The sequence below is a fragment of the Desmonostoc vinosum genome, assembly GCF_059505385.1.
In genome coordinates this window covers 1-57,671 of record NZ_JCACKM010000277.1, presented here as the reverse complement: position 1 = coordinate 57,671, position 57,671 = coordinate 1, and the positions used below count along the sequence as shown (strand labels likewise).

General features: G+C 39.7%; 56 protein-coding genes (1 of these 56 running past the window's edge). 15 read left to right on the top strand and 41 right to left on the bottom strand.

Annotation, left to right across the window (positions count from 1 at the left end):
• Positions 1-413, top strand: the 3' portion of a protein-coding gene (hisA, locus tag AC5JMF_RS29645) for a 1-(5-phosphoribosyl)-5-[(5-phosphoribosylamino)methylideneamino]imidazole-4-carboxamide isomerase (RefSeq protein ID WP_495799286.1). It extends 361 nt beyond the left edge of the window; only the last 413 of its 774 coding nucleotides appear in the window; the start codon falls outside the window, past its left edge; its stop codon occupies positions 411-413.
• Between the two features lie 537 nt (positions 414-950).
• Here hisA and AC5JMF_RS29640 read toward each other — a convergent pair.
• Both AC5JMF_RS29640 and AC5JMF_RS29635 read right to left on the bottom strand, forming a co-directional pair.
• Complete coding sequence (locus AC5JMF_RS29640; protein WP_495799285.1) at positions 951-2,030, bottom strand: hypothetical protein; 1,080 nt, start codon at positions 2,028-2,030, stop codon at positions 951-953.
• A 47-nt stretch (positions 2,031-2,077) separates the two neighbouring features.
• A complete protein-coding gene (locus tag AC5JMF_RS29635) occupies positions 2,078-3,061 on the bottom strand; it encodes a hypothetical protein (RefSeq protein WP_495799284.1) in 984 nt (327 codons plus the stop codon).
• Positions 3,062-3,507: 446 nt separating this feature from the next.
• Between AC5JMF_RS29635 and AC5JMF_RS29630 the strand changes: the two genes are divergently transcribed.
• The 3 genes from AC5JMF_RS29630 (at position 3,508) to phoU (ending at position 6,342) form a co-directional block, all read left to right on the top strand.
• On the top strand, positions 3,508-4,260 hold the full coding sequence (locus tag AC5JMF_RS29630; protein WP_495799283.1) for a winged helix-turn-helix domain-containing protein: 753 nt from the start codon (positions 3,508-3,510) through the stop codon (positions 4,258-4,260).
• Positions 4,261-4,313: 53 nt separating this feature from the next.
• Positions 4,314-5,645, top strand: a complete 1,332-nt coding sequence (locus tag AC5JMF_RS29625; protein WP_495799282.1) for a sensor histidine kinase — start codon at positions 4,314-4,316, stop codon at positions 5,643-5,645.
• Positions 5,646-5,715: 70 nt separating this feature from the next.
• Positions 5,716-6,342, top strand: coding sequence for a phosphate signaling complex protein PhoU (phoU, locus tag AC5JMF_RS29620; protein WP_495799306.1), 627 nt, complete (start codon positions 5,716-5,718; stop codon positions 6,340-6,342).
• Positions 6,343-6,484: 142 nt separating this feature from the next.
• Here phoU and AC5JMF_RS29615 read toward each other — a convergent pair whose 3' ends face one another.
• A complete protein-coding gene (locus AC5JMF_RS29615; protein ID WP_495799281.1) occupies positions 6,485-6,943 on the bottom strand; it encodes a hypothetical protein in 459 nt (152 codons plus the stop codon).
• A gap of 235 nt (positions 6,944-7,178) precedes the next feature.
• Positions 7,179-8,030: a helix-turn-helix domain-containing protein gene (locus AC5JMF_RS29610; protein ID WP_495799280.1), complete on the bottom strand. Its 852-nt coding sequence runs from the start codon at positions 8,028-8,030 to the stop codon at positions 7,179-7,181.
• Positions 8,031-8,601: 571 nt separating this feature from the next.
• Between AC5JMF_RS29610 and AC5JMF_RS29605 the strand changes: the two genes are divergently transcribed.
• Both AC5JMF_RS29605 and AC5JMF_RS29600 read left to right on the top strand, forming a co-directional pair.
• On the top strand, positions 8,602-9,210 hold the full coding sequence (locus AC5JMF_RS29605) for a Crp/Fnr family transcriptional regulator (protein WP_495799279.1): 609 nt from the start codon (positions 8,602-8,604) through the stop codon (positions 9,208-9,210).
• 147 nt (positions 9,211-9,357) lie between these two features.
• Positions 9,358-11,001, top strand: a complete 1,644-nt coding sequence (locus AC5JMF_RS29600) for an iron uptake porin (RefSeq protein WP_495799278.1) — start codon at positions 9,358-9,360, stop codon at positions 10,999-11,001.
• Positions 11,002-11,072: 71 nt separating this feature from the next.
• On the opposite strand, the gene AC5JMF_RS29595 is transcribed toward AC5JMF_RS29600, so the two are convergent.
• Complete coding sequence (locus AC5JMF_RS29595; protein ID WP_495799277.1) at positions 11,073-11,333, bottom strand: hypothetical protein; 261 nt, start codon at positions 11,331-11,333, stop codon at positions 11,073-11,075.
• A 269-nt stretch (positions 11,334-11,602) separates the two neighbouring features.
• Here AC5JMF_RS29595 and AC5JMF_RS29590 point away from each other — a divergent pair, with 269 nt between their 5' ends.
• Complete coding sequence (locus AC5JMF_RS29590) at positions 11,603-12,199, top strand: DUF3318 domain-containing protein (RefSeq protein WP_495799276.1); 597 nt, start codon at positions 11,603-11,605, stop codon at positions 12,197-12,199.
• A 29-nt stretch (positions 12,200-12,228) separates the two neighbouring features.
• On the opposite strand, the gene AC5JMF_RS29585 is transcribed toward AC5JMF_RS29590, so the two are convergent.
• Positions 12,229-13,863, bottom strand: coding sequence for a N,N-dimethylformamidase beta subunit family domain-containing protein (locus AC5JMF_RS29585; protein WP_495799275.1), 1,635 nt, complete (start codon positions 13,861-13,863; stop codon positions 12,229-12,231).
• A gap of 112 nt (positions 13,864-13,975) precedes the next feature.
• On the opposite strand from AC5JMF_RS29585, the gene AC5JMF_RS29580 reads away from it, so the two are divergent.
• The 4 genes from AC5JMF_RS29580 (at position 13,976) to AC5JMF_RS29565 (ending at position 17,548) form a co-directional block, all read left to right on the top strand.
• On the top strand, positions 13,976-14,122 hold the full coding sequence (locus AC5JMF_RS29580; protein ID WP_495799274.1) for a hypothetical protein: 147 nt from the start codon (positions 13,976-13,978) through the stop codon (positions 14,120-14,122).
• A gap of 103 nt (positions 14,123-14,225) precedes the next feature.
• Complete coding sequence (locus AC5JMF_RS29575; protein WP_495799273.1) at positions 14,226-14,348, top strand: hypothetical protein; 123 nt, start codon at positions 14,226-14,228, stop codon at positions 14,346-14,348.
• 23 nt (positions 14,349-14,371) lie between these two features.
• A complete protein-coding gene (locus AC5JMF_RS29570) occupies positions 14,372-14,638 on the top strand; it encodes a hypothetical protein (protein WP_495799272.1) in 267 nt (88 codons plus the stop codon).
• 711 nt (positions 14,639-15,349) lie between these two features.
• Positions 15,350-17,548 carry a N,N-dimethylformamidase beta subunit family domain-containing protein gene (locus AC5JMF_RS29565; protein WP_495799271.1) on the top strand — a complete coding sequence of 733 codons (2,199 nt, stop codon included), beginning with the start codon at positions 15,350-15,352 and terminating at the stop codon, positions 17,546-17,548.
• A 165-nt stretch (positions 17,549-17,713) separates the two neighbouring features.
• Here AC5JMF_RS29565 and rdgB read toward each other — a convergent pair whose 3' ends face one another.
• From rdgB to AC5JMF_RS29550, 3 genes are all read right to left on the bottom strand, one after another.
• Positions 17,714-18,286 (bottom strand): RdgB/HAM1 family non-canonical purine NTP pyrophosphatase, encoded by a 573-nt coding sequence (rdgB, locus tag AC5JMF_RS29560; RefSeq protein ID WP_495799270.1) that lies wholly within the window; start codon positions 18,284-18,286, stop codon positions 17,714-17,716.
• 91 nt (positions 18,287-18,377) lie between these two features.
• On the bottom strand, positions 18,378-19,415 hold the full coding sequence (locus AC5JMF_RS29555) for a zinc-dependent alcohol dehydrogenase family protein (RefSeq protein WP_495799269.1): 1,038 nt from the start codon (positions 19,413-19,415) through the stop codon (positions 18,378-18,380).
• A 66-nt stretch (positions 19,416-19,481) separates the two neighbouring features.
• Positions 19,482-20,918 carry a phosphoglucomutase/phosphomannomutase family protein gene (locus tag AC5JMF_RS29550; RefSeq protein ID WP_495799268.1) on the bottom strand — a complete coding sequence of 479 codons (1,437 nt, stop codon included), beginning with the start codon at positions 20,916-20,918 and terminating at the stop codon, positions 19,482-19,484.
• Between the two features lie 451 nt (positions 20,919-21,369).
• On the opposite strand from AC5JMF_RS29550, the gene AC5JMF_RS29545 reads away from it, so the two are divergent.
• Positions 21,370-21,972: a cupin domain-containing protein gene (locus AC5JMF_RS29545; protein ID WP_495799267.1), complete on the top strand. Its 603-nt coding sequence runs from the start codon at positions 21,370-21,372 to the stop codon at positions 21,970-21,972.
• A 141-nt stretch (positions 21,973-22,113) separates the two neighbouring features.
• Here the strand turns inward: AC5JMF_RS29545 and fcmC are convergent, their stop codons facing one another.
• From fcmC to AC5JMF_RS29525, 4 genes are all read right to left on the bottom strand, one after another.
• Complete coding sequence (gene fcmC, locus AC5JMF_RS29540; RefSeq protein ID WP_495799266.1) at positions 22,114-22,605, bottom strand: filament morphology membrane protein FcmC; 492 nt, start codon at positions 22,603-22,605, stop codon at positions 22,114-22,116.
• 5 nt (positions 22,606-22,610) lie between these two features.
• A complete protein-coding gene (gene fcmB / locus AC5JMF_RS29535; RefSeq protein WP_495799265.1) occupies positions 22,611-23,756 on the bottom strand; it encodes a filament morphology actin-like protein FcmB in 1,146 nt (381 codons plus the stop codon).
• A gap of 206 nt (positions 23,757-23,962) precedes the next feature.
• Positions 23,963-24,577 (bottom strand): DedA family protein, encoded by a 615-nt coding sequence (locus AC5JMF_RS29530; RefSeq protein ID WP_495799264.1) that lies wholly within the window; start codon positions 24,575-24,577, stop codon positions 23,963-23,965.
• Between the two features lie 420 nt (positions 24,578-24,997).
• Complete coding sequence (locus tag AC5JMF_RS29525; RefSeq protein WP_495799263.1) at positions 24,998-26,080, bottom strand: Gfo/Idh/MocA family oxidoreductase; 1,083 nt, start codon at positions 26,078-26,080, stop codon at positions 24,998-25,000.
• 299 nt (positions 26,081-26,379) lie between these two features.
• Between AC5JMF_RS29525 and queC the strand changes: the two genes are divergently transcribed.
• Positions 26,380-27,069 carry a 7-cyano-7-deazaguanine synthase QueC gene (gene queC, locus AC5JMF_RS29520; protein ID WP_495799262.1) on the top strand — a complete coding sequence of 230 codons (690 nt, stop codon included), beginning with the start codon at positions 26,380-26,382 and terminating at the stop codon, positions 27,067-27,069.
• A 58-nt stretch (positions 27,070-27,127) separates the two neighbouring features.
• On the opposite strand, the gene AC5JMF_RS29515 is transcribed toward queC, so the two are convergent.
• Both AC5JMF_RS29515 and AC5JMF_RS29510 read right to left on the bottom strand, forming a co-directional pair.
• A complete protein-coding gene (locus AC5JMF_RS29515) occupies positions 27,128-27,970 on the bottom strand; it encodes a M56 family metallopeptidase (RefSeq protein ID WP_495799261.1) in 843 nt (280 codons plus the stop codon).
• A complete protein-coding gene (locus AC5JMF_RS29510; protein ID WP_495799260.1) occupies positions 27,970-28,389 on the bottom strand; it encodes a BlaI/MecI/CopY family transcriptional regulator in 420 nt (139 codons plus the stop codon). The genes AC5JMF_RS29515 and AC5JMF_RS29510 overlap by 1 nt, the downstream gene beginning before the upstream one ends.
• 285 nt (positions 28,390-28,674) lie before the next feature.
• Here AC5JMF_RS29510 and AC5JMF_RS29505 point away from each other — a divergent pair, with 285 nt between their 5' ends.
• Entirely contained in the window at positions 28,675-29,421 is a 747-nt protein-coding gene (locus AC5JMF_RS29505; RefSeq protein ID WP_495799259.1) for a 2-phosphosulfolactate phosphatase family protein, read from the top strand.
• A 163-nt stretch (positions 29,422-29,584) separates the two neighbouring features.
• On the opposite strand, the gene rfbD is transcribed toward AC5JMF_RS29505, so the two are convergent.
• From rfbD to kdsA, 10 genes are all read right to left on the bottom strand, one after another.
• Positions 29,585-30,475 (bottom strand): dTDP-4-dehydrorhamnose reductase, encoded by an 891-nt coding sequence (gene rfbD / locus AC5JMF_RS29500; RefSeq protein ID WP_495799258.1) that lies wholly within the window; start codon positions 30,473-30,475, stop codon positions 29,585-29,587.
• Between the two features lie 192 nt (positions 30,476-30,667).
• Entirely contained in the window at positions 30,668-31,213 is a 546-nt protein-coding gene (gene rfbC / locus AC5JMF_RS29495; protein ID WP_495799257.1) for a dTDP-4-dehydrorhamnose 3,5-epimerase, read from the bottom strand.
• A gap of 109 nt (positions 31,214-31,322) precedes the next feature.
• Positions 31,323-32,399: a glucose-1-phosphate thymidylyltransferase gene (locus AC5JMF_RS29490; protein ID WP_495799256.1), complete on the bottom strand. Its 1,077-nt coding sequence runs from the start codon at positions 32,397-32,399 to the stop codon at positions 31,323-31,325.
• Positions 32,400-32,501: 102 nt separating this feature from the next.
• Positions 32,502-33,572 carry a glycosyltransferase family 4 protein gene (locus AC5JMF_RS29485; protein ID WP_495799255.1) on the bottom strand — a complete coding sequence of 357 codons (1,071 nt, stop codon included), beginning with the start codon at positions 33,570-33,572 and terminating at the stop codon, positions 32,502-32,504.
• A gap of 53 nt (positions 33,573-33,625) precedes the next feature.
• Positions 33,626-34,522, bottom strand: a complete 897-nt coding sequence (locus AC5JMF_RS29480) for a glycosyltransferase family 2 protein (protein WP_495799254.1) — start codon at positions 34,520-34,522, stop codon at positions 33,626-33,628.
• Between the two features lie 26 nt (positions 34,523-34,548).
• Positions 34,549-35,547 carry a glycosyltransferase gene (locus AC5JMF_RS29475; protein ID WP_495799253.1) on the bottom strand — a complete coding sequence of 333 codons (999 nt, stop codon included), beginning with the start codon at positions 35,545-35,547 and terminating at the stop codon, positions 34,549-34,551.
• A 47-nt stretch (positions 35,548-35,594) separates the two neighbouring features.
• Positions 35,595-36,539, bottom strand: a complete 945-nt coding sequence (locus tag AC5JMF_RS29470; protein WP_495799252.1) for a glycosyltransferase — start codon at positions 36,537-36,539, stop codon at positions 35,595-35,597.
• Positions 36,540-36,602: 63 nt separating this feature from the next.
• Complete coding sequence (locus AC5JMF_RS29465) at positions 36,603-37,469, bottom strand: class I SAM-dependent methyltransferase (RefSeq protein ID WP_495799251.1); 867 nt, start codon at positions 37,467-37,469, stop codon at positions 36,603-36,605.
• Positions 37,445-37,945 (bottom strand): KdsC family phosphatase, encoded by a 501-nt coding sequence (locus tag AC5JMF_RS29460; protein ID WP_495799250.1) that lies wholly within the window; start codon positions 37,943-37,945, stop codon positions 37,445-37,447. Before AC5JMF_RS29460 ends, AC5JMF_RS29465 begins: the two co-directional genes overlap by 25 nt.
• A 2-nt stretch (positions 37,946-37,947) precedes the next feature.
• Positions 37,948-38,784 carry a 3-deoxy-8-phosphooctulonate synthase gene (gene kdsA / locus AC5JMF_RS29455; RefSeq protein ID WP_495799249.1) on the bottom strand — a complete coding sequence of 279 codons (837 nt, stop codon included), beginning with the start codon at positions 38,782-38,784 and terminating at the stop codon, positions 37,948-37,950.
• A gap of 170 nt (positions 38,785-38,954) precedes the next feature.
• On the opposite strand from kdsA, the gene AC5JMF_RS29450 reads away from it, so the two are divergent.
• Complete coding sequence (locus tag AC5JMF_RS29450) at positions 38,955-39,716, top strand: class I SAM-dependent methyltransferase (RefSeq protein WP_495799248.1); 762 nt, start codon at positions 38,955-38,957, stop codon at positions 39,714-39,716.
• A gap of 29 nt (positions 39,717-39,745) precedes the next feature.
• Here the strand turns inward: AC5JMF_RS29450 and kdsB are convergent, their stop codons facing one another.
• The 16 genes from kdsB to AC5JMF_RS29370 form a co-directional block, all read right to left on the bottom strand.
• A complete protein-coding gene (gene kdsB, locus AC5JMF_RS29445; RefSeq protein ID WP_495799247.1) occupies positions 39,746-40,480 on the bottom strand; it encodes a 3-deoxy-manno-octulosonate cytidylyltransferase in 735 nt (244 codons plus the stop codon).
• Positions 40,477-41,463, bottom strand: a complete 987-nt coding sequence (locus AC5JMF_RS29440) for a KpsF/GutQ family sugar-phosphate isomerase (protein ID WP_495799246.1) — start codon at positions 41,461-41,463, stop codon at positions 40,477-40,479. Before AC5JMF_RS29440 ends, kdsB begins: the two co-directional genes overlap by 4 nt.
• Before the next feature lie 57 nt (positions 41,464-41,520).
• Positions 41,521-42,255, bottom strand: a complete 735-nt coding sequence (locus AC5JMF_RS29435; RefSeq protein WP_495799245.1) for a class I SAM-dependent methyltransferase — start codon at positions 42,253-42,255, stop codon at positions 41,521-41,523.
• 32 nt (positions 42,256-42,287) lie between these two features.
• Entirely contained in the window at positions 42,288-43,022 is a 735-nt protein-coding gene (locus AC5JMF_RS29430; protein ID WP_495799244.1) for a TylF/MycF/NovP-related O-methyltransferase, read from the bottom strand.
• A 26-nt stretch (positions 43,023-43,048) separates the two neighbouring features.
• The gene (locus AC5JMF_RS29425; protein WP_495799243.1) at positions 43,049-44,332 is read right to left on the bottom strand and encodes an ABC transporter ATP-binding protein; all 1,284 of its coding nucleotides are present in this window, start codon (positions 44,330-44,332) and stop codon (positions 43,049-43,051) included.
• 2 nt (positions 44,333-44,334) lie between these two features.
• Entirely contained in the window at positions 44,335-45,198 is an 864-nt protein-coding gene (locus AC5JMF_RS29420; protein WP_495799242.1) for an ABC transporter permease, read from the bottom strand.
• Positions 45,199-45,473: 275 nt separating this feature from the next.
• Complete coding sequence (locus AC5JMF_RS29415) at positions 45,474-46,577, bottom strand: methyltransferase domain-containing protein (RefSeq protein WP_495799241.1); 1,104 nt, start codon at positions 46,575-46,577, stop codon at positions 45,474-45,476.
• A gap of 18 nt (positions 46,578-46,595) precedes the next feature.
• A complete protein-coding gene (locus AC5JMF_RS29410) occupies positions 46,596-47,711 on the bottom strand; it encodes a hypothetical protein (protein WP_495799240.1) in 1,116 nt (371 codons plus the stop codon).
• Positions 47,712-47,721: 10 nt separating this feature from the next.
• Positions 47,722-48,543, bottom strand: a complete 822-nt coding sequence (locus AC5JMF_RS29405) for a class I SAM-dependent methyltransferase (RefSeq protein ID WP_495799239.1) — start codon at positions 48,541-48,543, stop codon at positions 47,722-47,724.
• Between the two features lie 34 nt (positions 48,544-48,577).
• A complete protein-coding gene (locus tag AC5JMF_RS29400) occupies positions 48,578-49,990 on the bottom strand; it encodes an MBOAT family O-acyltransferase (RefSeq protein ID WP_495799238.1) in 1,413 nt (470 codons plus the stop codon).
• A 29-nt stretch (positions 49,991-50,019) separates the two neighbouring features.
• Positions 50,020-51,180, bottom strand: coding sequence for a glycosyltransferase family protein (locus AC5JMF_RS29395; protein ID WP_495799237.1), 1,161 nt, complete (start codon positions 51,178-51,180; stop codon positions 50,020-50,022).
• Positions 51,181-51,292: 112 nt separating this feature from the next.
• Complete coding sequence (locus AC5JMF_RS29390; protein WP_495799236.1) at positions 51,293-52,393, bottom strand: NAD-dependent epimerase/dehydratase family protein; 1,101 nt, start codon at positions 52,391-52,393, stop codon at positions 51,293-51,295.
• A gap of 9 nt (positions 52,394-52,402) precedes the next feature.
• The gene (locus AC5JMF_RS29385; protein WP_495799235.1) at positions 52,403-53,314 is read right to left on the bottom strand and encodes a glycosyltransferase family 8 protein; all 912 of its coding nucleotides are present in this window, start codon (positions 53,312-53,314) and stop codon (positions 52,403-52,405) included.
• 39 nt (positions 53,315-53,353) lie between these two features.
• A complete protein-coding gene (locus tag AC5JMF_RS29380; RefSeq protein WP_495799234.1) occupies positions 53,354-54,481 on the bottom strand; it encodes a hypothetical protein in 1,128 nt (375 codons plus the stop codon).
• The gene (locus tag AC5JMF_RS29375; RefSeq protein ID WP_495799233.1) at positions 54,478-55,782 is read right to left on the bottom strand and encodes a hypothetical protein; all 1,305 of its coding nucleotides are present in this window, start codon (positions 55,780-55,782) and stop codon (positions 54,478-54,480) included. Before AC5JMF_RS29375 ends, AC5JMF_RS29380 begins: the two co-directional genes overlap by 4 nt.
• Before the next feature lie 508 nt (positions 55,783-56,290).
• The gene (locus tag AC5JMF_RS29370; protein WP_495799232.1) at positions 56,291-57,109 is read right to left on the bottom strand and encodes a Uma2 family endonuclease; all 819 of its coding nucleotides are present in this window, start codon (positions 57,107-57,109) and stop codon (positions 56,291-56,293) included.
• Between the last annotated feature and the right edge of the window lie 562 nt (positions 57,110-57,671).

Genomic DNA, 57,671 nt, shown 5'->3' with positions numbered 1-57,671 from the left:
CAGAACAAATTATTATCGGTATTGACGCCCGTAATGGACTAGTAGCGACTCGCGGCTGGTTAGAAACCTCACAAGTGCTGGCAACGCAACTAGCGATACACATGCAATCCTTAGGTGCAATCGCTATTATCTACACCGATATTCAGCGCGATGGAACCCTCACAGGGCCAAATTTAGAAGCTTTGCGCTCACTATGCAGTGCAATTTCCATCCCTGTCATTGCTTCTGGCGGTGTCAGTTCTGTCACTGATTTGTTGAGTCTGCTGGCGTTAGAACCACAGGGGGTAACTGGCGTAATTGTTGGTCGTGCGCTGTATACTGGTGATATTTCTCTTAAAGAAGCATTGCAAGCGATCGGGCCAGGACGCATACAGGATATTCCACCTAATCTAGACTTTTCTACATTTGCCTAATAGTGTTTGCTACTTGCTAATGAAAAAGAGACGCGCTTTTGAAGTGCATCTCTTTTTTAAATTTCCGGAATAGCAATTTATAGCCTTGTATCCCAAATTATACAAAGCTCATAGCAAAGTAAATTTCACATATTTTTTCAAAAAACTTATTTTTGATAGCTGGAATTTCTAAATTTTGAAAGTAATGGGTTTCCTCTGTTGTAGAGACGTAAAATAATAACGTCTCTACTTTTTTCTTTAAATGTAATTTTTTTATTTCTTTCGGAATTCGATTATACTCATAATGTATATAGAGTTATCAGCCATTTCAAAGTTTAGTCATATGCCTAGTCAAGAAGAAAATTCCAAGCAAGAATTTAACAAAACACAAGCAAGAAAAATTAATAAGAAAAAACAGCCCCCTCCAGACATCAAAAGACCAAAGCGAACTGAATAAAAAATTAAAAATAAATTCGTGTTTTGTAGAAATGTGAATTTACATTTCTACATTTATAACTAAAATCCCCATTCATATAGAGACGCACTAAGGTGCGTCTCTTATTTATTTTTTATCTGGCTTTTCGCTTGTTCTAAAGCGATTTCTTTGATTGCCTGATATGAATTGACATTTGCAGAACCTTCAATAGCTTTAACTGCCAAATCTTGAACTTGTTTAAGGGCAGATTCTAGTTGCTTAGAAAGATTTTGAATTCGCGTTTCTTGATTAGTAATCGTTTGTTCTAAAGATTGTAGTCTCTGCTCGTAAAAACGCTTTTGTCCTTCTACTTCCTTAGTATATAAATCTGCTTTTACCTTAGCTTGGTAGTGAGCAATTCCTTTTCCTTCTTCCGTAGCTTTTTTAATAGCTGTTTCTTTATCTTTAGGAAATGCCTCTACCTTATTTTTAGATTCTTCAAATTGTTTTTCCCGTTCAGAAACTACTTTCTCTCGTTCAGACCATTGTTTTTCAGTTTCTTGAAGAAGTTCTTCGAGTTGTTTATATAATGCTTTTTGCCGCTGTTCATATTCATCATTCTCTAGCTGACGCTGAAGCTCTAAATCATATTTATATTCTGCTGCATTTCGTTGCCGAATTTTATTAAAGTTTTCATTCCGTTCTTTGACAGTTCGTTGATTTTCGTCTTGTTCTTTTGACCAAGCAACTCTTTGAGATAATATTTCTTGTAATAAAACTTCAGAACGTTGGCTATATTCTTCTTGATAAGATTTGGAATTATCTTCGTAGGTTTGGATGAGTGTATCTAGTATATCTTCAGAGATTTCTAAATTATGTAGTTGTTTCAGTTGTTGAATTTCATTCTCTAAAGTTTGCCTGGTTTCTTCTAATTTAGAAGCTCTTGTAGTTAATTGTTCTGATAATTCGTTAGCAGCACTACTAAAGCCTAACTGAATCTTTGCTAAACTCTCGATTGTATGGTTCATCTTTTGTTGAACAGTGATAGACTGATTCATGGCTGTTTTTTGTTCTACTTTTGGCTTTTCTAGAATTACAGTTTGAGTTTCTTTTGCTACTTGGTCAAGTTGTAATTTGAGCGCTGCTTTTTCTTTTGCTAACTCTTCATATGCTTGCAAAATCTCTACTTTGGTATTTTTATCGGTTGGTTTTTTCACAGCCATAATAAGTCTCCTTTGAGCAAACTAAAAATGATTACAATGTGAGATGACTATTTGGTAGCAGAACTATCGAAAGCTCTCATAGCCAAATCTTGTGCTTGTTTTAATGCAGTTTGCAGTTGAGAAGAAGTTCCTTCTATTTGTTCGCTCTGTTTTTTGATTGTTTCTTCCAAAGCTTGAATTTTTAATTCATAGCTTTGTTTATTAAATTCCCATTCTTTTTCAAATAAATCAGCCTCAACTTTGGCTTTTTGATTTGTTTCTTTAATTGCTTCTTCTCTAGCTTTCTTGACTGCTTCTTCCAATTCATTAGGAAATGCTGCTATTTTCTGTTGGTATTCTGTAAATTGTGGTTGATGTTCAGTAAGTATCTTTTCTCTGTCTGCACAGTTTTTATCTTTCTGTTGAGAAGTTTCTTGTATTTCTCTTTCTTGCAGACGCTTTTTCGCTTCATAACTATCTGTATTAAGTTTGCGAGTAGTCTCTAACTTATACTGATGTTCTTCCTGTTCTTGTTGACGTTCTTTAGCTAATAAATCTGCTGATGATTGTTGTTTTTCTGTAAATTCGGCTTGCTCTTTTTGCCATTCTTTACGTTTAATAGCAATTTCTTTTTCTAATACTTCTTGTTTGTTGGCGGTATCTTGTTCCAACATTTTTAACTTTTCTTGATGTTCTTGAGTTAAAATATCTAGAATATCTGCTACAATTTTTATCTGCTGTAGTTCTTGCAGTTGCTGAGTTTCAATCTCTATAGCTCGGTTTAATTCGTCTAATTTAGAGTTTTCCTTCGCTAATTTTTCTGACAGTGTATTGACAATACCACCAAACTCTAATTGCAAATCAGCTAAACCTTTGATAATGCTATCAACGGTGTATGTAGAGGCGGCTGTTAGTATTTCTTGGTTTTTGGCTTTTTCTGCTTCTTCTTGTTTAGTTGCTATTTTTGATTCCAGCTTTTTTCTTTCTGTGATAATTTGTTGAAATGCTTGCATCAGTTGTTGTTTGCTTTCCTTCATTGCAACTGTGGACATACTCCAACTCCTTGAATAGAAAATAATTGGACTACTTATGCAGATATCAGAATAGCCTGAAAAGAGACAATTTCAGTGCAGTAAAAGTACTTAATAGTAAAATATGTTACACCATGTTGCCTGCATCAGTGTTTTTTGTTTTTGAGATATTGCTGCAATTCGCTTAATAGTACATTTGTATCACAAGACTATCCGAGTTAATCTCTGATTGTCAAGACAAAGCTCAAAATCTTGAAAAATTGCTGAGAAAAATCGTTAAAAAGGCAGTTTACAGCTTGCGATCGCAGTTATTTGCAGTGTAAAGTTTATTGTTACAAGTGTTACTATTTGTAAAGTAAATCTAAAAAAATTAACAATGATGTGAAAAGTAAATGCACTGAGACGTGATAATTTACTTAAGCATCATAATTGATACTAAAAAAAGAACCCAGACTTTTGTGATATCAATGTACACCAGTGAATCAACCAAGTATTCTGCCAGAACAGACATTGGGCAAACTAGCCGAATTCTAGTGGTAGAAGATGAAGAACTGATCCAAGAAATGCTAGCTGTAGCACTGGAAGAAGAAGGTTATGGGGTGATGACTGTCTCTGATGGGCGGTCTGCTGTAGAGTATCTTAAAAGTTTTGAACCTAACTTAGGCGAATTTCCTTTTGATTTGATTATTCTTGATTTGATGCTGCCCCAGATTAATGGGTTAGATGTTTGCCGTTTGCTACGTCATCAAGGCAACCCCGTACCAATTTTAATGCTGAGTGCTAAAGGTAGCGAAACCGACCGCGTTTTGGGGTTGGAAGTGGGAGCAGATGATTATTTGACCAAGCCCTTTAGTATGCGTGAGTTAGTAGCTCGTTGTCGAGCATTACTCCGCCGCCAACGTTTAATTACGTTGCCACAACTACCAGTATTGAAATATAAAGAAGTCACCTTAAATCCTCAAGAATGCCGCGTACTGGTTCGTGGTCAAGAGGTAAATCTATCTCCAAAAGAGTTTCGCTTGCTGGAACTGTTTATGAGTTATGCCCGTCGAGTATGGTCGCGGGAGCAATTGCTAGATCAGGTTTGGGGGCCAGATTTTGTTGGGGATAGCAAAACTGTGGATGTTCACATCCGCTGGTTGCGCGAAAAATTAGAGCAAGATCCCAGCCGTCCAGAGTATATTGTGACTGTACGAGGTTTTGGCTATAGGTTTGGATAATTAGTTGAGATAGTTGCTAGTTTTGAGTAATCACCAAAAAACTAACAACTCAAATGCTTTTATTGGGATTTCTTCTGGGTTTAGCGGTAGGCATTGGGTTTTGGGTTTGGCAACAGGTTCAACTTAACCGCTACCTGGGGCGAGTACTCCAACCGTTAGCCTCCCACTCGTATAAGATATCACTGCCACTGATTCCACGTTTGCGGCAGGAAATAGCAATGGTGAAGCAGCAACGGCAAGATTTGCAAGAGTCGTTGCAAACTTACCAAGATTTGTTGGATTTTGCACCTGTGGGGTATTTGCAAGTAGATGAAGAAAATCAACTACTGTGGTGTAATCAGCAGGCACGAGAAATCTTACACTTGGAAAGGTGGCAACCTGGACAGATACGCTTGTTGCTGGAGTTAGTCAGGTCTTATGAACTCGATCATTTGATTGAGCAAACTCGTGATTGGCAAAAGCCACAGATGAGCGAGTGGGTATTTCACCCGTCTTGTAATGATGCCGCAGCAATGGTGAAATTAAAGCCCATAACATTACGCGCGTCTAGCTTACCTTTAATTCAAGGGCGAGTAGCAGTATTTTTAGAAAATCGTCAACCCCTATTGGATATAAATCAAGCAAGGGATCGCTCTTTTTCTGATTTGGCTCATGAGTTGAGAACACCCTTAACTTCAATTCGGCTGGTTGTAGAAACTTTACAAAACCGTTTAGAACCACCTTTAAATCGCTGGGTTAACCGTTTGATGCATGAGGTTGACCGATTAATTAATTTGGTGCAAAGCTGGTTGGAACTTACCCAAATGGAAGTTAATGCAACTATTCAATTGCAACTTGAGTCTGTGGAATTGCGATCGCTGATTACATCTGTTTGGGAAACACTAGAGCCATTAGCACAGCAACATCATCTGTCTCTTACCTATTCTGGGCCAGAAAGTGTTTACATAAAAGCAGACCGTGCCCGTATTTACCAGGTTTTTCTCAATTTGCTAGACAACAGCATCAAATATAGCCTCCCCAGTACAACTATCCTTGTCCAAGTACAAGCTTTACCAAAAAAAGACACAGATAGGGACAATTTTACTTTTCAAATCTGGGAGGTTAATATTATAGATTCTGGAGTGGGTTTCTCACAAGCAGATTTACCCCATATATTTGAGCGATTTTACCGGGGAGATAAGGCGCGGACTCATTCGCCAACCTCAGAAGGTAATTCTATCGGGGCGATTGTTGGTAATGGCTTGGGTTTGGCGATCGTCCAGCAAATTGTTCTCGCTCATGGTGGTTCAATTAAAGCTATGAATCACCCAGAAACAGGTGGTGCATGGATGCAAATTCAACTACCTGAGGTGATGGCAAACTCTCAAAGCCAAGATTATATTTAAGAATAATATCTTCACGTTTGAGACTACAAGTGTGAATGTTCTTTATATTCCCAATCCTCAAAGACCACAAATGGAACGCGCTATTAGGCGCTTAGAACGGGATGTATTACGTATGGGAGCTTTGGTGGAACAATCATTCCGCCTGAGCCACCAAGCGTTATTTGCCCGTGATTTAATAGCAGCTGAGCAACTTCCGCGATTAGATAAAAAAATTGATCGCTTTTATAAGCAAATAGAATCAGACTGTACAGCAATCATGACGCTGCAAGCACCCACAGCGCAAGATTTACGCTGCTTAAGCGCTTTTATGCAACTCGTGCGAGATTTGGAGCGCATAGGCGATTACGCTAAGGATTTAGCTGAGATAGCAATCAAAATTTTTCCCTATCCATCTCATGCTGCTTTACCAGAAATTGCAGTCATGTCTCATCATGCACAGGCTATGCTAGCAACTAGCTTGGTGGCTTTAGCAGATTTAGACGAAGTTGGAGGGCGGGGTGTAAAACGTCTAGATGATGCTGTAGACAATGCTTACGATCGCGTTTATCAAACTTTAGCTCACCAACGTGATGTTCCAGGGATTGTAGAGCCAATTGTACTATTGGCTCTAGCAATTCGCTGCTTAGAACGCATGGCAGATCATGCCACTAATATCGGTCAAAGAGTAGCATACATTGTTACTGGTCAACGTTCTTAATGAGGAAAATAGCCCTTGTTCCATCCGCACGCATGAAGTGTTATGCCTCGCTGCTATGTCGGAAGACTGGCAGCTTGAAAAATCTGTTCGGCAGTTAAATTCAATTCGGGGAAAGTTGGTGATTCTATGCGATTGCTGTAATTTATCGCTCAGTTAACTTTGCTGGGGCGGTTAACCAATAGCCGATGATCGCAATCACAATTGTAATCAAAGCTGCTACAACATTTGGATAAATCGAGATTCCACCTATTTCAGGTTCACGAATATTGCCCAGAACCGGATCGTTGAGAAAGCCGTAGGAGGTTCCCGGCCAAAATCCGGCAGCAATCAGCCCAATCCAAAACGCAGAACCAAGAAATGCAGCTAGCCCCATGGAAAAGCGATCGCTCGTTGGACGCACTTTCAAAATTGCTAAGGCTGCACTTCCTAGAGATGCAGCGGCAAAGAACGACATAGCACAGTGGAGTTTGGCATGAGGCAACCAAGCAGGGTTATTCATGTGACCGTTGGCCAATATAATTGCATCAACACCAATCGGAATCGTCAGGGTTGAAATTGCAGCAGCGACAAGTAGCCATTTAGCAAGTTTTTCTCGATGCATACTGGTTATTTTGGTTCAATATATTAGGGTCAGGAAGCGAAGCGGAGCTTACCTAAATTGTTAGAAAGTGTAATTGATTTATGGGATAGAAGATAGGCGTTTATTGCGGAATTTATGGAATGATTGAGGTGATTCTTGCTATTGATCGCACAATAGCAAAGTTCTAACTTGAAAACGGGTGTAGAGATGTAAGGAGAACCATCGCCGTGGGCGGGTTTCCCAAGACTAGGCTGGCTCACCTGTTCCCTTCATCAAGCAATAACCCTGGCGTCACTCCAAAATGCTTCTTGAATTGTCTAGCAAAGCGGCTTTGATCAGTACAGCCAACGAGCAGAGAAATTTCTGCAATCTTGTGTTTTCTTTGACGCAATAGTTCCTTGGCTTTTTCCATTCGCTGTTGCAGCACATATTGATAAGGCGCGATACCTATCGACTGCTTAAATAATCGACAAAAATGATACTGACTCAGACCCGCAACTGCTGCCAGTTCAGCTAAATGAAGCGGTTGATCTAAATAGCTGTGTATATAATCCAACACAGGCCGGAGTCGCTGTTGAGGATAACTTTCCCCAATCTGCTGAATTTTAGGTTGGAGCGTACAGTATTGTCTTAGTAGGTGAACGATCAATACTTGCGTCAGTGATTCGGTGTAAAGTGATTCGCCGATGCCACCCGTATCCAATTCTGTTTGAAACAAGTGAGCGATCGCTTGAATTTGGCGATCGCGCCCACCTATTGTACTGAGCAATTCAACATAGCTTGCATCCAATCCACTTACTTCTTGTGCTGTTCGACTTAATAACAGGGGGTCAATTACAAACATTAGTGATTCATCGGTGCTGTTCCATGCCCAAAGTCCTGATATTTGAGCAGGACAAATCCAGAAATCCCCTTTGATTTGAGGCTTTGGAGATTCTTGTTCACCGATACGAGTCATTTTTTGTTGATTACCGTCGCTTAACAACAGACAAAGCAGATGCTTGTTACATCCGGTAAAATCAAGCTCATTAGGTGCTGAGACATGGCGATCAGTAGTCAATCCAGGTAGTTGAAAGGTGCGGCGTTGAGAAATCCATGCTTCATTCATACAAGTCTTATGAGTTCATCGACATCAAGGATACGCTGAACAAAACATTTTTTATCATAACTGCCCTCATCGAAAGCTTGCAGAGATAATTAAAAAATAGTGAACTAACATACATTTCACTAAAAGCTTACCTTTTCTTAAACTTACGAGATTATTCTTGGTCTTGCATGAATTCAAGTGCTACAAGTTTTAGCTACTTTTGAGATTTGTTTAGCAGCAAAGCTCAAGGAAGTTTTATCAATAGTAAATTAGCACATTCAAACCCTATTGAGTTCTAGTAACTAAGTTATTCCCAGACTTCAATTTAAATACTTACGCTTAGTAAAGCGTAACGAAAGAACAAAAGTATATCTCACTCTGTCAACAATTAGGGCTATTTTTAAGAAAATCTATCCGTAAGTTAGTTCAAGTTAACTGTGTCGTCAACTATTTACTTTTAAAATAACTTTCAAAATGTCAACAGTATATGATCTGCTATTAAGTCCACCGCGAGATGCTTGCTTATAAAGAATTATCAGCATGTCTCCGAATGAATCTTAAATAAAACAGCAATGTCATGGAGAACCATGCAATGATTTATTCCTTAAATTCTCAGCCAGAAGTTACTACTCCATCAAATGAATCTACTGTAAATGGGCATTTATATCAGCAGCTTTTCGCTCGTCGAGAAGTGATTCCATATCGTAATGACGTACTTTGGCGCATTGAGCGTGGAGCAGTTCGTACCCTAACATGGAGCGAAGATGGAACATTTATCACTCTTGGTTACTGGGGACTAGGAGACTTAATTGGTTATCCCTTGTCTACAGTTCGACCCTATCAAATTGAATGTTTGACCAGCGTAGAAGTAAGTATCGTACCACCTCATCTTTGGCATCAAGATGTCAATGCTTTACTGTCCCACATTCAACAGGCAGATAGTTTGTTAAGTATAATACATCGCAAACCGATCTCATTACGGTTATGGCAGTTTTTGATATGGCTGAGTGAAAAATTTGGCCGGGACGTGGAACAGGGTAAGTTGATCGATCTAAATGTTACTCATCAGGAAATATCTGAGGTATTAAATACAACAAGAGTAACTGTTACCCGTCTTCTACAACAGTTTGAAGAAGAAGGTTTATTGATACGCCACAAACGTCGCATTGTTCTATGTTTACCAAATAAACTAACCGAATGAAACTTTCGATTAGAGATGATTGACTTGTGTTAATCATCGCAAATAATGTATAATCATCGCTGGAATCGTGAGTGAAATCCCTTAAAAAATTATTTAGAGAATTTTACCATGATTGAACTTATTTAAGGTGTGAGTGAGAGTAAAAAAATGACAAAACTATTCTGGAATGTTCTCAAAATCAGTCCAGTTGTTCTAGCTTCTACACTATTTGCTACTAATGGCGCTCTAGCTGATGAGGCTAACGAACAAATTACGAATGTTGCTCAGTTGTCTCAAGCCCAGCAATCTAACGGTCTTGATCAGGTAACATCTGTTTCTCAGTTTTCGGATGTACAGCCAACAGATTGGGCATTCCAAGCTTTACAGTCTCTAGTTGAGCGTTACGGCTGTATTGCAGGTTATCCCAACAGCACTTACCGTGGTAATCGTGCTTTGACCCGTTATGAATTTGCTGCTGGTTTGAATGCTTGTTTAGACCGAGTTAACGAACTAATTGCCACAGCTACAGCTGATTTGGTCACAAAACAGGACTTGGCTACTTTACAGCGCTTGCAAGAAGAGTTTTCTGCTGAATTAGCAACCCTGCGCGGTCGAGTAGATGGTCTAGAAGCCCGCACCGCTGAATTGGAAGCGAATCAGTTCTCTACCACCACCAAGTTGGTTGGGGAAGTGATTTTCAACGCGGCTACACCTTTTGGTGACACTAGGGCTGATACTGACACTAATCCAGACAACAATGCCGACTTAGACGACAACATCACTTTCTCTGATCGGGTTCGTTTGAACTTGTACACCAGTTTCACTGGAACAGACAGATTGCAAACCCGTTTACAAGCCGCAAATATTGTCCAATTTGACGGTGGAAGCACCTCAACAACTAGTCCCAGACCCAACATCACTGGTACTAGCATGACTCGTCTGTCATTTGACGGTGATAACGGTAACAGTGTTGTTGTTGATAAACTCAACTATGCTTTCAACCTGAGTGAGGCAATTCGGGTGAAGGTTGATGCTAGTGGTGCTGAACTCTACGAAAACACCTTCACCTTTAACCCTGACTTTGCTAGTTCTGGTTCGGGTTCAATCTCCCGCTATGGACGTTTTAGCCCCATTTATCGCCAAGGTTCCGGCGGTGCTGGTTTAACTGTTGAATTCAATCCCAAAGGGCCTTTGACTTTAACAGGAGCTTATTTAGCACCCACCGGTAACAATCCAGTTGATGGTAATGGCGTTCTTGATGGTGCTAGCACTATCTTTGGTCAGCTAGCTTTCAAACCCAGTCAGGCTTTGAGCGTTGGTCTCACCTATGCTCGTACATACCAAAACAACGAAAGTAACGTCAACTTGTTTGCTAGCACAGGTAGTGGTTTTGCTAACCAACCATTTGGGAGAGTTGCTACTGTATCTGACAACTATGGTGTACAAGCTAACTTCCAAGCTAGTTCAAAATTGAGCGTTGGTGGTTGGGTTGGTTTCAGTACTATTGAGTCTCAAGTGACTGACGATGAAGCAGAAGCATTTTATTGGGCTGCTACCCTTGGTTTGAAAGACTTTGGTAGAGAAGGTAATGTGCTTGGTGTAATCTTTGGTCAACCACCCAAACTCACCAGCAATGACGTTGACGCCAGAGAAGATCGAGACACTTCCTATCATTTAGAAGGTCTCTACAAAGTGAAACTAACTGATAACATTGCTGTTACCCCTGGTTTGTTGGTGATCTTCAATCCTGAACACAACGACAACAACGACACCATTTATGTAGGCACATTGCGTACTACTTTCAATTTCTAGAATTGGTTACACGTTGTTAAACAGCACCGAGTAAAAGCCCACTGTTATGTGGGCTTTTGCATAGAAAAAAGCTATTTAGGATGACAATCTGGTTGATTAGATAAATTATTTGGGGGACGATCGCTACTCCAAGCCCACCATACACAACCACAATGGCAATTATAAAACTCCTGCCATTTGCGACGGTAGTCTACTGTAGTTACAGGCGATCGCCGATTCAACCAAACAGCTGTAGCTTCTAAGCTACTTGAGTGGCAGTTAGGACAACAAAATTCGTAAGCATGTATTGCCTTATTTGTCCATTCAGGCGGGATGAGGGCAAAAGCGTCCATGTAATTAAAAGCCTAATCTCAGCGATAATCCAAAACCTGAACGTTTGGAAATTGGGAAAAAAAGTAATATAAATTTGCTCAATTAATATTCTTATGGCTTTGGTTATCTCTTATTAACACTCTCGCCGAAGACAGCTTCGCTTGTAGCGGGAGATTCTTACTTCAGCCCCACATAGACTATGGAAATTTATCATAAACTAAAGATTAACATAAAAACTTATTTTTAACAGATTTAGTTACTATGTAGATTATGGCTAATAATTAAAATTATGGAGCCAAATGTTGAAATTCGTCGCTTATTAGATGTAATGCCTGCTTCTGGTCGAATGACAACCAAAATTGTCAGCAAACCAGAGCAAAAAAAGGTTATTGACGCCTCTTTCCCCTTACCCTGGAATCAGGCGCGACCTATATATATTAATTTTGATTTGTGGCGTCGTCTGGCGAAACCACAACGCGACTTGCTGCTATTGCATATGGTTAGCTGGTTGACGGGGGTAAGGTGGTTTAAACCGGATGTTTATCAAGGTTTAGTACTAGCTGGCTTGTTAGGCGGATTAGTAGAATCAACACAAGCAGATGTAGTAGGTATAGCAGTAGCTGGGGGATTGAGTGCGATCGCGCTAATGCGGATTTGGCGCATCAATAAATCTCAAGACTCAGAGTTAAACGCTGATACAGCAGCCATTAAGATTGCACAGCGCCGTGGTTACACAGAAAGCGAAGCCGCGCTGCATCTATTATCTGCGATTGAAACAGTAGCCAAAATTGAAGGGCGTTCTGGTTTAGATTTTAACGAATTGATTCGTTGTCAGAACCTCAAGGCGATCGCAGGTTTATCTCCCGTAAGTATGCCAAAAACTTAACCCAAGAATCTGCAACTTCGCATATTAGTTTATGATTCATCTAACATTTGGGCAAGTACATTACGTGTAATTGCTTGAGCATCGGCACTCAAAACCGAGGGACGTAATTGCGTTGTATTGTAATCATCTAATCCCCAACTCCACTGCATAGAACCTGTAGCAAACACTGTGGCCCCAGATTTTGTAGTATAAACGGTCATATCTGAGTATCTCGTACCACCGTTGTAGCGAAAAGGTGAATGGGCAATCCGAATCGTGTTAGCAGGCGCATTCCCAAACATGCGATCGACTTCGTAGCCCAACAATCCTACGAGGCGCATTTCTTTCAAATGTGCTTTGCTATTTGCTCGCAAAGATACTGTTTTGTCTTGCTGGAGTTGCGTACCCACAAGCAACCAATCTGGTGCTGTTTCGTTAACCACAATATCAGCGTTGACTTGAAATGTTTCATACATCACTCCAATCAAAGCATCTTCTGGGCGCTTCACAGGTTCTTTTCGCCAAAGAGTAGTCACCAGATAATCATTAATCGGATTTTTATCCCTAAAAAAGGGATCTAGAGCAAAGCTTTCTTTATAAGTAACAATAGTACGATTTATATCTTGGGTAATCAGGCTAGGCTCAAAACGAATCTGCCAATAACAAGTGTTAGCAGAAAAAAAGCCCAGGCTGACGCCACCTTCCCGTGCTGCTTGTACATTTTGCCGCATCTGCCACGACCAATATTCATCATGACCTACTGCAAGAAATGCTTTATGCAAAAAGAGTATCGGTTTGCCAGTTCGTATATCTAAAGGATTATTGTGTGTATCAATATCAGTACAGTACGTAACATCATAACCTTCACGTTCTAGCCATCTAACCATGTTATATTCCCACCCAGCGTTAGAAGTTCTCTTTGGTGGTTGGAAGTTAGTCAAAAACTCTCCTGCTCCCACTCCATAAGCTGCTAGCCGAGATGGACTACGCGCATAGGGGCGATTAAAAGATACTTTTTGTGCTTGTTTACCGCGACTATTCCAACGATAAAGCGACATGCTGCCCCAGTTGTTATAAGCCTGATAAGTGGTGACGCTTGATTGAAAAAGAATGTCAGAAGGGCGGCTATCATCGCGGACTACAAAAATGATGTAGCTTTGTTTCCCACTCTGGCTAGCAGTTAATTTTGCTAAATAAAATCCACTTGTCCACTCTGTAGAATTATTGGAATCTTGAGGAATTTTTAATGTATATGGGTCTTGCCAATCGCATTCAATTAAACCAGTTGCTACATCTATAATTGGCGGTGGTTGCTTGATTCCATTGCGAACAATTGCAGGTGTTATCTGTCGTCCACCTGCACCGCCATACCAGCCCATCCGAAAAATTTCAATAGTATATTTTGGTTCTTTTGTGTTGACAAAAAACTTAATTTCATCACCTCGATTAACGCTAGTTAGAGAAGCATACCCTTCGATTTCTCGCTTAACAGCAGGATTGGTTAATTGCCATTCCCAAGTACCTGCTTTTTGATTTTCAATAGCTATCGGATTATTTTTTTGCCTAGATGTTGGCAAGTCAGTAGATTTTACGGATGGTTGTAGAAGATTTAAAACAACAATCAAAATTAGCAGCGCTGGTAGGATTATCCTCCAAACAAATTTGAATTGTTTAATAAAAAACATCCCTGTATATTGGTGATAATAGCCTGTTAATAAAGCAGATCAACAGCGATCATAATATTCTATATACTGTGATCTTAAATATTATCTTAACTAAATTACTTATCAAATTTTATTGCGATCGCCACAAAGCGATCAAATCCCCGACTTCTTGGAGAAGTCAGGTATTTTGGTTGATTGTGAGTTGATTTGTAGCGATCGCTTACATTTTACCATAGGCGATCGCATCTATTCTACTTGCAGATTTTGTAGTTTGGGTTGACGTAAGGAAACCCAACATTCTCAATGTATTTGTTGGGTTGAATAAAGAAATCCAACCTACCATTTTCTGATATGCTACTTGGGAGAAAAAATTAAAATTACCTGTGATTGTAGAAACAATACCAGACGAAGCATTAGTTGTTCGTGGTGGACGGAATCGACCAGAAGATATTGAGTGTGGGTTTGGAACTCATCCAAGTGGAGTAACTCCGGCCAAGTCAACTTGAATATTTGATTAATATTAAAAGTTATGGATATACCTAGAATTTTTGCTGATTTTCATAATGCTGATTTTCAAGGTCGTCTGCGACTTAATTGTACTGGCACTATTGAAGATTTAGCCCATCAAAAAATTTGGTTGCAAGATAATTTACATTTGACATTTTATAGTGAGGATTTAGAAGTTGATGGAATTGTTCAATATTCTCATGAAGAAAATGTCTGGGTGGCCGTAATTAATTGGGATGAAATTAGAGAACAAGGAAATCTATCAACTCAAGGTATTAACATGATGTAAAATCACTATCTTAATCATCAAATAAAGTAGTGATGTCTAACGACAAGCCGATGCAGCATCTACGCCTCCATAATACTTCCAGAAAGTATCAGGCATAAAGCGCGTAGTTTACCACCGTAGGTATCGCCCCAAAACGATTAGATTCCCATTCCTAAGCTCGACAGCTAAATAGGTGATCCCAAAACCGCCTTGTGCGAGTATGTTTTCTATTACAGCAATCAGATTTGATTTTTGAAATACATGTAAAGTAAGCTCTGCACGCAATCTCTTTACAACATTTGATCGGTTGCTGGAAAGCTTTTAATTTATTTTAATACATTCAAGATAAGTAAAAACACTTAAAAATTTCTGAGATTTTGGAAAATAATCAAAATAGATATGTATTTTATAGATTGAATTGGTTATCAAAAAAGATAGCTATGTTTAGTACATGAAGTATGAATAAAACCTGATTTTAAAAGTGTTAACTATAAAAACAATCGCTAAAATCAACGTTTTAAAATCTCCACTGAGTACCAGTTCAATGACTGACAAGGAAAATATTTTTTTGCATATTGAAGATTTATTAAGAGTTAATTTTTAACTACTTAAGTAGCAGTGCAAACACAAATAATCTCAAAAAAATTTAAAAATTTTTTCGTCATTTTCAGAAATTAGAAGTTGTAAATGAGTAGATAAAATAGAACACACCCAAAAAGTTGAATCACAATTATGAGTCAACCTCAATCTGTCTTTACCAACCAAGAACCGAATAACAAAAATGCTAACGATAGTGGTACTAAGTATGAGCTAGGCATGAAGTTTCAGAGTACTAAGCCTGGTAAAATTAACGCTATTCGCTATTGGAAAGCGACTAATGAAACTGGAACTCATACTGGTACAATCTGGTCAGCAACAGGTACTGTCCTAGCCAAAGTTACATTCTCCAATGAAACTGCTTCAGGTTGGCAGCAACAAACTCTCACTACTCCACTCAGTATTCAAGCTAATACAACATATGTTGTCTCTGTCAACACCAATGGTTTTTTTGCTGTTACTAATAATGGATTAGGCACTTCAATTACTAACCTTGATCTGAAAACGGTAGCTGATGGTAATAATGGAGTATTTGGAAATCCAGGTGTTTTCCCCAAAGACTCTTTCCAAAACAACAACTATTTTCGTGATGTTGTCTTCGTTGCTAACGCTGTGGCTACGATCACGAAAGTGGGTGGTGATAACCAAAGTGGCAAAACTGGAACTGTATTGCTTCAAGCTTTAACTGTTCAAGTAAAAAACAGTGCTGGTCAACCTCAAGCAGGTGTGAAAGTTAATTTTGCAATCACTAGTGGTAGTGGTTCGGTTTCACCTGTTAGTGCGGTCACTAATGCGAACGGTCACGCAAGCACCAAGCTAACTTTGGGAACTTCCGTTGGTAAAATCACTGTTAAAGCCACAGCATCTGGTATTGGCAGCACCAATTTTACTGCCACCGCTACACTAGCAACAACCAACGCTATCTATTTAGAAAATCAAAAAACTGGCACAACAGCATGGCAAATTCCCTTTGAGAAAATGGCTGGTAATGAGGTTGCTGGTTATGCATCAGCAACTAGCGTCAATAAGGGTGGTTCATTAGATATTAAAGTTTCTTTGCTGCAAGATGGACAGTTTTCGATTGATGTGTATCGTTTAGGTTACTACGCAGGCACAGGCGCAAGACTGATGGTTAGTAGTGGTTTTCTTAATGGCTTCAAACAACCTAAATGTGAAATTACAGACCCTAGTACTCGCCTTGTCGAATGTAAGTGGGCAACTTCCTACACCTTACAAGTAGGTGCTGATTGGACTAGCGGTTTGTACATTGCCAAGCTGACTGATAAAACCAGCGGTAAGCAGTCACAGGTGTGGTTTGTGGTGCGTCATGACAATGCTAAATCTGATGTTTTATTCCAGAGCAGCTTTACCAACCACCAAGCATATAACAAGTATGGTGGTTACAGCTTGTATGATTTCAACTCCAATAACTTCACAAAAGCCTGGAAAGTCTCTTTTGACCGACCATTTTCCCAAGCACTTGATGACATCCAGTTTAACAATATCCTTCGCTGGGAATTTAATATGATTCGGTGGTTGGAATCTCAAAGCTATGACGTGTTATACGTGACTAATCTTGATATCCATTCCAACCCACTGTTACTACGCCAGCACAAGGTCTTTTTGTCGGTTGGTCATGATGAATACTGGTCAATGGAAGAACGGCTAAATGTCGAGCAAGCCCGTGACGCTAACCCACCAACAAACTTGGCATTTTTCTCAGCGAATACCGCTTATTGGCGAGTCCGGTTTGAGGAATCAAGTGATGGACAACCCAATCGAGTTATGGTTTGTTACAAAGAGAAGTGGGATAAAGATCCGATCGCACCAACTAATAAATTCCGCAGCCCACAGAATAATCAGCCGGAAAATGCTCTCTTGGGAGTAATGTACACAGGCGATCGCAATATTGTCTACGGCGGATATGATTTTGTCGTCAAAAAAAGCGATGATCCTTACTACGCCAATACAGGTCTCAAAAATGGTGACAAACTAGAACGACTAGTAGGTTTTGAATGGGACGGAATTGTTAACAATGGTTTTACTCCACCTGGGTTAGTCATCCTTGCTGAATCACCAGTTGATTTTGATGGTCAAGATCTAGATGTCATGGGACAAACTACATACGAGATTGCACATGCCGTTCGTTACACTGCCAGCAGTGGTGGCAAAGTATTTTCTACAGGCTCAATTCAATGGATGTGGGGACTAGATAGTTTTGGTGTTAAAGATCCACGCGAAGACCCTCGCGCCAAGCAAATAGCAGTCAACGTGTTAGCAGACATGGGTGCTAAACCTTTAACGCCATCACCAGGGGTAGTTGTGCCTACTTAAGTAGGATTTTTCAAAGAAGGGAACAGGGAACAGTTTTCCGATTTCCTGTTCTTTTTTATACTATACTTATTACTGTCCATCCTCCAGAAAAAACACGGTCTTCCCCTCGATACTTGCTGTCTTTGCCATTACCTTTTGGGCGATCGCGCCAAGCGCAATGATAGGTCATAATTTGTTCAATTGAGGGAGTAGGGCTGCAAAAGCTTGACCACGATGGCTAATTGACCCTTTCAATTCTGGCGACATCTGTGCAAAGGTCAATTGCTTTTCTGGAACATAAAAAATTGGGTCGTAGCCGAAACCACCATCACCACGGGGAGTATGAAGAATTTCTCCACGACAAATGCCTTCAGCTTTAAAAGCGATCGCCCCATCGGCAGATGCGATCGCGATCGCACACACAAATTGGGCTTGCCGATTCACTTCACCGTCTAATTCCCGCAATACCCTGGCAATACGTTCTGAGTCGGTTGGGGCATAACGGGCAGAATATACTCCTGGTGCGCCATTGAGGGCATCTACCTCTAAGCCAGAATCATCGGCGATCGCCCACTCTCCAGTTGCTAAAGCTACCTGGGATGCTTTCAAACAGGCATTAGCTGCAAAGGTATCGCCTGTCTCTTCAATGTCTAATTCTTCTGGTTTGAGGGTCAACTCCCATCCAGAATCTGCAAGGTAAGCTTGCATTTCTTGTAGCTTACCTGGATTACCTGTGGCTACTACTAATAGTTTTGTCATTGGTCGGTGACGTTCTTTCGCGTTAATTATGAACCAGGCGATGCCTTCGGCAAGGCTTCGCCAAGGCACTTAAATTAGTAAGTCAGGTTCTTTAAGGGCGTACCATGACTTTGATCGCTTCCCGACTATCCATTGCAGCATACCCTCTGGGAACACTGTCGAGATCGACGGTTAAATCGAGAACAGCAGAGGAGTTGAGTTTGCCTGCCACAGTATCGGCTAGCAATTCTGGAATGTAAGCACGGGCAGGTGCAGCCCCGCCTCGCAATGTGATGTTATTCATAAATAAACGACTCAGATTGAAATTCTGTCCGCTGCCGTGCGGCACGCCAACATAGCCGATCGCTCCACCAGGACGTGCAATGCCGATCGCCGTTGCCATTGCTGACTCACTACCAACACACTCCAGTACCGACTCTCCACCGCCTTGGGTCATCTCTTTCACAGCCGTGATCGCTTCTTCCCCTCGACTGCTGACGACATCCGTTGCACCAAACCGTCGTGCAATCTCTAGCCGCGATTCGTGCCGCCCCAAGATAATGATGCGTTCAGCACCGAGGCGTTTAGCGGCAAGCACGCCACACAACCCCACAGCACCATCACCCACAACTGCAACTGTGCTACCTGTGCGGACACCTGCTGAAACGGCGGCATGATGTCCAGTTGACATCACATCGGTGAGCGGTAGAATGGCGGTGAGGAGGTCATCATCATTCTCAACAGCTTTGGGAATGGCCACTAATGTGCCATCGGCCAAGGGCGAACGGATGGCTTCTGCTTGTCCACCATCATTCGTGGTTCCCCAAAAACCACCATGTATGCAAGCGGTTTGGATGCCTTTATGGCAGAACTCACAGGTACCATCGGAAAACGCAAAGGGAGCGAGGACGCGATCGCCCTTCTTCACCGTGCGAACAAGAGAGCCGACTTCTTCCACAATTCCCATCCATTCGTGTCCGGTTCGCCAACCCGGTTGCCACTCTTCCTCACCCCGATAGAACCAAAGGTCAGAGCCGCAGATACAAGCGTGAGTGATCCGAACAATGGCATCTGTGGGCTGTTGAATAATGGGATCGGGAACGGTCTCCACACGGACATCACCAGGGGCATGGTAAACGGTTGCTTTCATCGAACAATCTCCGAATTTTAATAGTCATTGATCAAAGAATAGAGGACAAATGACTAATAACTAATTTTACCCTGCCCACTGTTTCGCCCAAGCGAGAGTTTGATGCACCTGTTCGAGTGTAGGTGCTTCGCAGTAGAGGCGCAAAACTGGTTCGGTACCGCTAAACCGAATCATTAACCAACTGTTGTCTTCTAAGCGGAACTTGTAGCCGTCAATTGTTTGGCAATCTATCACTGTTTTGCCTGCAATTTCTGTTAGGGGTTGGGTTTGCAGTTGTTGTAAAAGACGCGATCGCACTTCCATGCTTGCTAAGGGTAAATCGATGCGATCATATGCTGAATTAAAACCTGTTTTTTCCTGTAGCTGACGATAATATTCGCCCAAATCCAGCCCAGATTCTACAATTGCCTCTAGAACATATAGTGCTGATAGTAGGGCATCACGTTCGGGGATGTGGCTACCATAGCCAATTCCTCCTGACTCTTCACCACCTAATAGTACCTGTGCTGCTAACATTCTGTCAGCGATGTATTTATAACCCACAGGAGTTTCAAACACTGACAGATTATGTAACGCTGCTACGCGGGGTATCAAGTCAGAACCGCTGACAGTTTTGACGATTTCCCCTTGAAAGTTACGCCGTCTAGTTAAATGGTCAATTAATATCGGGATTAATATTTGCGAACTTAGGAAATTGGCTTCTCCATCGACGGCGGCTATGCGATCGCAGTCTCCATCAAAGACTAACCCTACTGTCAAACCTGAACTATCGCTTTCTTGATGGCTTTTGATGATTTCAAATAGGCGTGAAAGGTATTTCGGTAAGGGTTCTGGCGCACCACCACCAAATAAAGGATCACGTTCACTGTTGATTTCTTTTACCTGCTCTGTCAGTAATTTCGCCAATCCACCTGCAGCTGCACCATGCATCACATCAGCAAATAGCGTTAGTTTACCAGAGGCGATCGCGCCTCTAATTTTGGCAATATCGACTTTGCCTTTTAGGGCTTGGGTGTAACTAGGCCAAGGATTAAAATTCTCTTGCTTGCCTGGGGTGGTTGCAGGTGGCAATTCCTGCGATAACAGTGCTTCTATTTCCTTTGTTACCTCTGGTGGCACTGATCCCCCAAAAGCACCCTTGACTTTTAATCCTAAATATCTTCCAGGATTATGACTGGCTGTAATTACTAGCGCCCCCAAAGCATTGAGTTGTTTTGCGGCCCAACTAAAAGCCGGTGTTGGGGCATATGTCTCGCTTAGTAACACATCAAATCCTATCGCGGCGACAGTATTGGCAACAACACGAGCAAAGTCTTCCGCCATAAAGCGGCGATCATAGCCGACTACAATTGTCCGGCTACCCACTGTAGGGAAATAGGTATCATATAATACTTTTGCAGCGGCTGGTGCGACTAGGGCTAGGCGTTCAAAGGTGAACTCATCACCGATAACGCCCCGCCAGCCGTCTGTACCAAACTTAATTGAGTTAGCTACAACTGGCATCGGGGTATCCTAACTGTCTTCCTTGAGGATTCTAGCATTTATACAGTGTATAAAGTAAAAAAAGAATCTAGCTTAAAAATGGCGAGTGGGGAACTCGGGGCCCCCGCTCCCGGAGGGAGTGGGGATTAGGGGTAATGGGGAGTGGGGAGTAGGGTCTAGGGGCTAGGGATTAGGGGCTGGGGGAGAGTAATTTTTGCGGTTTTAACGTGTTATTTATTACGTAAATGTATAGCAAAAATATGTAAAAATATTGATCTGCTCTCTTCTTGCTGATATTTAGAACAGATAGGGAATTAATCGCTTTGTACGTTGTTTGTAGGCTTGATACTCATCACCAAATTTCTCAAGCAGCATCTGTTCTTCTTGGTCAACTCGTGTTACACACGCAATAGTGAAAATGTAGTCAAATAGTACTGTGCAGACAAAAATTCAAAGTAAGGAGTTTTCCACTATGACATCTACAAATACACAAATTCATTCTGCTAATGCGATTACATCTCAACAACTAGAAGTCATTGTAAATCCTGTGACGGGCGATCGCATGACTATTTTGCACTCAACTCAAGCAAGCGGTGGGATGTATGCAAAGATCCAGTTTGACTTGCCTCCAGGATCTAAAGGTAGCCCACTGCATTATCACACTCGCATGAGTGAAACATTTACTGTACTTAAAGGTTGTCTGGAAATGGAGGTTGGTCGCAAGGGAAATTGGCGGACATTAAAAGCAGGAGAAAGTTTACATGTTCCAGCTTTGATGCACCACAGTTTCCGTAATAACTCTGATGATTGGGTAACTTATACGAGTGAAAACCAACCTGTGGGACAATTTGAGCAGTTTATCAGGGGACTGTTTGGTCTAGCAATTGACGGCAAGGTAAACCATGAAGGGATGCCGACAAATTTACTTTACTTTGCCCTATTACTGAAGAAAGCAGACACAATTCTCGTTGGCCCACCGTTAATAGTTCAAAAACTGTTAGTTGGTGGCTTGGTACAGATTGGTAACTGGTTGGGAGTGGAGCGATCGCTTCTCAAATATTGGAACAGGGCATAGGGGACAGTTAAGCTAGCAGGCGTTTTGAGCTTTCAAAAACATAAAAATTACCGAATAACCAATAAATTAATAATCCTTAATAGTCAAAACTATTAAGGATTAATGCTCAGATAAAAAGCTGCTCACAATCTTGATTTTTCGCTAGAAATCATCAAGGTACTCGCTGAGGCGACTAATTACGGGGTCAACCTCTTGCGGAGGCGCAGCAACTGGATGAGCGGTATTATTGACTATCTCTGGTGGAATTGGAGATGGGATTGGAGATGGAATTTGCGATCGTTCGTTGATTATGAGCGCCAACTGTGCAACTTGTTGGGAAAGTTGTAGGATATGGCGTTCTATTGCCTGCAAACGATGAGATTCCTTTGCAAAAAAACGTTCCTCAAGGCCAGCCATTTGACGTTGCAGTTCAGCAATTTGTTGTTCAACGGGTGCTGTTGCTGCTGTTTTTGGACTAGGTCGTACAGATTCCGGTACACACAAAGATTGCCACAATGCCTCTTTACAGAGGTCACTGAAAGACTTATCGGGTTGTTTCTCCAAATGACTTTCGACTTGCTCTAGCAAGCTTTCGTCAGCAACCCCTGGATTGAACGTCACGGATTTAACTACCTTTTTTGACCATTGGAACATCAGTTTTAGGCCCTAGCAGCGCGAGTAGAGGACAATTGTGCCTCTCCATAAATATACTGCCCCAAAGCGTTCGCCTGCCGAGAGGGTGCTGCTAAATGAGCATTAATCTTTGCTTCTTTGAGTAGACGTTGAATGTCTTCCCAGAAAAACTCACCACCACCGCCAGTCAGAATCACGTCGGTAACGCGTTCTGGCAACCAAGCGAGAACACGACCACAAATATCTCGAGAAAACTGCTCTGTCAGGTTAGGGAGAAAATCATCTAAATTAGCGGGCTTGCTGGCACCTTTGGGACGATAAAAACGTTCACCTTTGGCTTTGTTAACAGCGGAAATCAACGCCAGAGATTGACTATCTGCCCCATCGATTTCGTGTGCTACTAGTTCATAAAACTTGTTCATGCCGAAGTCTTCACTCTTAGAAGCACCTCGAGCAAAGCGGAAATTGTCTACCATTAGTAGATCAATAGTTTGATGTCCCACATCAACGATCGCTACCGATATTTTTGTAAAATCTGGGCTGGGGCCTTTCTTCGGTTGAGCTTCAGACCACAAAAGACTACCATAGCCTTCTGGCATTACCCAAACTTTGCTAACATTCAGCGATAAGGATTCGCCCCGGAAGTTCAACACATGGGGGCCACCTACTTGGCTAATTAACTGAGCTTTTTCCCGTTCAAATTGCTCTAAAGAAAGGAAAGGCAAGCCCAAAACAACAGAAATATCGTCTTTAAGTTTGAAGTAGCCAGCACACGCCAAAACTTTGACTAATGCATCCTCTACTTTAGATTGGCCGACGCCTAGATTAGCTCCAAAATCTGCTGCTAGCTGACCAACAGCGTAACCATTGCCTTGATACTCTAGCCACAAATCCATCAGAGGATCGGTAGCTCTGGCTTCAAAAACACCCCCACGTACTTGTTCTATGGACATTTGCTTGACGTTGGCAGGTATGAATACCACATTGCCTGGTTCGCGGCTGACACAAGTCTTTGTGGAGGTTCTACCTAAATCGACACTGAGAATGGTTTTCCCTGAGCCTGTGCTGGGTTTGGGAGAATTAACAGCATTTAAGGGAGTAGATGCCGATACCCTATTCATCGGTATGGCAGCTGCATTAATTGGAGTGGCGGCGGAAGGTTGGTCTGTCATGAATAAAAGCTCCTAGTCCTGACTTAAAAAGTTGTCATGCTCATCTTACAAAAATGCGAGTTACCAGAAATTACAGGCTTCGCTAAGTGTAGCTAGAAGTACGCTCAAACTAAATTTGAGCGATCGCGCATTTAGTATTATTTGGCATAGTGTAGGCGAATTTTGAACAGATGTAACCCCCACATTCAACTAAAAGCAGCTGTGTATCATCTTCTATTGCTTTTGAGTTGGCGCTTGAGTACCCAAACACCAAATGCTAGAACTAAAACTCCCAGCACAATTTTTGATACAGGAGCAAGGTATTCATCCACAAGTTGATACTGACTACCCAATGCGTAACCTGAGTATGTTAGCAGACCTACCCAAGCAGCGCTACCTAGTGTTGTATAAAATAAAAATGGTAGTATGGGCATATTGCTAATACCTGCTGGCACAGAAATTAAGGTGCGGATTCCTGGTACAAGGCGACCAATTAACACTGCTTTACTGCCTTGCCGATCAAACCAACGTTTAGCCTTGGTAATGTCATTGCTGGATACAGCTAGCCATTTCCCATATCTGTCAGCCCAAGCCCTCAAACGCCTTTCGCCTAAAAATTTCCCAGGATAGTACCAAATCAGCGCCCCCAGGACGGAACCTAAAAGTCCCGCAAAAAATACGCCAATGATATTGAGCTTGTCGGGTTTTGCTCTTGCTGTAAATCCTGCCAGTGGCATAATCAATTCTGAAGGAATGGGGGGAAAAAGGTTTTCTAAGAACATCAGCAGGGCAATTCCCCAATAGTCAAATTTTGCAATGGTGTTAGTTATCCATTCAAGCATTGAGTTAATTCCTTAAGTGGTAATTCGTAATTCGTAACTAATAAAGGATTTTCAGGTTTGAATGTATTTTTCTTTTTTTCATACTAAATTGGTCTTCAGATGTGTCTTTATAGAACTGGGATAGTTTGCCAAAAACTACTCATACCAATTCAAAAAAAATCCTGATACACAGAAATCTTTCGTAAGGGTCTAGCAATGCTAAACCCTTACTCATGTATTTGTATATTAAAGTGAAATGGTATCAGCATCAGAATGTTGCTATGCATCTTAAAAATCACGAATTACGAATTAATATTTAGATCCTCCTAGTCTCTTTACAAAAAGTACTAGAGAGGATCTAAAGGTTCGACGCATCAGGAAGATACACATAAACGCGGAGAATGCAGATTTCCCCGCGTCTTTTCTCTTCTTCAAAGACTACTAAACTGTCGGGGTCAATGATTGTACTCTTGATTCCGATTGCCAGTCTAATGGGTTCCAAACTCTGTCTTCTAGTGCCATTTGCTCAATTAAACTGGCCAATTTGAGGGCTTTAAGAGCTTGCTCACCACCTACGGAGGGTTGATTGCCTCCGTGGACACAGTTGACAAAATGTTCTAATTCTGCACTCAAAGGTTGAATATTACTGGTATAAACTTTTTCAATTAATCCATCTTGCTTGTAAAATACTTGTCGGTGATCGCTTAGAGAATTAGCTGTGGTTTGTCGGTGAATCAAAATTTCATTTTTAAGAAAGTCTGCTTCAGTAAATGAGTTTTTGCAATGGGCGACGACACGCCGAATTTTGCGGTGAGTGACTTTACTGGCAGTTAAAGTGGCAACAATACCGTTGGCAAATCCCAAGGTGGCAGTTACGTAATCTAAATAACCAGAGTCTAGGGCACGAGTACCGCTAGCAGTTAACTTTACTACTGGAGAGGCGGCTAGTTCCAAAAGTAGGTCAATGTCATGGATCATTAAATCCAGCACTACTGAAACATCGTTTGCTCGATCTGAGTAAGGACTCATGCGGTGAGCTTCTAGCGCCAATAATTCCTCTGTTTTGAGTACTTTGCTCAATTCTCTAAATGCCGGATTGAAACGCTCAATATGACCTACTTGCAGGATGCATTGAGACTCGGCCGCGGCATTGACTAAGGATTCTGCTTCCGAAATACTAGCAGCGATCGGTTTTTCAATCAAAACGTGAACCCCCCCCAATAGACAATTAATGCCTACGGCGTAATGCAGACGGGTAGGAACGGCGACGCAAACTGCTTCTACATGGGGTAGCAGATCGCAGTAATCTTCAAAAAAACGTACCTTGTACTTGCTTGCGGTTTCTATCCCCCGTTCGACATTGATATCAGCTACTCCGACTAGTTCAACATCCTTCATTGAACTGAGTACGCGAGTATGATGTTGTCCCATGTTACCCACCCCAATCACGCCTATGCGGATTGGTCGTGGCTGGTTGCGCTGTGTGTATAGATTCGGTTCTGCCACTGACATGCTATCTTGCACTATTATTCTCTCCTCAACCACCAAATTTAGAGACGCTACGGCCGTTGGCGTTTATACAGAAATGCCACCTACGATCCGTCTAAAACCATCCAGATGGTAACATAGAGGTTCTGTTTATGAAGAATTTCAAAGTTTATAATCAGTTCCCGTAATCTAGCTGTCTTTTGTACAGACAGTTCAAAAACGATCCGTTTTTACACTTTATACAAAAAGTAGTATGTATTTTTATTAAATTTTAAAACTGAGTTTTGCATTTGGGGCGTGATTAGCGATTTTTAAGTTCAAACGGTGCAACCGAGATGAAAGCTGTAATTCTGTTGTCTGGGGGGCTAGACTCCTCCACAATTTTGTATCAAGCGAAGGTAGATCAATGTGAGTGTCACGCTATTTCCTTTGATTATCAGCAGCGACACCGACGAGAGTTACAGTCTGCCCTCCTTGTCGCTCAGCAAGCTGGAGTAGTACAACATCAAGTGGTTAGCTTTGATTTAAGACAATGGGGTGGTTCAGCACTGACGGACGATGCTATAGATTTACCACAAGAGCGTTCTCTAGATGAGATGTCTCAAAATATTCCTGTCACCTATGTCCCGGCGCGTAATACCATTTTTTTGAGCTTTGCTCTTGGTTATGCGGAGGCGATCGCAGCTGAGTGCGTTTATATTGGGGTTAATGCCTTAGATTACTCTGGATATCCTGATTGTCGTCTTGATTATATCCAGGCAATGCAAGAAGTTTTTCGTCTAGGAACTAAACAAGGGCGTGAGGGGAAACCGATTACTATTGTTGCACCCTTGATCGATTTGAAAAAGACCGAAATTATTCGCTTAGGCAACGATTTGGGAGTTCCTTGGGAACTTACTTGGTCTTGCTATGCTGGCGGTGATGTAGCTTGTGGCGTATGTGATGCTTGTCGCTTACGGCTTGCGGCTTTTACTGAATTGGGGCTTGTTGATCCACTACCATATGCTTCCCATGGGTTTGATTGACGCGGGGAAAGATTTCGGGCCGAGAGATTGATGTTTATTAAAAAGGTTTTGTAACTGACTAAGTGTGAAATATTACAGTTATTAATGGTAGAAAGGCTAAAAGGAAGCGATTCCAAGACAGCCAATTCAATTTGGGGGCTGGTTCTGGCGGTGTCAAGAGAGCTTCTACTCTTTGTTCTAAGCGATCGCCAATACCACCAGAACCCAACGCAGCACAGCAAATTTCTGATAATACGGGGGTTGTACTGACTACTAAAAGGAGTGATTCTGCTAATACTAAAGGGTCTACTTGGGATGCAGCATAACTATCAGCACGGAGTTCGCGCAAAACTAATAATTCTTGCCACAAAGGCTCTGTATTTGGCAACCAGGCTGTGCAGGAACGCACCCAACCCAACCAAAAAAACCAGAATGTATCCCTGTAGTGATAGTGCCCTTGCTCGTGTGCTAAGACGCTTTCTACATGAGCAGGTGAGAGAGTTTTGAGCAATCCCTGGCTCATTACTAGTTCGGGTTGCCAAAAACCGATTTGACCTGCAAACAACGCTGTGGTTTGCAATAAGCGGACTTTTTGCTCTCCAAGACTAACTAGGGGACAATTACGAGCCGAATTTACAGATTGCCAGCCTTGTAGGGCAAGTTTGACGCATAAAATGGCAAAAATTCCTAAATAAATTAGCGCTAGCAAATAGCTAAAGTAGCCTGTATACATTCCACCCATTTTGCCTTGGGTTCCCATGCTCAATACAGCGATCGCTGTCATGAAGATGAGCAAGGGCGGGAAAAGAAATAAAAATAGAGTTCGTCGCCACCGTAAAGTCCAATTACCTTGTGGTTCCCTCCAAGAATATCTCAACCACCAAGCAACTGCTAAAGCAATCAAAATCATGACCAGATGCATTATTTTTCCTCCCTGGCTTGGCGTGCAGCTTGAACACGTTTGGCGATCGCTGCTATTTGTTCGCTGGCTGCATCATCTAAACTGTCGGCAAAAGCGGCGATGACGTCAGGGTTGCCGACTGCGAGAAATCGCTGCAACTGCTCGTGTGCTTTGATGACATCGGCTTGCTGTTTGCTTAATAATGGTCGCCAATAAAATGCTCGCTCTTTTTTGTCGCAGACTAACCAACCTTTATCGGTGAGGCGTCGCAAAACTGTGGTGACAGAAGTATAAGCCAATTCTCGATTGGGATCGCTCAGAATGCGATCGTGTACATCCTTGACTGTGGCTGAACCAAGTTCCCAGATAATATTTAAAATTTCCGCCTCCAAGGGGCCTACAGACAGTTGTTTAGGGCGGTAGTCGGGTAAAGGTGCCATGTTGATTTGGGGCTAGGGGCTAGGGGGGCTAGGGATTAAGCCAGATGCGGGTGCAGGAGAGTAAATAATTACGAATTACGAATTACCCATTTCCTTTTAGATTACAAGATATGCCGCAAGTCTGAAAGCGAGATGATGAGCTTGTATAGTATTGGGGTATTAAATGTGCTACATCGTGCATTTCGATGCTAAAAAATTTTCTAGCTTTAACTGTGACCTTTGTTAGTGTCACCAACTAGGTAGAATGTTATTTGCGGAAGTATTTAGAGCAGGTGTATCCAGCGCGTGAAGCTATTTGTATACCACACTCCGGAATCGACTCCAAATGATCAAGTGCCAGAATGTGCGATCGCAGTTGATGTATTGCGAGCTACTAGCACAATAGCCACTGTCTTAGCGGCTGGAGGCGAAGCTGTGCAAGTCTTCAGTGACTTAGATCAACTAATCGAAGTTAGCGAAACATGGCCCTCAGAAAAACGACTGCGGGCAGGAGAACGCGGTGGCGCGAAAGTGGCTGGTTTTGAGTTGGGTAACTCTCCTCTCGATTGCACGCCAGAACTTGTGCAGGGACGTCGTTTGTTCATTAGTACTACTAATGGTACTCGTGCCTTACAACGGGTACAAGACTCTCCCAATGTATTAGCGGCAGCTTTGATCAATCGAGCGGCAATAGTGCAATATCTCTTAGACAAGCAACCAGAGATAGTATGGATTGTCGGTTCAGGTTGGGAAGGCAGTTTCTCTTTAGAAGATACAGTTTGTGCAGGCGCGATCGCTCATAGTATTGTGCAGCACACTCAGTTACCACCAGAAAAATTAGCTGGCAATGATGAAGTAATTAGCGCGATCGCTCTTTACTCTCAATGGCAAAATAACTTGTTGGAATTATTTCACCAAGCTAGTCATGGTCAGCGACTTTTGCGTCTTGATTGTCAAGCCGACCTAAAATATTGTTCTCAAACCGATATTTTAGATGTTTTGCCTATACAAAGAGAAATGGGAGTTTTAAAAAGTCAAAAGATTAATTCGTAAGTTGTAGTTCGTAATTAATGATACAAATTTTGTAGTGGACTGACTCGACTAAATATAGTGCAATAAAAAAGGTTCGTAGTTCTTCTTTAGTAACTTCTTAAACATAAATCTAATGCACAAATTTAGTTTTGTTACGCCACTACCAGATTAAAGTTCAGATAAATTACGGATTATTTTGTATACATAAATCGCTCAGCATTTGCCTAAGTCTTTCCCGCCAATGGGGGGGATAAGTTGCTAGCAGTGCTGAAATTTTCTCACGGGCTAGGACAGAATAAGCAGGGCGACTGGCTGGTGTGGGATATTGGGCGGTGGTGATGGGTACAATCCGTTCAATTTTTAGGGGTAAGCCTAATTGTTGGGCTTCTTCAAAGATGGTAACGGCAAAGTCGTACCAGCTAGCGACGCCACTATTTGTGTAATGATAGATACCGCTAATTTCTAGGGTTAGCTGGGGAATCAGTTGGGCGATCGCATTGGCTATGTCTTTTGCCCAAGTGGGACTACCAATTTGATCGGCAACGACGCGAATTTCTTGACGTTCTGCACCCACTCGCAGCATGGTTTTGACAAAGTTGCTTTTGCCAAATATGCCATAAACCCAGGCGGTGCGGAGGATGAGGTGATGGGTGCAAGTTTCTTGAATTGCTAGTTCACCTGCAAGTTTGGTTTTGCCATAAACACTTAGAGGATTAGTATCATCGGTTTCTTGGTAGGGGGTGTAGGCTTTGCCATCAAAAACATAATCGGTGGAAATATGAATCAAAAATGCTCCGAGTTTTTGCGCTTGTTGGGCGAGAATTAGTGGTGCGGTGGCATTGATGGCTGTGGCTAGTTCAGGTTCGCTTTCTGCTTTGTCTACTGCGGTATAAGCAGCAGCATTGATGATAATTTGCGGTTGGTGGCGGTTGATGACGCTACGGAGAGTATCGGGTTGGGTTAGGTCTATGGTAGGACGTGCCACTGAGATCAGATTGCCGTAGGGTGTGAGGATTTTTTGCAGTTCTTGCCCTACTTGACCATTACTACCAATTAGCAGAATTGATTTATCCATTCTGATTTCTTGCACGAATATTTGAAGATCAAGGAGTTGTATTTTCACGCAGAGGCGCAGAGACGCAGAGAGTAATAAGAGTTTTCCGGTTTTACAGAACTTTTTAACAGAAAATAATGTGATTTTTAACACAAGGATGTCATGGAAATTCCTCCCCCCACTCCCTACTCCTTACTCCCCACTCCCCATTTCTTAATCAAATATTTCAGCATGTTTTAAAGGTGTGCCGGCTTGGTCTTTTGCTGATAAGATTGGTGGCGCATTCAAAGGCCAATCTATGCTTATATCTGGATCGTTCCACAAGATTGTGCGATCGCCTTGAGGCGCATAGTAATCTGTTGTTTTGTAGAGAACTTCCGCTATTTCTGAGAGTACAAGAAAACCATGAGCAAAACCTGGTGGTATCCACAGTAAGCGTTTGTTTTCGGCGCTGAGTTGATAACCTACCCATTTGCCAAAGGTGGGTGAATTTTTTCTAATATCTACGGCGACATCAAAGATATTGCCGACAATGACGCGAACGAGTTTACCTTGGGGTTGTACGATTTGGTAATGCAATCCACGTAGAACGTTCTGCTGAGAACAAGAGTGGTTATCTTGCACAAAATTAGTAATAATACCAGTTGTTTCTGTAAACTTTTGTTGATTATAGGCTTCAAAAAAGAAGCCACGGCTGTCGGTAAATACTTGGGGTTCAAGTTGAATAACTTCAGGTATTCTGGTGTGTACGATACTCATCAATAAGATTGCTGTATATTTCACAAGTAGGAGGATAGCACTTTGACGGTAGCTTTTCCGGTTTTTTCCAGCTAAAGTTTTGGGAGTGAGTAATGCTTTAAAAAGTAAATCATGTCAGTTCAATTTGACAGTCATCACCTATCAGGAATCGTAAAGCTTTTGGTCTACGGGGTGCTAAAGTTAGTTGGGCCCGTTGTCCAATGACACTATCAATAATCCGTTGATGAATTCGAGCGATTTTAGCACCTTCTAAAACCATACTATGTTCTAAATCAGAATCGATGAGTGTGACATGATTGGCAATACTACTGTAAGGGCCAATAAAGCAGTTTTCTAAATAACAATCGCTACCAATGATGACTGGGCCGCGAATTGTGCAGTTAGTTACTTTAGATCTCGCCCCGATTTGCACTCGCCCAATAATCTGACTTTGAGTATCGATTTCACCATCAATTGTGGTTGATAAATAAGTATCGAGAATCAAACGATTTGCTTCTAGTAGGTCATCTTTTTTACCAGTATCTAACCACCAACCTTGAAGTTCATAAGCTAAGACTTGTTTTTGTTGGTCAATCAAGTGTTGAATAGCGTCGGTAATTTCTAATTCGCCTCTAGCGGAGGGTTGGATATTGGCGATCGCATCAAAAATAACATGAGAAAAGAAATAAACTCCAACTAAAGCCAAATTGGAAGGGGGAATTTTCGGTTTTTCAATTAACTGAAACACTTGCCCTGTATCATCTACCCTAGCAACACCAAAAGCGCTAGGATTAGCGACTTGACGCAATAGGATTAAAGCTTCTGGCTGTTGTTGGATAAATTGTTGCAGAAAGTAATTTAAATCACCTAGTTGAATTAAATTATCACCCAAGTACATGACAAAAGGAGAGTCTGCCAAAAAAGGACGGGCAACTTGAACAGCGTGAGCAAGTCCGGCGGGCTGGTGTTGTAAGATGTAGGTGATTTTAGCACCAAAATATCCTCCATCTCCTGTTTTTGCCTGCACTTCTGCCCCTGTTTCTGGGTTGATAATAATGCCGATATCGGTAATGCCGGCTGCTACCATCTCTTCAATGCCGTACCATAAAACAGGTTTGTTAGCAACTGGTACGAGTTGTTTGGCTCCACTGTGGGTTAGGGGACGTAGACGTGTACCTTTACCACCTGAGAGAATTAATGCTTTCATAAGTATTTGTCATTAGTCATTGGTCACTAGTCATTTTGAAATCTTTGTTTGCGTCCTCCTGCCTAGCCTTCGGCAACCCCTGCCTGATTCAACGGTAATATTCTACATGTAGCGGGATAACACTTCAGCGGTGGCTTGTCCAGTTTTTGCCCAACTGAATTGTTGACAGTGAATAATTCCCTGGTGAGAAAGGCGCGATCGCAATGCCGAATCAGTTGCGATTGCTTGCATTGCCTCTGTAATTTCTCTGGTGTTGTAAGGATTGATGAAAATTGCTGCGTTCCCCGCTATTTCTGGTAGAGAGGAGAGATTGGAAGTAATTACCGGGGTACCACAAGCCATTGCTTCGAGGACGGGTAAACCAAAGCCTTCCCAGAGACTTGGGAAGACAAGAGCGATAGCTTGATTGATGATTTTTGGCAATTCTTGATCAGGAACATAGTTCAGGAATTTTACTTGATCGGTTATGCCGAGTTGGGCAATTTGCGCTGTTAAAGTTGGTGTGTAACGGCGATCGCTCGGCCCTGCTAACCAAAGTTCGTAGTCTTTGCAGTTAGATAATCCAGCAAAGGCAGTAATTAAACGGTGCAAATTTTTGTGAGGATTATGCCTTCCTAAATATAGAAAATAATTTTGCCTTGGCACATCTAAAAAACGAAAATTTTCGCTGTCATATCCTAGTGAAATTGCAGTTAATTTTTCTTTAGGAACTTCCAAAAAGTTGCTTAAATCCGCAGCCGTTGCCTGAGAATTACAGATAACATGTTTTGCTTGTTGAATGACAGCACGAATATAATAAATACAATAAAGTCGCTGCGTTATAGAAAACCATTGTGGAAACCTTAAAGGAATTAAATCATGAACAGTGATCACATAAGCACATGAAGAAAATAAAGGAGCCTCCGGTATAGGAGAAAATAGTAACGTAGACTTAACGTTTTGATAAATATTTGGTAGGTAAAATTGAGTCCACAGCAAGCGCTTTAAATGCCCTTTCATGCCAAAATCAGTTGTCATGTCCGATGGTGAATCATGACATTTAATTCCAGAGATTTGCCTTGGACTTAATACCTCAACATCTAACTCTTTTAGCTCTTTCAATAAATTCAAACTATAACTTAACCAACCTGTTGGTTGAGTTGGAGCAAAAGATAAATTTGCTAAGATAGGCATAATAAAATCATTGTTTGATTAACTTAGATATTTAATTACGAATTACGAATTATTTAAACTTTAGATTTATTCGATGTAAATAATAAAGTAATAATTTTTAGACTATTGAGATTAGCTGTAGTTACAAATTCACCAAAAAACTTATAAAAAAGATATATACGTAATATAAATTGTTCCCACAAAGGGCGATGCTTTTGATAATAATAAATCTGGCTACGTCTATATTCAATAGCCATTGCATTCGCAACCTTTTGAACTGAATACCCGTGCAAATGAATCAAAGATACATCAGGAGTATAGATAATTTTATATCCTTGATATTGCGCTCTTTGGCATAAATCTGATTCTTCAAAATACATAAAAAACTTCTCATCAAACCCACCTAATTTATCAAATAGCTTTGAGCGAATTAAAAAAGCAGCCCCGACAACAATATCTACTTCTTGAATTTCTTTAAATCTTTGCTCAATCAAAAATTTTTCAGACTTATTCAAATAATCTTGATGCATCTTACGAGCTTTATATTCACCTTTAATTCCTAACGCAGGTGAAGCAGAAATTTGTAAACTCCCATCTCGATTAAGCAATTTTGGCCCGATAATTCCTATTTGTGGGTCTGCTTGCATCAACTCAATTAAATGAGGTAGAATATTACTAGTAAGTACAGTGTCAGTATTTAAAAAAAATAAAAATTCTCCCCTAGCAAGTTTTGCACCTGCATTGTTTCCTGCGCCAAAACCACGATTTTCAGCTTGTCTAACTAAACGTATTTCAGGGAATTTTTCTGGAATTAATTCCACACTACCATCACTAGAGGCATTGTCTACAATAATAATTTCGTAGCTAGGTATATCTATAAATTTTTCTATAGAGTTTAAACAATCTGGTAAAATCTCTGCTCCATTATAGTTAACTAAAATAATTGATACTGAGATGGGTTGTTGGTTCATTTGTTTTGAATATTGCTTTTGCTTGCTTAAAATTTTGGAAAAAAATTTAAGATATAGTTTAACAATTGTTGAACATCGAATATAATTTTAAAAATTAAAATTCGCATTGCTATACCTTCAGAACGATATCCGGTTTTTAAACTTTGATAACAAAGCCTAAGAATACCTAAACCAAAATCTAAGTGGCGATCGTCAAAGGGATTATACCAGGTTGAATTTAATTGTTGGTAAAATCTAGCTTGAAATGCTTTACTCAAATTACTATGAATTAAATAGCTTTTACCTGTGATGCGACATTTTTTCTTAAACCACAGCATTAGTTCAGTATAAAAATTACCCGCATTTTGCATTGTTCCTACTGCATTGGAAGTATGGAGCCTATAGCGAACTAACGGTTGACGAATATGTTTAATCTTACCTTTTTGAATAGCAACCAATGCTACCCACCAGTCATGATGCCAACCAATTTCATTTTGTTGGGGAAAGGGTAGAATATCGGTAATGAGAGAACTACAAAATAACGACGAACAGCCGGTAACGACGTTGCGAAGTAACAATAATTCCACCGTAGCTTTTTCAGGTTGGCGTCCTTCAAAATCCCAAGTAGAATGATTAATAGTTTGGTCGTGACTGTCGATAAGTTCCAAATCAGAATGAACTAATAGCGCGTGTTCAAAGCGTAAAGTCTTGAGCAATACTTCTAGCTTTTCTGCAATCCAAATATCATCTTGATCGCAAAAAGCGATCGCTGTAATTTTAGGGTCTTGAATACAGTATTGTAAACCCCTTTCAAAATTATAGTAATGTTTGAGATTATTGCTATGAAAATGACAAATAAACCGTGAATCATTTTCGACATTTTTTTTAATTGCAGCTTGATATTCAACTTGGGAGCAGTCATCAACAATATGACAAATCCAATTTTGCCAAGTTTGATTTTTAATTGACTGAATCTGTTTTTGGAAATATTCAAGCTGAGGATTATAGGTTGCTAAAACAATCCCAATTTTTTCTTGTTTTTGCATTCACTTAAGCTAGATTTCTCAGTTTTCAATTGCTATGTTTTGTTATTCTATAATTTATTGATTAAAAACCGAGCTAAAGCATAAATTTTTATCATATTTTTTTGCCAAAATTGCGGAATACGCTGGTTATTGATCATATTATTAATATTTTTCATTGCGTGAGGAGGAACAAATTCCAGCTTATCTTTGTAAAATATAGAGGCAGGTAATTCTCTAGGGTCAATAATCTGATGTTTTAACTGATAAATTAGGGAAGGTCTGACCCAACCTTTGGCAACTTCTTCTCTCACAAATTTTTCACTAATAAAGCCTTCTTGAATAGCATTTAACATTTCCTGACACCATAGCCATCCTAAATTATTTTGTGTAGTTAACCAAGGTTGAGTCGGTATATCAGTGTAATGAGTTAGCGCTGTCTTTCCTGCTGTATAATGCTCTAAATCATTCCATTTAGTGGGAATAACGGCGGCTATTTTCTCAGCTGGGGCCATTTCTAAAATAAATTGTTCATATGTCCATCTTCCCCGTTCCAATTCTTGTACCAACTCTGTCACATTCCACTGCAATTGTTCACAGTTAATCACCATGACACTGAATTGTGGCGGTCTTCCAGAATCTTTTGGCTCATAAACAGAGAGTAATTCTGCTCCATTAAATGGTAATAACCACAACTCTTTTATATCTTGGAAAACTTGCATATCAGAGTCGAGATAAATTGCTCTACCGTGATAATTTTTAAGTGCAGGAATGGCAAATCTTTGGAAGCTAAAGGGAGTTTTGGGCTTAAGCTTTGGATTTTGAGGTTCAGGAATATTTATACCTGCTTGGTGTATTGCTGTGAACAGAGGCGTGACTGTCACCGCCATTGATGCATATTTCTTAATTGAATATTCTAAAACTTTGACGGCTAACATTTGCTCTTGTTGAGTGCCAACAAATATTTGTATGGGACTTTCAACAGCTAATGAAACACAGTCTTTCTCCTCCACCATCCCTAAACCTCGAATTTAGTCAAGTTTTATAGCAATCCTATTTAATTACGAATTACGAATTATTTAATCCTTACTAGCTATCAAAAGAACACGAGGGCCATTACGCTCATTTCTGTGTTCTATAATCTCTACTTTTCTAAATCCTGTTTCGTTTAATAAGGAGACTATATCATCCAATTTTAACCATTTAGCTAATTCATACATGCCGGAAAATACGTCGTTATATCCTCCTTCTTGCGAACGTTTATAATAATATTTTTTACTATTCACTTCATACGTTTCTGTGGCATCTTGATCAAGAGCATAATGAGTATCTAACATTACACCTTGACGAATATATTTTCCTAAATCGAGTAAATGTTGAACTGGATCTTTCAAGTGATAGAGAACTCCAACGTGATGCATAACATCTGTTTTTAGTAAATCTTGATAATTTTGACAATCTTCTTCAATATTTAATTTAAAAATAGTAGGATGTAACCCGAATAGGGAACAGCGAACGATTGTTTTAACTACGTTTTCAATTCTGGCATCGAATGCTGTCACTTGCTGGGCAAGTTTTGCTAGAGCAATTGTATGAATACCTTCAAAGCAGCCAATTTCTAAGACATGTTTATCTGCTAAATTAAAGTATTCATTCATTAATAATATTCTTTTGTCAGGAATGATTTGGGGGGTGTTGCGTTTGTTGTGTCCAGCTTGATTACCAAATCGTCTACCATGACTGTCAATTACAAAACAGTTCCATTGCAATATATCGTTTAATTCTTGTAAATCTTGATCGCTTAAACAGTCTATAAATTTAATTTCATTTTGATGTTGATTAAAACCACTCAAGGGTAATTCATGCTGGATATTTAATCTTTTTTGATTAATTAATGAGTGGCGAGATTTTAACCACAAAGTTAGTTTTTCAGCAAGCGATCGCATATTTCTCTGACTGCTCCTTGTCCACCAGCTAGTTCTGTAATATATATGGCATGAGCTTTATTTGCAGACATGGCATCTGCTACTGTTAAGGGACAGCCTACCATTTGCAAGATGGGTATATCATTCAAATCATCGCCCATATATGCCACTTGTTCTAAACTAATATTGAGCTTTTGACACAGGTTTTCTAATACTGATAATTTGTTTTCGACACCGATAAATGTATAGTTAATTCCTAACTTTTTAGCGCGATGCAGTACTGATGTCGAGGTGCTGGCGGTGATAATAGCCACGTCTATTCCTGCTTGCATTAATAATTTTAGTCCTAGACCATCTTTAACGTTAAATTTTTTCAATTCTTCACCAGCATCGGTATAGTAAAGACCACCATCTGTCAGCACACCGTCGACATCCAAAGCTAAAAGTTTGACTTGAGAGAAACGCGATCGCAATTCTAATTCAGATACATTGATCATTGCTAGAAAACAGGAGTAGCCGCAGCTAAACTATTGTGAATATGCAAAACTGGTTTGAGAACTTCTTCTAGCTGGGCGAGGGGAACCATATTCGGCCCGTCACTCAGCGCCACATCTGGATTTTCGTGAACTTCCATAAATAGTGCATCGATACCAACAGCCGCAGCAGCCCTGGCAAGGTAGGGAACGAACTCTCGCTGTCCGCCAGATTTATCGCCTTGCCCCCCTGGCATTTGTACACTGTGGGTGGCATCAAACACAACAGGATAGCCTAATTGCCGCATTTGTGGTAAAGAGCGAAAATCAACAACCAAAGCATTGTACCCAAAACTGGTTCCCCGTTCCGTCAACAAGATGTTTTTTGCACCGGCTGACTCTAGCTTGCCAACTACAGATTTCATATCCCAAGGTGCGAGAAATTGACCTTTTTTAACATTGACGACTCGGCCTGTAGCGGCGGCGGCGATGAGTAAGTCTGTTTGGCGACAAAGGAAAGCGGGAATTTGTAGAACATCAGCTACTTCTGCCACAATTGCCGCCTGTTGGCTTTCATGAATATCTGTGAGGACAGGGACGCCAACTTCTTGCTTGACTCGTTGGAGAATTTCTAAGCCAGTTTCTAAGGCCTGACCCCGGAATGAGTTGATAGAGGTGCGATTGGCTTTATCAAATGAGGACTTGAAGATAAAGCCAATATCAAGGCGATCGCAAACTTGGCGAATTTTTTCAGCCATCTTTAAGGTAAAATCTTCTGATTCGATCACGCAGGGGCCACCAATCAAAGTCAGAGGATAACCATCACCGATACATAGACTTTCGGTAATTTGAGTTATGTGCATTAGCAATCAGTGAGGGAATGTAATTACAGCAAATTGCAGGTAAATCAGGTACAAGTTTTAAGAACAAAGTCATATGACAAAAGACTTTCAACCCTGTTAAGAGTTCCCTGCTGTATATTTAGACTTTGATTATTGTATGACAATCTTTGATTTTTCATTAACTCACAGCCATGAAATTAAATAGCATTAAAAATAAAATTTACTCATTGTCTACAAAATTAGGACTGATTAACAAAAAAGTAAACTCACCAACCACGGATACAGAACTTTCGGGAGTATACCAAAACCTGCGAAGAAAGTATATTCGAGAAATTGATGCCAGTTTGACTGCTGTATTCCAGCGCTATCCAATAGACGGCCCTGTTTGTCATGTCGGCTCGAAATTATATAGTGGTGATGCAGTGGCAGTTGACGACTTTCGATCACTTTTCTCAAATTTTCACAATCGCGAAGTTGTTGGTATTGATATCGAAGCAGGGAACAATGTTGATATTGTGGCTGATCTTTGCTCTGCAAATGTATTTGATCAGCATCCAGAATTAAAAGATAAGTTTGGTTTTATACTGTGTTCTGCACTTTTAGAACATGTCAAAAACCCATTCTCTACTGCACAAAATATAGAACAACTTCTCAATCATCATGGTTATATTTGGTATAGTGGCCCTTGGGTATGGGGCTATCATGCTTATCCTGATGATTATTGGCGGTTCAGTGCTAAAGCATTAGAAATTTTGTTTCCCAAAGTTGAATGGTTAGAATGGTATTATCAGGGAACAAAAAAGAATAAAGGATTAGTAATTAAAGACCTAAATATTGAGCGCAAATGCTTCGTTTTTACAGAAGTTGACGGAGTAGGCCAGTTAATTTCTGATCGTGGTATGCCTTATATGAATGTGACTGCTATTGGCAGGAAAAAAGCATCACAAGCATAACCCTAAATTTAACAAAAACCTGTTCTCTTTCATCTATTAACTAGCAATTGTGCTTGCACCAAATCTTCTGGTGTATTGACTTCAATTACTGATGTTTCAGTTAAACAAACTTGAATTGAATATCCGTGTTCGATAACCCGCAGCTGTTCCAAGGCTTCACACTGTTCTAAGGGAGTCGGTGTCAGCTTGGCATATTCTGCCAAAAAATCACGCCGAAAGGCATACAAACCAAGATGATGAAATACTGGTGCGGGTACTGAATTGCGGAAATAGGGAATAGGAGAACGAGAAAAGTATATAGCACGATTGTGGCGATCACATAGTACCTTGACAACATTCGCATCCGTATAACCTGTTTTGTGATCCAAAGGACAGGCTAAGGTTGTCATATCTGGCAGTTTCGTATCGGTGCTGAGGTAAGGTGTGACTAGCTGCGTCAACATTTCTGGCTTGACAAAAGGTTGATCTCCTTGGACATTGGCGACTGCGACGGCTTGAGGGTAACGTGTGGCGACTTCCGCAACTCTATCTGTACCTGAGAGATGACTACTGCTAGTCATTTCTACTGTGCCACCAAATTTTTCGACACATTCAGCCACCAATTCGCTATCCGTAGCTACGACGACTTTGCTGAATAAGGGACATTTTAAAGCAGCTTCGTAAACCCACTGTACCATCGGGCGATCGCCAATCATCACTAAAGGTTTACCAGGGAAGCGTTGAGAAGCGTAACGGGCGGGAATTACGGCAAGAATATCGATCATAAACCGCTCCTAAAAATGTCATGAAGTCTAATCAACCCCAGACAGATACCTCGTTCATTCACTACCGGCATCACAGAAATTTGCGAGGGGCGGTTTTCCATGAGTTGCAGTGCCTCATACGCTAAACAGTCTGAGGAAACTGTAATTGGATTCTTAGTCATAATCGCATTACTAGCAATACTTTCCAACTTGGTAGGGTCGATTTTTTGGAAAGTTCGCCGCAAGTCGCCATCAGTGATAATTCCTAGTAAGTAGCCGAAGTCATCTACAACGTTGACTGCACCCAAGCCACCTTGACTGATGGCTGTAATGACTTCCAACCATGTTGCCGTGGGTGAAATGGTGGGATTTTCCGCACCACTGTGCATGATATCAGCGACTTTCAAAGTCAGACGTTTTCCCAAACGCCCAGCGGGGTGATTGAGGGCAAAATCTGCTTCTGTTAAGCCTTTGACTTGCATTAGCGTCATCGCGATCGCATCTCCAATCGCTAATGCTACAGTGGTGCTAGTTGTGGGTGCTAAATTCAGGGGACACGCTTCTTTGTCTACCGAAGCATCGAGGACAACATCAGCATTCCGCGCCAGCGTAGAATTAACGTTACCCAATATGGCAATGATGGGAACTTGGCGATGTTTAAGATGAGGCAACATTGCCACTAGTTCGTCTGTTTCTCCACTATTGCTTAAAGCTATAGCCACATCTTTGGTAGAGACAATTCCTAAATCACCGTGCAAAGCATCCGCCGGATGTAGATAAACCGCAACAGTTCCAGTACTGCTTAAAGTAGCAGCAATTTTACGACCAACAATACCTGATTTGCCGATACCAATAATTACAACTTTTCCCTCACAGCTGGACAATAAATAAATGGTCTTTTCAATTTGCTCAGATTCTAAGCGAATTGCTGCCTTTGTGATTGATTCTGCTTCTAGTCTGAGCAAACCAACTACTTTTGAATGGTAATTACCCCCTGTTGTCATTAATTTAGATCTAATATCTTTAAACATTATTTGGTTGAAGTTATTGACTTTTGTTATTTATGAGCTTTTGCGGAAGATGATTTGATCACCACCCCAAGGATAAGCAAATCGTTCTTTTCGCTCTATTACGAAACCATGAGCAACTATCTTATCTACAACATTTTCTAACTTTTCCCACCAGAAACTTTCATATTCTCCAGGTTCTCGGCCATGTTCATCTTGTGTTCCAGCAACAATTTCTGCTATGAATACACCACCTGGTTTGAGTACGCGGAAAATTTCGGAAATTACCTGATCCAAATCAAAAACATGATCGAGTGAATTGGTAAAAACATAATCAACAGATGCATCAGCAAATTGTAAATGATGAAAATCACCATAAACTACATAAGGGTTATTTTCTCCTGGATTGAGGTCGATACCAATAGCGAAACATCCTAAATCGATGAAAGCTTTGCACTCAGTACCGATACGTGCTGCCAAACACAGTACATTATCTCCGCGTTGAAACATATGCAACGCTAAGAGCCTTTCTCCTAATGCAGCTCGATAGTTGCGATCGTAAGTTGTGAGGTTAATTTTACCCAGCTTTGAACGCTGATGTTCTATGTACTCTTCATAGTCTATATAAACCCGACGACTAAATAATGCTTCGCTTTGTATCCACTGAAAAGGTTCGGTGACACTGGGTTCTGTAAAATTTTCAGGTTTTTGCTTGTCCACTTGTTCTTTAGTAGAGCTAGTAGATATTTTTCTTGACTTTCCTATAAGTTTTTTTAAAAAATTTGGCATAAGTTATAAAAATTGTAGACAGTTTTATTTAACTAATACTTAACAATAAAAGTTTTAGTATAATTTGTCCGCTCTCTTCCAAAACGCAGGTGAAACAATTTTTCTGGACGCTTGGACATAAATTTATCTACGGCTTTAGATGCCATAGAATATTCTACTGAATGGTAATCGTCAAAGAAAATAATCCCTCCCTGTTCCATCCGGGGATAAAAGAACTCTAAACACTCTAAATGCGGTTCATAAAGGTCACAATCTATATTTACAAAAAAATACTTTTTATTTGGTAGTTCTTTCAAAGTTTCATTAAATAAACCCGGTACTAATGTGATGTATTTTGTTAAATTTTTGGCATCAATTCTACTTTGTACATCTTGAATAGAAGTGTCTGTAAATAACACATCGGCTTTTTGCAACACATTTTCAGATGCATAAAGTTTATCAACTTCTGAAAGGGCAGGCAATCCAGTAAATGTATCTAAACCATAAATATGTATAGGTAATTTATATTGCCTAGCTATTTCAGCACAAGCAATTAAGCTATGACCCATATATACACCACATTCGGCAGCTAAATAATCAGGATTAGAAAATATTAATGAGGCAAAATTACGCAGATTTATAGCTAAAGGGTTTTTCGTACCTTGGTTGCTGTATAGACTAGCTACTGCGTTTCTAAAGATGTGTAGCAGAGGTATTCGCTCTGCATATATCTCTTCGTAGGGGAAATCGTGCGGAAAAGGATTACTGGAATTAATTTTCTGAGACATTTTTAAATAGAAATGTTTTTATAATACTAAATTTGTTCAATACCCCAACTGCGGGGTTGATAGTACTTACATAAATTCATATTTTTATTTCTCTTTACCTCAAATCTAAAAGAGTCCACAATATCATAGACATGAAAAGGACGCCTATTAATATTAATTTTCATCACATATAAACCTGGTCTCAATCCACAATACGGCATCATCATTTTGATTTCATTGTCACCAGGCAGTATTACTAAAGGCTGTTTGTCCTTTTCACTATTAATACTCAGAATCGAGTCTTCTTCTCCATTAATTTCCCTGATAATCAGACTGACAATTGCGTTTTCTACTATTGTAGAAGATTTGCAATTGATACACAAAGAGACTGGTTTACCACTGTCGAGTGCTTTGAGAGTATTACCTTGTTCGTCTTTGAATGTAATGGCAGTAATATGAAGTTCTTCCGAACTTGCAGCACTTTCAACCTGATTTGTGATTAACACTTTAGATATATCAGAGCCAATCATAAGTAAATCTTCTTCGTATTTACTCATGACTAACTCGGTTGCACCATGAATAACTGTTTTACCTTTTGCTAAGTAAAGGGTGGTATTACATATATTTAATATGGCATTGGAACTATGGGAAACTAAAACAAATGATGTCCCATTCTCTCTTAATTGATTTAACTTGCGATAGCATTTGGTTCTAAATCTCGCATCGCCAACAGCTAAAACTTCATCAATTAAGAGGATATCGGGTCTGGTGTAAATAGCACAAGCAAAACCAAGTCTAGCTCGCATCCCAGAACTGTAAGTTCTGACAGGGGCATCAATAGCATCCCACACTTCAGCAAAATCAACTACTTCATGAAATATCTCGTTGATTTCTTTACGAGAAAGCCCCAAGATACACATATTCACATATACATTTTCTCGACCACTTAGTAAAGGATTGAAGCCTGCACCAAGAGCTATGAGAGCAGCTATTTTACCCTTAATTCTCACCGAACCAGTATCTGGCTTAATCAAACCACTAATAATTCTTAAAAGAGTCGTTTTGCCACTGCCGTTAACTCCGATTAAGCCTAGAGATTCACCACGCTTTAAATCAATACTGACGTTATCGAGTGCCCAAAATTCTCCTTTGCGTAAGGTATTACTAGCTCTGGGAGCGCCAATTACTTCTGCAACAATATCCTTTAGTCCATAGAGATAAGCCTGTTTAAGATTCCGGCAAAATTTCTTAGATACATTTTGGATGGAAAGAATATTATCTCTCTCATCTGAAAGTGAGATTAAACTATTTTCAGATACGCCGCTATTCATACTCAACTGATCCTTTCAATCAAATAAGGCATAGCAAGACGATATACTAACCAACCAAAAATTAATCCAAATAAAGAGATGATGCTGACAATCACAAAACTCCCCAATTGTGATAGCGAGCCTATAGTGATCATCTCTCGTGCTGTCACTAGCAAAGGTGTTACAGGATTAAGTTTCACTATCCAAAATTGTATACCGCTAGTAGGAATAGGGTAAGCAACTGGAGTTAAGAAGAACCAAGCTAAGGTGATTACTTCCATAGCTCTAGATACATCTTGAATTAAATTATTGACAGGAACTAGTAACAAACCTATAGCTATTCCTAATACAATCAAGGCAATAATCGCAATCGGAGCCAAAATAATCGTCCAACTAACAGAAATTTGAAATACAATAAACAAGGCAACAACAAAAATTAACTTAATTGCCAAGTTAAATAGTATTTGACCCAATTGAGTTAAGATTATTGCCTCATGAGGAAACTTGACTTGAGCCAGTAGTGGGCGTGAAGTATCAACAGCTGTCTGTGGACTATTCAATGCTTCTAGAAAAGTTTGCCACAAAACAGTACCCAACATCACATAAGCTGGATAAGGGATATCTGTTTCACCTACATTTACTAATCCAGCATTACTGGCAAATGTGAATCCTGCGGCTGTAAGAGCAGGCGGTAAGATAGCCCAAGTTATCCCTAAAAAAGACCGCCTGTATTGTCCTCTAATATCCCTAACTAGCAAGCGCCATGCCAACTCACGTGAAGCTAGTAAATCGCGGTACATTTCTTTGAATAGCTGTAGAGGATGAAGAATCCTGCTTTCAGGGGTATATATTATCTCTTCTTGTCTATCTTTTTTTTCAAAATTCATTCCGACTATGTTTTCTCAATCCTCTTTGAATTTTAGCAAACCCTAGTTTATGTCAAATGGGGCACTAAGCCAAGAAAAATTTCCGTAAAATTGTCAAGTTTCAATTACTCCGAAAATCCAAAATCTTATTTTAGCTGATATCTACAAGTAGGGAACGCTTAACAGGGAATAGGGAACAGGGTTGAAAGTCTTTTGTTATGTGACTTTGTTGTGAAAACTTGTATTTTATGACTTGCAATCTGCTGTTTGCGTTTAATCGCGTTCTCAAAACCTATCTAAGCTTTAGCTAAAACGAAGTAAAAATCCTTGTGGTTGGGCGTGTGTCGGATGTTAAACCAGGAATAACTTAAATTTTCAACTGCATAGGCTAGTAATTCTGCCATGTTGCAATTAGTGTAAAAATGAACATGTATAGAACGCCTTGCTTCATAATATATTTTGGGGTCTTGGCCAGGAGCGCGATATTTTGCCCATCGAGTGTAGTGTTTTAAATTAGGTTCCATTTTACATTCTTGATATTCTTGTAAAATATCACTCAAAGGGCAGGGACGATAAACATAGTCTTTACACCCAGCAACATCAGGAATAATTGCCAAGATTAATCCTCCTGTTTTTAATTTGTTATACCAATATTGAAGATGTCCTAGAGGATTTGCTAAATGCTCAAAAACATGGCTGGAAAAAATAAAATCTAGGCTTTCATCTGGTACAGGTAAAGAATGGGCTTCACCAATTTGATAGTGTGACCAAAGTTTAGTATTAACATTGTATTTACCTGTATTATTGTAAAGAGTATTCCAGGCTTCGGGAGAAGATTGTTCTACATAGGTAATATCAATCTTGGCACTTGGAAGTACTTGAGGGTTAGTTCCAGGGCCGATTTCCACACCATGACCTTGGCAAAGTGATAGAAGTTCAGAACGCTCTAAAACTTTGTGAACAATAAAGAAGACACTACCTGTTACAGATTGTGGAAAGAATAAACGACCTGTAACAAATTGTGGAAGTCGGATGACTAGATTACATTCATAGTTAATACGTTCTTTTAAAGAGAATGGAAAACGAATTGAAGTTGGTGTTGAGCTAAGATAAACTTTTTCTACAGCTATTTGTGAGCCATTGTGATCTTGAAGCTGTACTTCTAAATACTTTCCTTCAACTTGCTTGTCTAGGGCTTTGACTAGCCAGCCTGTGATTTCTGTACGATCGCAAAATGGATACCATTGCAAAACATTCTTGATCTGAATCTGCGGTGTATCCGACGGTGAGATGTCAAAACCACGATACAGAGTACCGTCAATTTTTCTTTTTGCTGCTTTGACTTTATCAGATAAAACTAGATTGCGATCGCCCCGTTTAGACATGTCGACAAGGTTCATGGTAGATGCTTCCAAAATCTAATGAGAAAAAGCTGCTAAAACCTTGGGGTTTGCAGCCAGAGTATTTCCAAGTTCCCTAGAATAAGTTATTGCCCCATTCACGCTTAGATGACGATGATCGCTATAATCAATTAACTGATCATAACGATCCATAATTCCTAAATCAATAAACACAATATTTCGTTGCTTTGCCCAGTCGCTCATCAACTGACTATTACTTTGATAGTCCTCTCGCCTATTTTTAGCATCAATCATCAAAGGATTTGTTGGCAGAGCAAAAAATACAGGTAATATTTTCTGATCTAGGAAATAATTAGCCCAGCGATCAAAAAAACCATCTGGCTTGAGTAGATTTGACCAAGCTTGATCTGGCATCGGCTGGAATAATTGCGGTTGAGTTTTTTTATCTGCTAGAAAATGCTGATAATCCACCTGTACATCATCTTGATTGTCTCTAGCTGGTTTGTGAGCGTGAAATCCATTAGGATATTGTTTGACATTATTACTAATGACACCAATCAAATCTGTAGGGCGATCGTAACCTAAAAGTAATGTTCGCACAGCTTGACGATATCTAAAAATTGGGCTGACTCTTTCTAAGGGTTTAACTAAAGATTGTTTCCAGTCTTGAGAATTACAAAAGCCATCTAAATTATAGTCTTTAGCAAAAGCTGATTTTAAAACTGCTCTTTGAAGAATTCCATCGCAAGGAAATCCATCATTAAAGCTACTGGGTAAGATTTGCTTTTCTTCAAATAAATTGACCCCAATTAATGCAACATGTAACTGTGGCAACCGTTTGGGTAAGCTAAGAAAAGGTAATATAGATAGATAAAAGGTTTCGTTAAACCCATCAAAGCCTAAATTAAATCCAGAAGCCTTGACGCCTTTAGCAGTTAAAGCTTGTTCAATTTGTGAAGGGTCGATTCCCCATTTCACTTCTGAACTACCCAAAGCAATAAACTGCCAATCATTTCTGTCCTCAAAATATTTTATTTGAGGATCCATATTTTGACTATTTGTGTATGATACATAGTCAAATAGATGTTGTTTCACCCAAAATTCGCAACCAATTAAAGGCAAAATTAAAAATAGACAAACTATCAACCAAGAATGTATGAATAATTTTTTCATGCCATTCTTCCTACTTTCTGGCAATAATCAGAGGACGATACAATGCCTCATCCCACCCAAATAAGTGAGGTGTAATTAGTTTGGAGATGACTTTAAATCCAACAGCTAACAATGCATCAATGAGAGATTTTTCTTTTGCCCAAAAGGAAAATGTATTATCTAGAGAAGCCCGAACTTTGCGATATTTTTCTTCTTCACTAGCGTTGTCTTTATGTTCGCGAAATAAATATCCTTGATACCCACTGTCTGTTTTCACTGGGCCATTCAGCCGAAATCGCTCTATTGATTCTGGAGTACTAACGTGAGTATAAATAAACAATGTGTCTTCAGTTAAACTGGCTAATGTTTTGAGCATTCCCTCAAAATCACTCTGTCCTAAGTGATGCAAAATTCCAGAAAACAAGACAAATTCAAAAGTCCCAACTTCTGAAGGGTTAATTTTGCGAACATCTCCTTGTTGAAAAGAAACATTCTCTACTCCCAATACATTAGCGGCAAATTTTGCCCGTTCCACATATAATTGCCGACCTTCAATTCCTAGTACATTAGCACCAGCTTGAGCCATTGTAATCGAATGTACACCCTCAGCTGAAGCCAGATCTAGTAATCTTAAATTCTTGATACTACCTCGACGGCTGTGCAATGGTACTACATCTTTAAGCAAATTACCAAGCTTGCCTAAACCAACGGCTTTTTTATAGAATTTTTCTTCTTGAGGTAAAACGGTTTCAATACCATGTCCAAAATTAAAGTAATGCGCCCAAGGTATATTTGGCTCTAGTTGCTCAAGACCTGTACGGATTTCTTCAGGATTCATAATCCTAGATTGCATAGCTATCTATGTCTCCTTAATTCACGACTTGTATTTAAAATTCAAAGTAGATAAATTGTAAACTCTCTCCTGATGACATCACAATAGAGAGAATAAATAACCACCCAGCTATTACAAATCGCCAACTGACTCTGATTTTTTCTGTATGCATGGCTTCCATAAGTTTGTTTAGGGGAATATGTATCACAACAAAAGCGAGTAAAAGAATAAAAAAACTTCGGGGTGGTGATGTTGTTGGTAGAAAAATAGCTGGAGTTACCAATGTGTTTAAAATAGCAAGGGCGTCTGTAAGAGTGTTAGCCCGGAAAAAAATCCAAGTTATAAAAACAAAGCTCATAGTTATTAACCATCCCACAGGAGGCCAAATAAAGTTGATAGTCCGTCCTAATATGGTCTTTTGAATATTTGGAAATAAATAGGAGCAAAATCTTTCGATTACTAAAAAAAGGCCATGTAACAATCCCCAAATTATAAAGTTGAAACTAGCTCCATGCCAAAGTCCACATAGTCCCATTGTGATAATCAGATTGCTTGCTGTTTGTAATTGTCCTTTTCTTGACCCTCCTAAAGGAATATAAAGATAGTCTCTAATCCAATTAGAGAGTGTGATGTGCCAACGTCGCCAAAATTCTCTTAAACTTGTGGAAATGTAAGGAAGGTTAAAGTTAATCGGAATATCAATACCAAACAATTGAGCTGAGCCAACTGCCATCGTAGAGTATCCCCAAAAGTCACAAAAAATTTGCACTCCAAAACCTATGCTTGCCCACAAGGTAGGTTTTCCTACAAACCCATCAGTAGAATTGAAAACGGAATTAACAAAAGGCGCTAACCCATCAGCGAAACAAACTTTGAGAAATAATCCAGATGTTAACAAAACTAAACCACCAATAAATTGATGCAAATTGAAAGGTAACTTTTGGTGAAATTGGGGTATTAGTTGATTCGTTCGGCAAATAGGCCCAGCAATTAAGTGAGGAAAGAAAGCTAAGAATAATGTAAATAAGCGAATGTCTTTCTCAGAGGTGGTTTTATTGAGTTTGATATCTGCTAAATAAGAAATAAGTTCAAAAACAATAAAAGAAATACCTAGAGGCAGCCTGATATCTATGGGGGAAAAAGTAAAGTCTAATCCTACAATGTCAAGACTATTTTTAAATATATCTAAGATAAAATTTGTGTACTTAAAGATGCATAATATTACTACAAGAAAAGATACGCTCAAAAATAGCGATCGCCTTTTTTCTTGAGCAATTCTTAAACCAAATATATAAGTAAATATTGCTAAAGTTAAAAATAATATTAAGTAAGGAGGAAACCAATAAGCGTAAAAAATTATACTTGCAACTAATAAAGTATTTTGTCGCCAAAAAATTGACGGTGATAACCAATAAAGTAATAAACTAATTGCTAGTAATATTAAAAACTCCAGAGAGTTAAAAAGCATAATCAACTAAAAAACTCAATAATTAAGCTTTAGTTTATCATCAGGTTAACATTTTTAATCACTGTCATTATTTGTTTTTCTAATACTTCCATACTAAATTCTTGAGAACATCTTGCTTTCGCATTTGTCAATAATGATTTTCTCAAATCTGGATTCTTAATTAGTAATCTTAGCTTACTATACCAATCATCAGATTCAGCAAGAATGATTTGTTGCTCATCAGTAAATTGATTGTATACACCCACGTTACTAGCAATAGTGGGAATTTCGCAGCTGGTGTATTCGATAAATTTAGTTGGGGCTTTACAGTTGTTGAATTCAGTATTTTGTAAAGGTGCTAATCCTATATTCCATCTGAGGTTGTAGAGAGTTTGTAGAAATTGCTCGTAATTGACATTGACCTTGTGGGATATAATTCTCTCACCAAAACTTTTGAGTTCGTCTGGCATGGCGATCGTGCCAAAAGTTTCAAATTTAATGTGAGGATAATCTGCTAAAATTTGAGCGATCGCAGGAGTAATCATTTTCAAGTCTTCCTGATGACCCTTAGAACCCATATACCCAATAGTCAAGGTGTCTGTTTCTTGAAACTTCGAGTCAAGCTGAGTTTTAGAAATTAAAAAATCTAGATAAGGGGCATAAATTCCATAGTAAACTTTTTGCTGAGGAAAGCGGTTCGCCAGAGTTTTTCCCAAATAGGGAGTTGAGGCATAAATTAAATCTACATTCTTGAGTAAATATTCTCTTTGGTGGATAACTTCTTGGCTTCCATGTTGTTTTTGGATACCCTTGCCAAGCGACAAAGGTATATTCAGTAAATCATCATCTATATGGTAAATAGTAGGAATCTTTTTTTCTTGACATTTTTGCTGAAAAATCTTGCCAAAAGGAAGACCATAACGGCTAAAAATGACTATGTGAGGCTGGATTTTAGTTAGTATATTGCTAATTAATTCTTCAGGATTTTGATTATCTTGCTCTAAATATTTAGTTATTGTTGGACTAGAAATTACAAAAAAATTCAATTCATCTTTTTGATGTAGTAGTTGCAGTACATAATGAAAGCTCAAGTAATAGGTTGCATTGATGTTTTCTACAAAAATGAGTATATTGCGTTTTGATTTATCACTATTAAATGAAAAATCATAACTAATTTCACTACGATGATTGATTTTGCGGATTAAAGACATGAAATTATTTAATATACTCATTTATGGAATCGCCTAGTTTCAGAATTTCTATTTCACGCAGAGTCGCAGAGGCGCAGAGAGTTATAAGAGGCTTTATTAAGCTATTTCTTCCCTACTCCCCACTCTTTATTCTCTGAAGACACCAGTCACCTAGTTTCTCTAATCCTTGTCTTAAACTAACTTTTGGTTGCCAGCTTAGCAGTGTTTTTGCTTGATTGATATCTGCAACTGCATGACGAATATCACCGACACGAAAATTACCTGTTATTTTGTAAGTATTTTCCGGTTTATTGTAAATACTGAGTAGAGTTTTTGCCGCTTCTAAAATTGTTGTAGGTTTACCGCTACCTATATTGATTGTCGTTCCATGCGGTAAAGGTATCTGATACGATAATTCTATTGCTGTAACTACATCATCAATAAATACAAAATCGCGAACGATGTCGCCGTCTTCATAAATATTCAAAATTTGGTTATCAAGAATTTGACTAGAAAATATAGATAGCACCCCTGTATAAGGATTAGTTAAAGATTGACCTGGCCCATAAACATTTTGAAAGCGTAAAATTGTCGCTTGCCAAGATGCATTTACACCAGCTTGGGTAACTAAATATTCCTGCATTAATTTAGTAGAGGCATAAATAGAAGCTGGTGCAGCTGGTGTCTCTTCAGTTGCAGGTATTGCTGTCAATTGATTTCCTTGAGGCGAAGTAGGAATAAATTGACCGGCTTGCATTGCTTCAATATTTCTTGCGGGTGGAACAATTATTTGCCCATTTTCACGATCTCGATAAGGGCCTTCACCATAAATTGCTCGTGATGATGGTAAAACTAAACGTGCAAGATTAGGGGCATTTTTCCTAATTGATTCTAGTAAGATAGAAGTCCCTAAAACATTTACCTCACAATAGCGACTAATCTCATCCATCGATTGCCCAGTACCTGTTTCTGCTGCCATATGCACAATCACGTCAGGCTGTGCTTGATGAATAATTTCCTCAACGGTTTTGCGGTCACGAATATCACCATGAATAAAATTGATATTCGCTGGGAAGATTGGATGTTGAGCGTTATTACCATGAACTTGAGGGCTAAGATTATCTAATACCCAAATTTGAGCTTCTAAATCTTTTGCCAGTCGCAAGGCTAATTTAGCTCCTATAAATCCTGCTCCACCGGTAATCAAAAAGCGTTTATAATTTTTTTGGCTCATGATTTTTATTTAATTGACTTTATTTAATGCTTCATATTCTTTTACAGCTTTTTCTCTAATTTTTTTGATTTTATAAACTTCTTGATGTGGTTTAAATCCGCTTTTCTTATCTAGTAGTTCGTTAGATTCTTGAAAGTAAGATTGTAGAAATTTAGGAATAAGTTTTTTGTATTTTAACTCTCTAATTAAAGAAGGGCGAAAATGACCTAAATCTATTTCTTGGATAATTTCTTGCCAAGTTATTGAGCCATTTTGCAACATAAGTTTCAACTCATTAAACCAAAGATAGCCATATTGATTTTGGCAAGATACCCAAGGCTGAGTAGCCATGTCTGTATAATGAATTAAACAAGTTTGTTGCTCGTAATGCTCTAAACTATTCCATTTAAAAGGGATACCATATTTGATGTCGCTATTTTCGTTTAAGATACATAATTCATACATGAGTTGTTCATAATCATATTTTTCTTGATCTAGTTCATCGATAATATTTTCAATTTTCCAGTCAAGGCGATCGCAATCTAAAAGCATCACAGAACACTGCTTAATTCTCTTGGTGGGTGCGCCTACTTTCTGATTAGTTTTTTGAAATTCGATAGGAATATCTTCTTGAATAACTACCTTAGCTTCATCAAAGGGAATATTCCACAGTGATGCTATATCTTGAAAAACCAGCATATCAGCATCCAAATAAAGAGCTTTACCTGTATATCCTGCTAATTCTGGTATGCAAAAGCGACTAAAGGAAAATCCGGTTCTCTGCCAATTTCGCGGATCTTGAGGTTTCTTAACAGGTAAATCCAACATTGGGTATACTTCGACATTAAGTTTCGTGCATCGCTTAATCGAATGTTCAAGAACTTTAACTGCTAAAAGTTGGCTTCTATCAGCACCGACATAGACTCTAACTTGTTCACTCATTGAGCGTTAATCCTAAATTATTAACAGTTTTATTGACATTTATGCCACTTTCTTCTTAGAAAAGATATCTACTGTGATTAAATCAATTATCCGCTCAACCGCATTCCCGGAAATCATTTGTTTGCTGATAAACTCATTAATTTGATTTTGGATGATCATCCTACCTTTTAGGTTTTGTAATTGTTTTACAAAGCTAGTCCAATCTTCCAACTTATTAATAATGGGGATAGGAGTATAATTTGCCAGTTCAAGTCCATAGCCTACCACACTAACTGCACATCCAGCACGAGCGGCATCAACTACTACTGTTGAGGGTGTAGTAATTACAGCATCGGCATTTTTGATGATTGCTGGTGCTGTAAATGGTTCCCATAAGGGATTTGTCGGATCGGCAATTATCAGATTATCTGCACAAGGTAAATAACCTTGATAGCGACTAGTTAACCATTTTCCCGCATGATGTGGCTTCACTAAAAAAGTGGTATCGGGAAACTGGATAGCAGTTTGTTCCAGATGATTTAAAAAATTCTGTCTGTAGTTTTCGTTATAACGATGCCAATGTAAATTCTCGAATACAGCAACTAAATATTGACGTTTTCCTGGTATTTCAATCTCAGCAGTCACAGGACTAATTTCTTTAAGGCATCCCACTGGCACACAGCGCAACTTAGTTTCTGAGGGTACTTGTGCTAATAGTAAGCTGGTGTCGCCCCAAGTCAGAATTTTTTGAGATGCAAAGCGGATAGATTCTAAGCTATGAATTTCGTCTGAGTAAGTTAAGCCAATATTTTCAAAGCCGTGCTGTAAGGTATAAGTATGTATTTGTGATTTATTCGCCCTTTGAACCAGAGTATAAGCCGCTTTATGAGGGGATGCTGTACTTTCAGCAGCAGTGATTAATGCACGAACACCAAATAGATTTGGTTCTATTCCTGCCAAAACTCCCAAGCGGGAAACTTTGGAATATTTGATACCTAGTTTGTTTAGGGCAAAACTAACGCGTGGTGATTCTTCTAATACTTTATCAAGTACGCAGACTTGTGTTGTCAAGTCATCTCTATCTTTTAAACCTGCCAACAAAGGCAAAACTAAATCCAAATCTTGCATTAAATGGATAAACACTAGCACTGTTGGCTTGCGGTTCCAAAAGCGTTTAAAGTTAATCACACCACGTTCCTAGTAACTTGATTGATCACATTTGCCCACTGAGCAGCGATCGCCTCACCGCTATAATTATGCTTTATAATCGATTGTGCTGTTTCTATGTGGCTATTGACTAGTTGGCGATCGCTCAGATAACTCCTTAAACCCTCTTCCCAATCGTCACATATTATACAATCTTGGAGAACTTCTAGTGCTGGTGTTTTTGTAGCTACAACAGGCACTCCCAAAGACAGAGACATAACTGTACGGTTTGCAGACTTGCAAATACTAAAGGGAGTTTTAGAATTAGGAACTATTGTGACATCACTTTGAGCTATATACTCATAAATCTGGAATGGATTCCAGTTTATATACTGCGTGGGAAAAGGTAATGGAAGTATATGCTGGCAATACTTTTCATAACTATTACTCACAACAAATAAGGTGAAGTTAATCTCCTGGCTCAGTTTGATTAAATGCTCAGCTATATCTAATATATTGAGCATCCCAAAGTTACCATACCTAGCTCCATGATGACCAAACCAGATAATTCTTTTAGAATTTTCTGGTACTACAAGATTTTGGCTTAACCCCGAATGCTCTAATATAGAGTGAGATTTACTAATTAGTTGCTGATTTTTCTCTTGATTGGCTACAAAAACTGCAACTGGTAAATGTGCATTATCTAATTCAGTTTGGTTGATGACTGTTACATCATCATTTACATCGATTCGCAGCAAGTATTTAACCAATCTGCTGAATTTGGCTCTTACTTTAGATATCTTTTTACGCCAATGATGAATAGCTAAATATTTTTTTTGCCATACATTCGATTTTTTAGATAAAGCATTAAACTTGGCATGTAAAAGAAATTTTATATACAACAACACTGATGTTGGTCTATAAGCAGCTAACTTTAACCAACGTTGCCATTTAATAAAAGTAATAGCTCGCTGGACATCTTCTAGCGTTTCATTACCATCTGGAATGATGAATATTGGTATGGAGTTTCCTATCTCTGCTTCTATAACATTCTTTAACGCCATTCCTGTTGTGACTATCGCTGAAGCTATCTTGGACATTTCCTTAAATATTTCCGCAGGACTAATGTCCATTTTTGGCGTCGTATACTCTTCTATCAATATGTTGTCACAAAGATCTAAAATTATTGGTATGCCTGCTTTTTGTGCTTGCTTTGCCAACTGCAAATCGCTAGATTGAAAGCTTTTGACAAAAATAATTACATCTGATTTATCTTGAAATTGGATGACATCACTTAGAGAGTAAATACAAGATTTATACCCCAACGATTCCAGATAGTGCAATGGTATTAAACATCGATACCTCAAACTCGCTACATTTATATTTATCGAACTGGATTTCCAAATTAACATGTTTTTTGCTGGATAATAAACAGATTTATACCACAGTTATAACTTTGGTATAAACTAATTCAAAATACAAACATCAGTATTAATATTCGGTATTGATAAACACGAGTTACACTGCATTATAAACGCACAAGCACATCTCATATCAGGATCAATTGAAGACTTATCAGCAGGATTGACACTTGAGCGCAAAGACGCGGAGAGTTTTAAACAATAAGGATTATTTGAACTTAATATTACATCTGCAAGACCAGTGGATTTATTAATTAGTTCTGAGATTTTATCACCCAACAGGAGATATTATCTGCTACCTTGATACTTTCAAATGGAGCAGAATAACATTTAAAACCCATGTAGGTCAATCAGTAATTAAAGTTTTAAATCAAGAATGTAAGGGTAATAACCAAAACCCATATACCCTAACTCAACAAGCATTTTTTGCTCAACTCAAATTATCTGGATCAATTCCCTGAGAGCGTAAATATTCTGCAAGTCGCTCAGCCCGTTGGCGCTCTTGTTCAGCCCGTTGGCGCTCTTGTTCAGCCCGTTGATGTTCTTGTTCAGCCCGTCGGTGTTCTTGTTCAGCCCGTTGATGTTCTTGTTCAGCCCGTTCTACCGATGTCGGCATCCAACCCGATGCATCATACCAACGCAACCACAAACCTATTGTTTGCTGATAAGTGCCTTGCCAAACACCTAATCCTAGTTCCAATTCTTCTAACCAGAAGCGGTTTTCTGGTAAAGGTATTGCTTCGTAGCGAGTACCATTGAGTCGAAACGCACGTAAATAATTGTCGTAGCGGTCATAAACAACGTAGTAAGGAATCCGCAAAATGCGCTCATAAACTTCCCATTTAGTAGGAGGTTGGTTTATTTCCCGCAGCGTTTTACCTAAATCTTCTTGTTCTGTGCCTGGTGAGAGTAATTCAACTACCAGAAAAGGATAAACTCCCTCTTGCCAGATGACATAACTTAGGCGTAAGTTTTGCTGTTGGCTGGCACTGGTTACTCCTAAAACCATGTACCAATCAGGGCGCTTGTACCATAAAGTATGACGGGGGTCATAATAAAGGTTTAAGTCGCTAGCAAGTAAAATTTCCTCAGATGGATAATTAGGAGGCTGACAAGTTTCACTAAGTAAATTCGCTTGAATGCAATGGAATTCATCTGGCAACCCTGATTCCCCTACTAACTCACTGGGTAAATCATACATGGTAGGCATGGTTTCCTGTGGGGGACGGGGTGGATCTGTTTGGTACATGACTGCTACCTTAAATAATTCGTAATTCATAATGACTCTCGAGGACTCGCTACCGCTTCGCTAACGCTAACGTAATTCGTAATGACGCGACGCTCCTGTGTCGCTCTAAGCGAAGCTATGCCGTAGGCTTTACGCTAACGCTATCGCGGACTCGCTACCGCTGCGAAGCGCGTAATTAAGTTTTGTAATGGGGATTTAGCGCAAAGTCACTCTTTGGGTTTCCTCCGAGATGACGGCAGTTGTTCATGGGGGAAACCACGCCACTTGCCTCAATCCGGGAAACCCGTCCAACGCAGTGGCTCCCCAAGATCACACTGCCTCAACTTTGTAAGACAGACCCCAACACAAAACTTGCAGGTTATAGAACTGGGGGACTTCAACCCACGGAACTAGTTAACTCTTAACAAGTGAGTTTTTGTCTAGCTTAAATTGTCAGGGTCAATTCCTAAGGATCGCAGATGTTCCGCTAAAAGTTGCGATCGCCGCTGTTCTTTTTCCAGCCTTGATTGTGCTTGAGACGCTTCTTGCTGTGCTTGAGACGCTTCTTGCTGTGCTTGAGACG

Bases quoted from the DNA above. Each gene is read 5' to 3' on its own strand.
- AC5JMF_RS29440 (WP_495799246.1), bottom strand. From the start codon at position 41,463: ATGACAACAGGGGGTAATTACCATTCAAAAGTAGTTGGTTTGCTCAGA.
- AC5JMF_RS29415 (WP_495799241.1), bottom strand. From the start codon at position 46,577: ATGAACCTTGTCGACATGTCTAAACGGGGCGATCGCAATCTAGTTTTA.
- AC5JMF_RS29630 (WP_495799283.1), top strand. From the start codon at position 3,508: ATGTACACCAGTGAATCAACCAAGTATTCTGCCAGAACAGACATTGGG.
- AC5JMF_RS29420 (WP_495799242.1), bottom strand. From the start codon at position 45,198: ATGAATTTTGAAAAAAAAGATAGACAAGAAGAGATAATATATACCCCT.
- AC5JMF_RS29510 (WP_495799260.1), bottom strand. From the start codon at position 28,389: ATGGCACCTTTACCCGACTACCGCCCTAAACAACTGTCTGTAGGCCCC.
- AC5JMF_RS29570 (WP_495799272.1), top strand. From the start codon at position 14,372: ATGGATATACCTAGAATTTTTGCTGATTTTCATAATGCTGATTTTCAA.
- AC5JMF_RS29635 (WP_495799284.1), bottom strand. From the start codon at position 3,061: ATGTCCACAGTTGCAATGAAGGAAAGCAAACAACAACTGATGCAAGCA.
- AC5JMF_RS29565 (WP_495799271.1), top strand. From the start codon at position 15,350: ATGAGTCAACCTCAATCTGTCTTTACCAACCAAGAACCGAATAACAAA.
- AC5JMF_RS29605 (WP_495799279.1), top strand. From the start codon at position 8,602: ATGATTTATTCCTTAAATTCTCAGCCAGAAGTTACTACTCCATCAAAT.
- AC5JMF_RS29400 (WP_495799238.1), bottom strand. From the start codon at position 49,990: ATGCTTTTTAACTCTCTGGAGTTTTTAATATTACTAGCAATTAGTTTA.
- AC5JMF_RS29640 (WP_495799285.1), bottom strand. From the start codon at position 2,030: ATGGCTGTGAAAAAACCAACCGATAAAAATACCAAAGTAGAGATTTTG.
- AC5JMF_RS29530 (WP_495799264.1), bottom strand. From the start codon at position 24,577: ATGCTTGAATGGATAACTAACACCATTGCAAAATTTGACTATTGGGGA.
- AC5JMF_RS29405 (WP_495799239.1), bottom strand. From the start codon at position 48,543: ATGCAATCTAGGATTATGAATCCTGAAGAAATCCGTACAGGTCTTGAG.
- AC5JMF_RS29615 (WP_495799281.1), bottom strand. From the start codon at position 6,943: ATGCATCGAGAAAAACTTGCTAAATGGCTACTTGTCGCTGCTGCAATT.
- AC5JMF_RS29470 (WP_495799252.1), bottom strand. From the start codon at position 36,539: ATGGTGGAGGAGAAAGACTGTGTTTCATTAGCTGTTGAAAGTCCCATA.
- rdgB (WP_495799270.1), bottom strand. From the start codon at position 18,286: ATGACAAAACTATTAGTAGTAGCCACAGGTAATCCAGGTAAGCTACAA.
- AC5JMF_RS29600 (WP_495799278.1), top strand. From the start codon at position 9,358: ATGACAAAACTATTCTGGAATGTTCTCAAAATCAGTCCAGTTGTTCTA.
- AC5JMF_RS29610 (WP_495799280.1), bottom strand. From the start codon at position 8,030: ATGAATGAAGCATGGATTTCTCAACGCCGCACCTTTCAACTACCTGGA.
- AC5JMF_RS29585 (WP_495799275.1), bottom strand. From the start codon at position 13,863: ATGTTTTTTATTAAACAATTCAAATTTGTTTGGAGGATAATCCTACCA.
- AC5JMF_RS29625 (WP_495799282.1), top strand. From the start codon at position 4,314: ATGCTTTTATTGGGATTTCTTCTGGGTTTAGCGGTAGGCATTGGGTTT.
- kdsA (WP_495799249.1), bottom strand. From the start codon at position 38,784: ATGCACATAACTCAAATTACCGAAAGTCTATGTATCGGTGATGGTTAT.
- rfbC (WP_495799257.1), bottom strand. From the start codon at position 31,213: ATGAGTATCGTACACACCAGAATACCTGAAGTTATTCAACTTGAACCC.
- AC5JMF_RS29460 (WP_495799250.1), bottom strand. From the start codon at position 37,945: ATGATCAATGTATCTGAATTAGAATTGCGATCGCGTTTCTCTCAAGTC.
- AC5JMF_RS29555 (WP_495799269.1), bottom strand. From the start codon at position 19,415: ATGAAAGCAACCGTTTACCATGCCCCTGGTGATGTCCGTGTGGAGACC.
- fcmC (WP_495799266.1), bottom strand. From the start codon at position 22,605: ATGTTCCAATGGTCAAAAAAGGTAGTTAAATCCGTGACGTTCAATCCA.
- AC5JMF_RS29385 (WP_495799235.1), bottom strand. From the start codon at position 53,314: ATGAGTGAACAAGTTAGAGTCTATGTCGGTGCTGATAGAAGCCAACTT.
- AC5JMF_RS29545 (WP_495799267.1), top strand. From the start codon at position 21,370: ATGACATCTACAAATACACAAATTCATTCTGCTAATGCGATTACATCT.
- AC5JMF_RS29425 (WP_495799243.1), bottom strand. From the start codon at position 44,332: ATGAATAGCGGCGTATCTGAAAATAGTTTAATCTCACTTTCAGATGAG.
- AC5JMF_RS29435 (WP_495799245.1), bottom strand. From the start codon at position 42,255: ATGCCAAATTTTTTAAAAAAACTTATAGGAAAGTCAAGAAAAATATCT.
- AC5JMF_RS29430 (WP_495799244.1), bottom strand. From the start codon at position 43,022: ATGTCTCAGAAAATTAATTCCAGTAATCCTTTTCCGCACGATTTCCCC.
- queC (WP_495799262.1), top strand. From the start codon at position 26,380: ATGAAAGCTGTAATTCTGTTGTCTGGGGGGCTAGACTCCTCCACAATT.
- AC5JMF_RS29515 (WP_495799261.1), bottom strand. From the start codon at position 27,970: ATGCATCTGGTCATGATTTTGATTGCTTTAGCAGTTGCTTGGTGGTTG.
- AC5JMF_RS29370 (WP_495799232.1), bottom strand. From the start codon at position 57,109: ATGTACCAAACAGATCCACCCCGTCCCCCACAGGAAACCATGCCTACC.
- rfbD (WP_495799258.1), bottom strand. From the start codon at position 30,475: ATGGATAAATCAATTCTGCTAATTGGTAGTAATGGTCAAGTAGGGCAA.
- AC5JMF_RS29465 (WP_495799251.1), bottom strand. From the start codon at position 37,469: ATGCGATCGCTTGCTGAAAAACTAACTTTGTGGTTAAAATCTCGCCAC.
- phoU (WP_495799306.1), top strand. From the start codon at position 5,716: ATGGAACGCGCTATTAGGCGCTTAGAACGGGATGTATTACGTATGGGA.
- AC5JMF_RS29595 (WP_495799277.1), bottom strand. From the start codon at position 11,333: ATGGACGCTTTTGCCCTCATCCCGCCTGAATGGACAAATAAGGCAATA.
- kdsB (WP_495799247.1), bottom strand. From the start codon at position 40,480: ATGATCGATATTCTTGCCGTAATTCCCGCCCGTTACGCTTCTCAACGC.
- AC5JMF_RS29550 (WP_495799268.1), bottom strand. From the start codon at position 20,918: ATGCCAGTTGTAGCTAACTCAATTAAGTTTGGTACAGACGGCTGGCGG.
- AC5JMF_RS29450 (WP_495799248.1), top strand. From the start codon at position 38,955: ATGAAATTAAATAGCATTAAAAATAAAATTTACTCATTGTCTACAAAA.
- AC5JMF_RS29480 (WP_495799254.1), bottom strand. From the start codon at position 34,522: ATGAACCAACAACCCATCTCAGTATCAATTATTTTAGTTAACTATAAT.
- AC5JMF_RS29485 (WP_495799255.1), bottom strand. From the start codon at position 33,572: ATGCCTATCTTAGCAAATTTATCTTTTGCTCCAACTCAACCAACAGGT.
- fcmB (WP_495799265.1), bottom strand. From the start codon at position 23,756: ATGACAGACCAACCTTCCGCCGCCACTCCAATTAATGCAGCTGCCATA.
- AC5JMF_RS29410 (WP_495799240.1), bottom strand. From the start codon at position 47,711: ATGAAAAAATTATTCATACATTCTTGGTTGATAGTTTGTCTATTTTTA.
- AC5JMF_RS29395 (WP_495799237.1), bottom strand. From the start codon at position 51,180: ATGTCTTTAATCCGCAAAATCAATCATCGTAGTGAAATTAGTTATGAT.
- AC5JMF_RS29490 (WP_495799256.1), bottom strand. From the start codon at position 32,399: ATGAAAGCATTAATTCTCTCAGGTGGTAAAGGTACACGTCTACGTCCC.
- AC5JMF_RS29475 (WP_495799253.1), bottom strand. From the start codon at position 35,547: ATGCAAAAACAAGAAAAAATTGGGATTGTTTTAGCAACCTATAATCCT.
- AC5JMF_RS29590 (WP_495799276.1), top strand. From the start codon at position 11,603: ATGGAGCCAAATGTTGAAATTCGTCGCTTATTAGATGTAATGCCTGCT.
- AC5JMF_RS29390 (WP_495799236.1), bottom strand. From the start codon at position 52,393: ATGAGCCAAAAAAATTATAAACGCTTTTTGATTACCGGTGGAGCAGGA.